This is a genomic window from Hymenobacter sp. BRD128 (assembly GCF_013256625.1).
GTDB lineage: Bacteria > Bacteroidota > Bacteroidia > Cytophagales > Hymenobacteraceae > Hymenobacter.
Genome location: NZ_CP053908.1, coordinates 4,505,401 through 4,562,212, shown reverse-complemented (window position 1 = coordinate 4,562,212; position 56,812 = coordinate 4,505,401). Strand labels below are relative to the sequence as shown.

At 61.7% G+C, this 56,812-nt stretch carries 50 protein-coding genes and 1 pseudogene (2 of these 51 running past the window's edge); 25 read left to right on the top strand and 26 right to left on the bottom strand.

Features of this window, described 5'->3' with window-relative positions; translation table 11 throughout:
* Positions 1-197, top strand: the 3' portion of a protein-coding gene (locus GKZ68_RS20195) for a hypothetical protein (protein ID WP_173117984.1). It extends 235 nt beyond the left edge of the window; the window shows 197 of its 432 coding nt (coding positions 236-432); its start codon lies off the left edge, out of view; its stop codon occupies positions 195-197.
* An 82-nt stretch (positions 198-279) separates the two neighbouring features.
* On the opposite strand, the gene GKZ68_RS20190 is transcribed toward GKZ68_RS20195, so the two are convergent.
* Positions 280-1,860, bottom strand: a complete 1,581-nt coding sequence (locus GKZ68_RS20190; protein ID WP_173117982.1) for an amino acid permease — start codon at positions 1,858-1,860, stop codon at positions 280-282.
* Positions 1,861-2,093: 233 nt separating this feature from the next.
* Here GKZ68_RS20190 and GKZ68_RS20185 point away from each other — a divergent pair, with 233 nt between their 5' ends.
* Positions 2,094-2,468, top strand: a complete 375-nt coding sequence (locus tag GKZ68_RS20185) for a hypothetical protein (RefSeq protein WP_173117980.1) — start codon at positions 2,094-2,096, stop codon at positions 2,466-2,468.
* 23 nt (positions 2,469-2,491) lie between these two features.
* On the opposite strand, the gene GKZ68_RS20180 is transcribed toward GKZ68_RS20185, so the two are convergent.
* A complete protein-coding gene (locus GKZ68_RS20180; protein ID WP_173117978.1) occupies positions 2,492-3,508 on the bottom strand; it encodes a YeiH family protein in 1,017 nt (338 codons plus the stop codon).
* 84 nt (positions 3,509-3,592) lie between these two features.
* A complete protein-coding gene (locus GKZ68_RS20175) occupies positions 3,593-4,504 on the bottom strand; it encodes a LysR substrate-binding domain-containing protein (RefSeq protein WP_173117976.1) in 912 nt (303 codons plus the stop codon).
* Between the two features lie 263 nt (positions 4,505-4,767).
* On the opposite strand from GKZ68_RS20175, the gene GKZ68_RS20170 reads away from it, so the two are divergent.
* The 6 genes from GKZ68_RS20170 to GKZ68_RS20145 all read left to right on the top strand — a co-directional run bounded on the left by GKZ68_RS20170 (position 4,768) and on the right by GKZ68_RS20145 (position 10,565).
* On the top strand, positions 4,768-5,205 hold the full coding sequence (locus GKZ68_RS20170) for a hypothetical protein (RefSeq protein WP_173117974.1): 438 nt from the start codon (positions 4,768-4,770) through the stop codon (positions 5,203-5,205).
* 185 nt (positions 5,206-5,390) lie between these two features.
* Entirely contained in the window at positions 5,391-6,764 is a 1,374-nt protein-coding gene (locus GKZ68_RS20165) for an MBL fold metallo-hydrolase (RefSeq protein ID WP_254244084.1), read from the top strand.
* Positions 6,761-7,267, top strand: a complete 507-nt coding sequence (locus GKZ68_RS20160; protein ID WP_173117972.1) for a hypothetical protein — start codon at positions 6,761-6,763, stop codon at positions 7,265-7,267. The genes GKZ68_RS20165 and GKZ68_RS20160 overlap by 4 nt, the downstream gene beginning before the upstream one ends.
* A gap of 125 nt (positions 7,268-7,392) precedes the next feature.
* On the top strand, positions 7,393-8,442 hold the full coding sequence (locus GKZ68_RS20155) for an aldo/keto reductase (RefSeq protein ID WP_173117970.1): 1,050 nt from the start codon (positions 7,393-7,395) through the stop codon (positions 8,440-8,442).
* Positions 8,443-8,575: 133 nt separating this feature from the next.
* Positions 8,576-9,571, top strand: a complete 996-nt coding sequence (locus GKZ68_RS20150; RefSeq protein ID WP_173117968.1) for an aldo/keto reductase — start codon at positions 8,576-8,578, stop codon at positions 9,569-9,571.
* Between the two features lie 79 nt (positions 9,572-9,650).
* Positions 9,651-10,565 (top strand): AraC family transcriptional regulator, encoded by a 915-nt coding sequence (locus tag GKZ68_RS20145; protein ID WP_173117966.1) that lies wholly within the window; start codon positions 9,651-9,653, stop codon positions 10,563-10,565.
* A gap of 4 nt (positions 10,566-10,569) precedes the next feature.
* On the opposite strand, the gene GKZ68_RS20140 is transcribed toward GKZ68_RS20145, so the two are convergent.
* Together GKZ68_RS20140 and gcvT are read right to left on the bottom strand one after the other, a co-directional pair.
* On the bottom strand, positions 10,570-11,289 hold the full coding sequence (locus GKZ68_RS20140) for a 2-phosphosulfolactate phosphatase (protein WP_254244083.1): 720 nt from the start codon (positions 11,287-11,289) through the stop codon (positions 10,570-10,572).
* Positions 11,290-11,444: 155 nt separating this feature from the next.
* Positions 11,445-12,557, bottom strand: coding sequence for a glycine cleavage system aminomethyltransferase GcvT (gene gcvT, locus GKZ68_RS20135; protein WP_173117964.1), 1,113 nt, complete (start codon positions 12,555-12,557; stop codon positions 11,445-11,447).
* Positions 12,558-12,666: 109 nt separating this feature from the next.
* Here gcvT and GKZ68_RS20130 point away from each other — a divergent pair, with 109 nt between their 5' ends.
* From GKZ68_RS20130 to GKZ68_RS20120, 3 genes are all read left to right on the top strand, one after another.
* Positions 12,667-13,038, top strand: a complete 372-nt coding sequence (locus GKZ68_RS20130; protein WP_173117962.1) for a CZB domain-containing protein — start codon at positions 12,667-12,669, stop codon at positions 13,036-13,038.
* 15 nt (positions 13,039-13,053) lie between these two features.
* Positions 13,054-14,613 (top strand): ATP-binding protein, encoded by a 1,560-nt coding sequence (locus GKZ68_RS20125; protein ID WP_254244082.1) that lies wholly within the window; start codon positions 13,054-13,056, stop codon positions 14,611-14,613.
* Positions 14,614-14,690: 77 nt separating this feature from the next.
* Complete coding sequence (locus tag GKZ68_RS20120; RefSeq protein WP_254244081.1) at positions 14,691-15,035, top strand: response regulator; 345 nt, start codon at positions 14,691-14,693, stop codon at positions 15,033-15,035.
* 125 nt (positions 15,036-15,160) lie between these two features.
* Here GKZ68_RS20120 and GKZ68_RS20115 read toward each other — a convergent pair whose 3' ends face one another.
* From GKZ68_RS20115 to GKZ68_RS20100, 4 genes are all read right to left on the bottom strand, one after another.
* Complete coding sequence (locus GKZ68_RS20115; protein WP_173117960.1) at positions 15,161-15,766, bottom strand: ribonuclease HII; 606 nt, start codon at positions 15,764-15,766, stop codon at positions 15,161-15,163.
* 77 nt (positions 15,767-15,843) lie between these two features.
* On the bottom strand, positions 15,844-17,436 hold the full coding sequence (locus GKZ68_RS20110) for a hypothetical protein (RefSeq protein WP_173117958.1): 1,593 nt from the start codon (positions 17,434-17,436) through the stop codon (positions 15,844-15,846).
* Positions 17,437-17,569: 133 nt separating this feature from the next.
* Positions 17,570-17,980, bottom strand: a complete 411-nt coding sequence (locus tag GKZ68_RS20105; protein ID WP_173117956.1) for an EVE domain-containing protein — start codon at positions 17,978-17,980, stop codon at positions 17,570-17,572.
* 46 nt (positions 17,981-18,026) lie between these two features.
* Positions 18,027-18,473: a hypothetical protein gene (locus GKZ68_RS20100; protein ID WP_173117954.1), complete on the bottom strand. Its 447-nt coding sequence runs from the start codon at positions 18,471-18,473 to the stop codon at positions 18,027-18,029.
* Positions 18,474-18,633: 160 nt separating this feature from the next.
* Here GKZ68_RS20100 and polX point away from each other — a divergent pair, with 160 nt between their 5' ends.
* A complete protein-coding gene (gene polX, locus GKZ68_RS20095) occupies positions 18,634-20,355 on the top strand; it encodes a DNA polymerase/3'-5' exonuclease PolX (RefSeq protein ID WP_173117952.1) in 1,722 nt (573 codons plus the stop codon).
* 80 nt (positions 20,356-20,435) lie between these two features.
* Positions 20,436-21,442: pseudogene (locus tag GKZ68_RS20090) on the top strand (glycosyltransferase family 9 protein).
* Between the two features lie 15 nt (positions 21,443-21,457).
* On the opposite strand, the gene GKZ68_RS20085 reads toward GKZ68_RS20090, so the two are convergent.
* Positions 21,458-23,356, bottom strand: a complete 1,899-nt coding sequence (locus GKZ68_RS20085) for an OmpA family protein (RefSeq protein WP_254244080.1) — start codon at positions 23,354-23,356, stop codon at positions 21,458-21,460.
* A gap of 497 nt (positions 23,357-23,853) precedes the next feature.
* Between GKZ68_RS20085 and lon the strand changes: the two genes are divergently transcribed.
* The 3 genes from lon (at position 23,854) to hslU (ending at position 28,940) form a co-directional block, all read left to right on the top strand.
* Positions 23,854-26,286 carry an endopeptidase La gene (gene lon / locus GKZ68_RS20080; protein ID WP_254244304.1) on the top strand — a complete coding sequence of 811 codons (2,433 nt, stop codon included), beginning with the start codon at positions 23,854-23,856 and terminating at the stop codon, positions 26,284-26,286.
* Between the two features lie 80 nt (positions 26,287-26,366).
* Entirely contained in the window at positions 26,367-27,404 is a 1,038-nt protein-coding gene (porQ, locus tag GKZ68_RS20075; RefSeq protein WP_173117948.1) for a type IX secretion system protein PorQ, read from the top strand.
* 108 nt (positions 27,405-27,512) lie between these two features.
* The gene (gene hslU, locus GKZ68_RS20070) at positions 27,513-28,940 is read left to right on the top strand and encodes an ATP-dependent protease ATPase subunit HslU (protein WP_173117945.1); all 1,428 of its coding nucleotides are present in this window, start codon (positions 27,513-27,515) and stop codon (positions 28,938-28,940) included.
* 74 nt (positions 28,941-29,014) lie between these two features.
* Here hslU and GKZ68_RS22840 read toward each other — a convergent pair whose 3' ends face one another.
* Positions 29,015-29,320 (bottom strand): RagB/SusD family nutrient uptake outer membrane protein, encoded by a 306-nt coding sequence (locus GKZ68_RS22840; protein WP_173118579.1) that lies wholly within the window; start codon positions 29,318-29,320, stop codon positions 29,015-29,017.
* Positions 29,321-29,520: 200 nt separating this feature from the next.
* Positions 29,521-29,724, bottom strand: a complete 204-nt coding sequence (locus tag GKZ68_RS20060) for a hypothetical protein (protein WP_173117943.1) — start codon at positions 29,722-29,724, stop codon at positions 29,521-29,523.
* Positions 29,725-29,962: 238 nt separating this feature from the next.
* Here GKZ68_RS20060 and GKZ68_RS20055 point away from each other — a divergent pair, with 238 nt between their 5' ends.
* Together GKZ68_RS20055 and GKZ68_RS20050 are read left to right on the top strand one after the other, a co-directional pair.
* Entirely contained in the window at positions 29,963-33,223 is a 3,261-nt protein-coding gene (locus GKZ68_RS20055; protein ID WP_173117941.1) for a SusC/RagA family TonB-linked outer membrane protein, read from the top strand.
* Positions 33,224-33,235: 12 nt separating this feature from the next.
* Positions 33,236-34,822, top strand: coding sequence for a SusD/RagB family nutrient-binding outer membrane lipoprotein (locus tag GKZ68_RS20050; RefSeq protein ID WP_173117939.1), 1,587 nt, complete (start codon positions 33,236-33,238; stop codon positions 34,820-34,822).
* Between the two features lie 89 nt (positions 34,823-34,911).
* Here GKZ68_RS20050 and prfB read toward each other — a convergent pair.
* The 8 genes from prfB to GKZ68_RS20010 form a co-directional block, all read right to left on the bottom strand.
* Positions 34,912-35,989 (bottom strand): peptide chain release factor 2 gene (gene prfB, locus GKZ68_RS20045; protein ID WP_217275281.1). Its coding sequence is split into 2 segments (ribosomal slippage): positions 34,912-35,928 and positions 35,930-35,989, totalling 1,077 coding nucleotides; the frame shifts between segments, so codons are not numbered across the junction.
* A 111-nt stretch (positions 35,990-36,100) separates the two neighbouring features.
* Positions 36,101-37,165: a branched-chain amino acid aminotransferase gene (locus GKZ68_RS20040; protein ID WP_173117938.1), complete on the bottom strand. Its 1,065-nt coding sequence runs from the start codon at positions 37,163-37,165 to the stop codon at positions 36,101-36,103.
* Between the two features lie 139 nt (positions 37,166-37,304).
* Complete coding sequence (locus GKZ68_RS20035; RefSeq protein WP_173117937.1) at positions 37,305-37,856, bottom strand: cob(I)yrinic acid a,c-diamide adenosyltransferase; 552 nt, start codon at positions 37,854-37,856, stop codon at positions 37,305-37,307.
* Positions 37,857-37,957: 101 nt separating this feature from the next.
* On the bottom strand, positions 37,958-38,698 hold the full coding sequence (locus GKZ68_RS20030; protein ID WP_173117936.1) for an ABC transporter ATP-binding protein: 741 nt from the start codon (positions 38,696-38,698) through the stop codon (positions 37,958-37,960).
* Positions 38,699-38,715: 17 nt separating this feature from the next.
* Complete coding sequence (locus GKZ68_RS20025) at positions 38,716-41,502, bottom strand: hypothetical protein (RefSeq protein WP_173117935.1); 2,787 nt, start codon at positions 41,500-41,502, stop codon at positions 38,716-38,718.
* A 164-nt stretch (positions 41,503-41,666) separates the two neighbouring features.
* Positions 41,667-41,954 carry an Asp-tRNA(Asn)/Glu-tRNA(Gln) amidotransferase subunit GatC gene (gene gatC, locus GKZ68_RS20020; protein WP_173117934.1) on the bottom strand — a complete coding sequence of 96 codons (288 nt, stop codon included), beginning with the start codon at positions 41,952-41,954 and terminating at the stop codon, positions 41,667-41,669.
* A 66-nt stretch (positions 41,955-42,020) separates the two neighbouring features.
* Positions 42,021-42,797: a 1-acyl-sn-glycerol-3-phosphate acyltransferase gene (locus tag GKZ68_RS20015; protein WP_173117933.1), complete on the bottom strand. Its 777-nt coding sequence runs from the start codon at positions 42,795-42,797 to the stop codon at positions 42,021-42,023.
* Between the two features lie 562 nt (positions 42,798-43,359).
* Positions 43,360-43,953: an NUDIX hydrolase gene (locus GKZ68_RS20010; protein ID WP_173118577.1), complete on the bottom strand. Its 594-nt coding sequence runs from the start codon at positions 43,951-43,953 to the stop codon at positions 43,360-43,362.
* 135 nt (positions 43,954-44,088) lie between these two features.
* Between GKZ68_RS20010 and GKZ68_RS20005 the strand changes: the two genes are divergently transcribed.
* The 6 genes from GKZ68_RS20005 to GKZ68_RS19980 all read left to right on the top strand — a co-directional run bounded on the left by GKZ68_RS20005 (position 44,089) and on the right by GKZ68_RS19980 (position 48,668).
* Positions 44,089-44,325, top strand: a complete 237-nt coding sequence (locus GKZ68_RS20005) for a hypothetical protein (protein ID WP_173117932.1) — start codon at positions 44,089-44,091, stop codon at positions 44,323-44,325.
* A gap of 12 nt (positions 44,326-44,337) precedes the next feature.
* Positions 44,338-44,955 (top strand): DUF4252 domain-containing protein, encoded by a 618-nt coding sequence (locus GKZ68_RS20000; protein ID WP_173117930.1) that lies wholly within the window; start codon positions 44,338-44,340, stop codon positions 44,953-44,955.
* A 152-nt stretch (positions 44,956-45,107) separates the two neighbouring features.
* Positions 45,108-46,178 carry an NAD-dependent epimerase/dehydratase family protein gene (locus GKZ68_RS19995; protein ID WP_173117928.1) on the top strand — a complete coding sequence of 357 codons (1,071 nt, stop codon included), beginning with the start codon at positions 45,108-45,110 and terminating at the stop codon, positions 46,176-46,178.
* A gap of 101 nt (positions 46,179-46,279) precedes the next feature.
* Entirely contained in the window at positions 46,280-47,350 is a 1,071-nt protein-coding gene (locus GKZ68_RS19990) for an NAD-dependent epimerase/dehydratase family protein (RefSeq protein ID WP_173117926.1), read from the top strand.
* Positions 47,347-48,081, top strand: a complete 735-nt coding sequence (locus GKZ68_RS19985) for a glycosyltransferase family 2 protein (protein WP_173117924.1) — start codon at positions 47,347-47,349, stop codon at positions 48,079-48,081. Before GKZ68_RS19990 ends, GKZ68_RS19985 begins: the two co-directional genes overlap by 4 nt.
* A gap of 47 nt (positions 48,082-48,128) precedes the next feature.
* Entirely contained in the window at positions 48,129-48,668 is a 540-nt protein-coding gene (locus tag GKZ68_RS19980; RefSeq protein WP_173117922.1) for a hypothetical protein, read from the top strand.
* Positions 48,669-48,870: 202 nt separating this feature from the next.
* Here the strand turns inward: GKZ68_RS19980 and GKZ68_RS19975 are convergent, their stop codons facing one another.
* From GKZ68_RS19975 to GKZ68_RS19965, 3 genes are all read right to left on the bottom strand, one after another.
* Positions 48,871-50,040: a hypothetical protein gene (locus tag GKZ68_RS19975; RefSeq protein WP_173117920.1), complete on the bottom strand. Its 1,170-nt coding sequence runs from the start codon at positions 50,038-50,040 to the stop codon at positions 48,871-48,873.
* A 114-nt stretch (positions 50,041-50,154) separates the two neighbouring features.
* Entirely contained in the window at positions 50,155-51,684 is a 1,530-nt protein-coding gene (locus GKZ68_RS19970; protein ID WP_254244303.1) for an aldehyde dehydrogenase family protein, read from the bottom strand.
* 117 nt (positions 51,685-51,801) lie between these two features.
* The gene (locus GKZ68_RS19965) at positions 51,802-52,221 is read right to left on the bottom strand and encodes a hypothetical protein (protein WP_173117916.1); all 420 of its coding nucleotides are present in this window, start codon (positions 52,219-52,221) and stop codon (positions 51,802-51,804) included.
* A 183-nt stretch (positions 52,222-52,404) separates the two neighbouring features.
* Here GKZ68_RS19965 and GKZ68_RS19960 point away from each other — a divergent pair, with 183 nt between their 5' ends.
* Positions 52,405-54,114, top strand: a complete 1,710-nt coding sequence (locus GKZ68_RS19960; RefSeq protein WP_173117914.1) for a T9SS type A sorting domain-containing protein — start codon at positions 52,405-52,407, stop codon at positions 54,112-54,114.
* 78 nt (positions 54,115-54,192) lie between these two features.
* On the opposite strand, the gene GKZ68_RS19955 is transcribed toward GKZ68_RS19960, so the two are convergent.
* The 3 genes from GKZ68_RS19955 to GKZ68_RS19945 all read right to left on the bottom strand — a co-directional run.
* A complete protein-coding gene (locus tag GKZ68_RS19955) occupies positions 54,193-55,677 on the bottom strand; it encodes a trypsin-like peptidase domain-containing protein (RefSeq protein ID WP_367949183.1) in 1,485 nt (494 codons plus the stop codon).
* A gap of 255 nt (positions 55,678-55,932) precedes the next feature.
* Positions 55,933-56,379, bottom strand: a complete 447-nt coding sequence (locus GKZ68_RS19950; RefSeq protein WP_173117912.1) for an Hsp20/alpha crystallin family protein — start codon at positions 56,377-56,379, stop codon at positions 55,933-55,935.
* A gap of 234 nt (positions 56,380-56,613) precedes the next feature.
* Positions 56,614-56,812 carry the end of a hypothetical protein gene (locus GKZ68_RS19945; RefSeq protein ID WP_173117910.1) on the bottom strand. 644 nt of this gene lie beyond the right edge of the window, so 199 of the gene's 843 nt are visible here — the last part of the coding sequence; the start codon falls outside the window, past its right edge; the stop codon is at positions 56,614-56,616.

Below are 56,812 nucleotides of genomic sequence, written 5' to 3'. Positions count from 1 at the left end.
TGCACCGCGCGCTCGGGCGCGTGCCCTGCCTGGCCTTCGTGGCGCAGCCCGAACTGTGGCTAGCCCTGCAAGCGCAGCACTACGCGCCCCCGGCGCCCATAGTGCTGTCGGCCGCGTACCGGGCCAACTGGTTTACCAGCGAGGCCGAGGCGCTGGCCTGGCTGATGCAGTTTCGGCCGGCCATTGGGGTAAGCTAGCCGGAGGCCAGCGAGGGGAAGACGTAAAAAAAGCCCCACCAAGTATTTGGCGAGACTTTTTTATAAGCTGATGGCTAGCGGGCTAGCGATTTTGCGGGTCGGGCTTGATGAATGCTTCCTCGTCCATCTCGGTAGGCACTACCACGATGCCTTTTTGCAGCATCGAATTGCGCTTGCCGTAGAGGAAGTACACGATAAAGCCGAGCAGCATCCAGCCAAAGGCCACTTGCAGGGTGAATGAGTCGAGGCCCACAATCAGCAAGGTGCACACGAGGGCGCCCATGATGGGCACCAGCGGAAAGGCCGGCGTGGAGAGCGGCGAGCGAAACGGGCGGGGCTGGTCGGGGTCCGACTTGCGCATAATCCACACGCCGAGGCTCACCAGCACGAAGGCGAGCAGCGTGCCAAACGAGGTAAGGTCGCCGGCCAGCGCGCCCGGTACGAAGGCCGCGAACAAGCCCACAAACACCATCAGCATGAGGTTGGACTTGTAGGGCGTGTTGAACTTGGGGTGCAGCTCAGCAAAGGCTTTGGGCATGAGGCCATCCTTGGCCATCGAGAAGAATACGCGGCTCTGGCCCATCAGCATTACCAAGATAACTGAAGTGAAGCCCAGCAGGATACCAACGGTAACGGCCGTGGCTAGCCAGCCGTAGCCGGGCATGTGGGCCCGAATGGCATAGGCCACGCTCGCCTCGCCGCCCAGGGCCGGGTCGGCAAATTCGCGCCAGTTGGCCACGCCCGTCAGCACGTGGCCAAAGAGGATGTAGAGCACCGTGCAGATGGCCAGCGAACCCAGGATGCCGATGGGCATGTCGCGCTTGGGGTTGCGCGCCTCCTGCGCGGCCGTGCTCACGGCGTCGAAGCCGATGAAGGCGAAGAACACGATGCCCGCGCCGCCGATAATGCCGCCCAGGCCGTGCTTAAAGAACCCTTCGTAGGTGCGCACCACTTCGCCGGCCGCATTTTTCACCACGGCGTCGGCCGGAATGAGGTAGGGCGTGTGGTTGGTAGGATTGATGAACTGCCAGCCTACGGCGATAAAAACCACCACGATGAGGGTTTTGAGCACCACAATGACGGCGTTGAACAGGGCCGACTCCTGAGTACCTTTTACCAGCAACAAGCTCAGCATCACGATAATGAGCAGCGCGGGCAAGTTGATGAGACCGTGCTCGGTGACGCCATTGATGACGGCGTGCTCGAAGGGCGAGTGGCTGAGATTATAGGGTAAACTGGTGCCAAAGACCTGCAAGAGCTTATTGAGATATTCGCTCCAGGCAATACTCACGGTGGCCGCGCCCAGCGCGTATTCCATGATGAGCGCCCAGCCGATAACCCAGGCCACAAACTCGCCCATCGTGGTGTAGGCATAGGTGTAGGCCGAGCCGGCAATGGGAATCATGGCCGCAAACTCGGCGTAGCACAGGCCGGCAAACACGCAGCCGAAGGCGGCCAGCACGAACGCCAGCGTTACGCCCGGCCCCGAAGCCTGGGCCGCCGCGCTGGCCGTGCGCACAAACAGGCCCGCCCCAATGATGGCGCCCACGCCCAGCGCCACGAGGTTGCCGGCGCCCAGCGTGCGCTTGAGCGCGCCGTGGCCGGTCGAGTTGGCTTCGCCCAGGAGCTGGGCAAGCGGTTTTTTGGCAAAAATACTAGCCATGCAAGAGGAAGTAAAGAACGAGTAAAGAGGAGGAAATAGGAACGGTTATTTTGCGTTGAGCTGGGGCTGCGCCATAGTCAGCCGGGCCGAAAATACGCTAAACTTTGCGACTGGCCCGCCAGCTACCCGGCCGCCCCTTTGCCGCCCCGGCAGGTGCAGCCCGGCCCGGCCGCCGGCCACGGCCCATCAGCCTCCCCTATTCACCTTACTTTCTTTTTGATTAGCAAAATTTTATGTTTTTAAAATCTTTCTTGACCCTGGCCATCTTAGGAGTGCTGGCCGGCCCGGCCGCCGCCCAAACCACGCCGGCTATGCAGGCCGCTGCCGCTGCTAGCCAGGCCCAACGCATGGCCCAGGAGCTGGGCCTCTCGCCCGACCAGCACGCGCGCCTGCGCCAGGTGCTACTGCTCACCCGCCAGCACCTGGATGCCGACCTGGCAGCGCACCAGGGCGACCCCGGCGGCCTACGCACGGCCATGGCCTTCGACCGCGCCAAGTCCGACGAGCTCATTCGCGGGGTGCTCACGCCGGCGCAGTACGTACGCTACCAGCAATACAAGGCCGCCCGCATCGGGCAGCTGCACAGCACCAGCCAAGTGGGGCGCTAGTCCCCAAGGGCCGGGCTAGCCCGCTACACCGCGTGCTGAATGACAAAGAGGGAGGCGCCGGCAATCACCAGCCACAGCACAATGCCCAGCACGTAGGGTTTGAGGCCCACCACGCGCAGCACGCTGTTTGACAAGCCCGCGCCGATGAAGAACAGCGTGGCCGTAAGGCCCGTCTTGGCCAGGCTTACCATCAGGGGGCCTAGCGCCTTGGCGGCCGGCACATAGGTGTTGAAAAGCATGGCCAGCACGAAGCCTACAATGAAATACGGAATTGTGATTTTTACACCTTTCTGCTTAAAAAGCAAGGCCGTGCCTAGCGATACCGGAATAATCCACAGGGCGCGGGCCAGCTTCACGGTGGTGGCTATTTCGAGGGCCTGGCTGCCGTAGGCCGCCCCCGCGCCTACTACCGAGCTGGTGTCGTGAATGGCAATGGCGCACCACAGCCCAAACTGCTGCTGGCTAAGATGCAGCGCGTGGCCAATGGGCGGAAACGTAAACAGCGCCAGCGCATTGAGCACGAACACCGTGCCCAGCGCCACCGACATTTCTTCATCCTTGGCCCGCAGCACCGGCCCGATGGCCGCAATAGCCGAGCCGCCACAAATAGCAGTGCCGCACGAGATGAGGTGCACCACGTGCCGCCCCAACCCTAGCCACCGGCCCACCACAAAGCCCAGCAGCAGCGTGCCAAAAATCGACACCACCGTAAACACGATGCCCTGCCGGCCCGCCTGCACCGCCGCGTGGGCATTCATGCCAAAGCCCAGGCCGATAACCGAGAATTGCAGCAGCTTAGCAGTCAGGTTTTTGGTACGCGCCACGAAAGGATTGCCCACCGTTTGGGCCAGGGCCAGCCCGAGCGCCAGCGCCAGCGGCGGCGACGCCCAGGGCGTGAGGCAAAACACTAGCAGCAGCCCAAACACCACTTGGCGCAGCGATACCAACCGGCCCAGCACCAAACGCTGGGTATGAAAATGGCGAAAAAAACCGGTGGCCGGGGCAGCAGCCGGCGACGAATCTTCGAGTAGCGTGGGCATGGGGGGTGCTTAATGAACGCCCCAAAATTACGCAAGCCACTCTCAGAATGGTAATTACAAATACTTATTGCACATAACCAAAAGTTATGCAACTGTTTTAGCGCGTTGTTGCCCATAGCTCAGGAATCGCTGCGCCGGGCGGGGCAGCGGCTGGCCTTGCACCCACACTGCCTCAAACTGCCGGGGCAGCGCCAGTCCTTGCACAGGCACCACTTCGAGCAGGCCCGCCGCCAGCTCGCGCGCCAAGGCCTGGCGCGACACGAAGCCTAGCGCCTCGGGGGCCGCTTCGAGGTAGCTTTTGATGGCCTCGGTACTGTCGAGGTAAAAGGCCACGCGCAGCTCGCTTAGTTTGATTTTACGCTCGCGCAGGGCCATTTCCAGCACTTCGAGGGTGCCCGAGCCACGCTCGCGCAGCACCAGCGGGCTGGCCAGCGCCTCGGCCAGCGGGAGGGGCCGGGTGGGCGGGCCGGCGGGCGTGGCCCGGCGCACGGCCACCAGCTCGTCGGGCAGCAGCAGCTCGTAGTGCAAATCACGGTTTTTGGTGCGACCTTCCACGAAACCCAAATCCAGCTCGCCGCGCAGCAGCGCCTCGGCAATGCGCTCGCTGTTAGCGCTCAGCAAGCTCAGCTGCACCTGCGGGTAGCGCGCCTGAAACGCGGGCAGCCAGCCCGGCAGCACGTATTGGCTGAGGGTGGTGCTGGCGCCCAGGCGCAGGCGGCCGGCGGCCTCGTCGGGGTCGCGCAGGCCCAGCAGCTGCTCGGCGAGCTGCTGGCTGCTGGCGGCCACGGCCTCGGCGTGGGCGTGCAGCAGGCGGCCGGCCTCGGTGAGGCTCACGCGGTTGCCGCGCCGCTCCAGCAGGCGCTGGCCGTACTGGGCCTCCAGCTCGCGAATGTGCTTGGTAACGGCCGGCTGGCTCACAAACAGCTCCTGCCCGGCCTTGGTGAAGCTCAGGTGCCGGGCCACGGCGGCAAATACGCGCAGGCGAAAATCAGTCATATGGCAAAGGTCGGGCGCGGGGCCGAGCCGGACGCTAGCGCAGCTCGGCCCCGCTAGTTACGTTGGCCGGGCCAGGGGCCAGCCGATGAGGCTAGCCCGCTTCGTCGGCAAAAAAATGGCTTCTATCGGCATAGGCAGGGGAGTTATGAGTGCCGGGCAGCTTTGGCGCGCTCCTTGTATTTCCCCTGGCATCCGGAGCCAGCGCGGCCGCGCCTCCTGCTTTTTTCCTCTTTTTTCTGCTTACCAGTTTTTTATTCCTGATTATGAAAAAGTCCCTGCTTCTGCTGGCCGCCATGGCCTTTGCCACCGCCAGCTTTGCCCAGACCACGCCTGCTACCACCACCCAGCTGCCCACCCACCGCGTGCACCGCATGGGCAAAGGCGAGCACAAAACCCCCGAGCAGCGCGCCGAGCACCGCACGGCCATGCTCACCAAAAAGCTGAGCCTCACGGCCCAGCAGCAAGCCCAAGTGCATCAAATCATGCTGGCCCAGGCCCAGGAAGGCCAGGCCCTTAAGGCCAAATACCCGGCCAAGGAGCAGCGCGCGGCGCTGCACCAGGAAATGGAAGCCGGCCACGCCAAGTACCAGACCCAGCTGCAGGGCGTGCTCAGCGCCGACCAATACGGCAAGCTCAGTGCCATGCAGAAAGAGCATCATCGCCACGGCAAGCACGAAGGCGAGCCGAAGTCTAAAAGCTAGCTTTCGCTTCAGTGCATCGCCTCAAAGCCCCGGCCCTACGGCCGGGGCTTTTTTGCTGCCCGGCGCGGCGCGGCGAACTACGGGGGCCGGCCCGATGTTGGGGCGGCTCGTTATATTTGACCCTGTCACCTACCCCGGCAGCCCGATAATCAGGCGTTTAGCTCATCCGCTGCCACCGTACCCCAATGCCCTTACCCAGTAGTAGCACCCCCGCGGTGCAAATTCAGCAGTTTTACGATAAAGGCCTGGCCCACGCCTCCTACGCCATCAGGGCGGGCCGGCAGGTGGCCGTTATCGACCCCGGCCGCGACCCGCAGCCCTACTACGACTTTGCCGACGAGCACGACGCCCAGATAGTGGCCGTGATTGAAACGCACCCCCACGCCGACTTCGTGAGCAGCCACCTGGAAATAGCCCAGGAAACCGCTGCCACCATCTATTGCAGCAAGCTCACCGGCGCCCGCTACCCCCACAAGAATTTCGACGACGGCGACCGTATTAAGCTCGGCACCGTCGAGCTGCACGCCCTCAGCACCCCCGGCCACTCGCCCGATAGCATCAGCGTGCTGCTCATGGACGAAGCCGCCCAGACCCGCGCCGTCTTTACCGGCGACACGCTGTTTGTGGGCGACGTGGGCCGGCCCGACCTGCGCGAGGCTGAGGCCGGCGGCGGCCACGCCCGCGAGGAGCTCGCCGCCCAGCTCTACACCAGCCTGCGCCAGAAACTCATGGCCCTGCCGCCCACCACGCGCGTGTACCCGGCCCACGGCCCCGGCTCGCTCTGCGGCAAAACTACCAGCCCCGACCTCGACAGTACCATTGCCAAAGAGCTAGCCACCAACTACGCCCTGCAACCCATGTCGGAGCCCGAGTTTGTAAAAGCGCTGCTCGCAGACCAGCCGTTTATGCCCAAGTACTTTGGGCACGACGTGCAGCTCAACAAGCAGGGCGCGCCCAATTTTGAGGACAGCATCCGGGCCGTGCCGCGCTTGCAACCGGGCGCCGCGCTAGCCCCCGGCGTGCTCGTTATCGACACGCGGCCGGCCGCTAAGTTTCGCGCCGGCCACCTGCCCGGCGCTATCAATTTGCAGGACGGCGGCAAGTTTGAAACCTGGCTAGGGTCGGTAGTGGGTCCGCAGGAGAAATTCTACCTGCTGGCCGACACCCAGATTCAGCTTGACGCGGTGATGCGCAAGGCCGCCAAAATCGGCTACGAAAGCAACATCAAGGGTGCGTTGCTAGCCCCCGCCACCCAGCCTGCCACCAGCCCCACCGTAGATGTGACCGCCGTGCGCCAGCACCCCGAGCAGTTCACTATCGTGGACATCCGCAACCGCACCGAGGCCCACGACCCGCTGTTTGCCAATGCCTTGCTCATCCCACTGCCTGAGCTGCGCGAGCGGGTGGGTGAAATCCCGACCGATAAGCCGGTGCTCGTGCATTGCGCGGGCGGCTACCGCTCGGCGGCCGGGGCTAGCATCATCCAGGCCGCCCGCCCGGATGTGGAAGTACTGGATTTGGGCGAGGTGGTGACGGAAGTTGCGCCGGTATCGGCGTGAGAACGCTGCTAGTTATCCTGTTGCTACTGGCTAGCCGGGTGGCCTGTGCCCAGGTCGCCCGGCCTTGGCCCCGTAATGAGGCTACTGGTAAAATTGAGTTTATCGGTCAGTTACCGTGGCCTGCTAATGCAAAAACTCAAGCTGCACGGCTAGCATTAGTTCGTCACTGGTATTTAAAAAAACTAACCAACGTAAAAGTTAAAAACACACAGAGCCTACCTGCTAAATCCCTTACTTATGGTGACTTACCCAAGGAGGTTCGTATTGAGTTTACAACTCACCAGGAATGGGGAAATATGCTGGACCGACTGATTTTTGAGGTTCATCTCTTACCTACTGCGAATGGTCTGTCCTATCGGCTATCCGATTTTGAGAGCTTTTACATAGGCGATGACAACGCAGGTCAGATAAGTTTAGAAAGTAATCTTGAGCAAAGTCCAAACGGTTCGCTAGCATTGACAGCTTTTAGAAAACGACTGCATTGGGCACTATCTGGCTGGTAATCTTTGTAGCCTGCTACACTTCGTATAGCATAAGCCGCGGTTTGTATACCGCCGTCCGCTAGCCCAAGCTGGACCTTTGTGGGGCTACACCCGTTTAGCCAACGGATGCCCTTAGTCCCACTCCTATGTCCCTTACCGATTTTCGCACGCTGGGCCGCTCGGGTCTGGTAGTCAGCCCGCTAGCCTTGGGCACCATGACGTTTGGCACCGCCCGCTGGGGCTCGGCCGACAACGTGTCGCAGGCCATTTTCAATACCTACGTCGAGGCCGGCGGCAACTTCGTCGACACGGCCGACGTGTATGCCGGCGGGCGCAGCGAGGAGTTGCTGGGCGGCTACCTGGCCGAGCGGAAGCTGCGCGATAAAGTAGTGCTGGCCACCAAGTTTGGCTTTAGCGCCGAGGCTGGCAACCCCAACGCCGGCGGCAACGGCCGCAAGCAGATTTACCGTGCCCTCGAAGGCTCGCTGCGCCGCCTGGGTACCGACTACGTGGACCTCTACTGGCTGCACGTGTGGGACGCGGTGACACCCGCAGAAGAATTGCTGCAAACCCTCGGCGACCTCGTGCGGGCCGGCAAAATCCGCTACTTCGGCTTTTCTGATATGCCGGCCTGGTACGCTACCAAGGCGGCGACCCTGGCCGCCGCGCACGGCGTGCCCGGCCCCGTGGCCATGCAGCTCGCCTACTCGCTGGTCGAGCGCAACATCGAGCACGAGTACGTGCCCGCCGCCCGCGAGTGCGGCCTGGGCCTGGCGCCGTGGAGCCCGCTGGCGGCGGGCTTTCTGGCCGGCAAATACCAGCGCGCTGAAAATGGCGCCACCGGCGAAGGCCGACTCAGCGGGCCTAACCCATTCGGCAACACGCTCTTTACTGACCGCAACTGGCGCATCCTGGAAGCGCTGCGGCCGGTGGCCGCGCAGCAGGGCCGCCCACTGGCGCAGGTGGCCCTGGCCTGGGTGCTGGCCCAGCCCGGCGTGAGCGCGCCTATTGTGGGGGCTAGCCGGGTCGAGCAGCTGCACGACAGCATCGCGGCGCTCGATATTCAGCTCTCGCCCGAGCAGTTGCGGGCGCTCAACGAGGCTAGCGCGCCCGAGGCAGTGTTTCCCTACGGCATCTTTTCGCCGGCTGGCAATAAGGGGGTGTTTGGCGGCGCCACGGTGCGGGGCTGGCGCTAGGCTAGCCAGGCGCACCGATACAGGACGCGTTTTGTATTGTAAAAACGCTGATTTGTATAGGTGCGGCCCTGGCCTGCTGCGGGACCTTTGTGAGGTTGAATTTTCTTTCTAAAACCTCTGTAAGCAACGCATTATGAGCACTATCAAGAAAGTACCGCTGGGCACCCAGGGCCTGCACGTGTCGGTCGAAGGCCTGGGCTGCATGGGCATGACCGGCGGCGTCAACGGCATGAGCGTATACGGCGAAGCCGACGAGGCCGAGAGCCTGGCCACTCTGCACCGCGCCCTGGAGCTGGGCGTGGACATGCTCGACACGGCCGACCTCTACGGCCCGATGAAAAACGAGCGCCTGGTAGCCAAGGTACTGGCCGGCCAGCGCGACAAGTTCACCGTGGCCACCAAATTCGGCTTCGAAGTAGACGACAACGAGCAGTGGACCGGCGGCTACAACGGCCGGCCCGAGTACGTGCGCAAGAGCATCGAGCGCTCGCTCCGCAACCTGGGTACCGACTACGTGGACCTCTACTACCTGCACCGGGTAGACCCCGCCACGCCCATCGAAGAAACCGTGGGTGCCATGAGCCGCCTCGTAGCAGAAGGCAAAGTGCGCTACCTAGGCCTGAGCGAAGTGCCGGCCGACACGCTGCGCCGCGCCCACGCCGTGCACCCCATTTCGGCGCTGGAAAGCGAGTACTCGCTCTTCGACCGGCGGGTGGAGGACGAGGGCATCATCGCGGCGGCGCGCGAGCTGGGCATTGGCTTCGTGGCGTATTCGCCGCTGGGCCGGGGCTTTTTGTCGGGCGATATTAAAACGCCCGACGACTTCGAGGCCAACGACTCGCGGCGCTGGTTTCCGCGCTACCAGGGCGAAAACTTCTATAAGAACCTGGAGTTGGTAGAGAAGCTCAAAGCCCAGGCTACCGCAAAAGGCGTGACGCCCGCCCAGCTAGCCCTGGCCTGGGTGCTGGCCCAGGACGTAGTGGTAATTCCGGGCACCAAGCGCCGTAAGTACCTCGAAGCCAACGTGGCCGCCGCCAGCCTTGTGCTGAGCGCCACCGATTTGGCCGAGCTCGATGCCATCATGCCGGTGGGCAGCGCCGCGGGCGCGGCATATCCGGCGGGGTTTTAGCAGCCCGTTGAGTTAGCATTGCTGGCACGGGGCAGAGCCCCGCGCTATCTGCCAGACAGTTTTTACACGATTTTCCGTTATGAAACAGCCACCTAAAGAGTTTCGCACCCTAGCCACGGTGTCGGACTTCACGCAGCACTTCGGCTTTCCGCCGCCGGTGCATCCGCTGCTCACGGTAATTGACCTGCAGCACGCGCCGCACCACACGCCCCTTAGCGGGCCGGCGTGGCGGGAGCTCTACCTCATCGCCTTGAAGAAGAACCTGAAGGGCCGTATTCAGTACGGCCACCGGGCCTACGATTTCAGCGAAGGCGTGCTGGCATTTTACGCGCCGGGGCAGCTCTGCGAGGGCAACGACTCGATTGACACTTCGGAGCTGAGCGGCTGGCTGCTCGTCTTTCACCCGGACCTGCTGCGCAAGTACCCGCTGGCCAAGAAGCTGGCGGGCTACACCTACTTTTCGTACCAGGTGCACGAGGCGCTGCACCTCTCGGGCCGGGAAGAAAGCCTGCTCGACGGCGTGGTAGAAGGCCTGCGGCGCGAGTGCGAGCAGCCCATCGACGGCTTCAGCCAGGATGTGCTGGTGTCGCAGCTCGACGTGCTGCTTAACTACGCTAACCGCTTCTACCACCGGCAGTTTCTGACGCGGCGGCCGGCCGAGCACGACTTGCTGAGTCGCTTTGAAGCGCTGCTGACTAGCTATTTTGCCCAGGGCGAAAGCCAGCCGCTGCCCACGGTGCAGTACTTCGCCGACGCCCTGCACGTGTCGCCGGCTTACCTGGGCGACATGCTGCGCTCGCTCACCGGCCAAAATACGCAGCAGCACATCCACCACGCGCTCATTGAAAAAGCCAAGCGCCTGCTGCTCAGCACGTCGCTCACCATCAATGAAACGGCTTTTCAACTCGGGTTTGAGTACCCGCAGTATTTCAGCCGGCTGTTTAAGAACAAAACGGGCCTTACGCCGGCGGCCTACCGGTTTTCGGCGCAGTAGTACCCTAGCCGCGCACCAGCCGGTCGGTGCGCCAGATGGGCAAAATCTCCGGGTGGGTATCGACGTGCATGCAAAACGTGAAGTCGTCGTGCGCCTCCAGGGCATTGAGGCGGCGCACGGCGGCCGATTGCAGCAGGTATTCGGGCCAGGTAGGCTTGGCGTGCTGCCACAGGTGCAGGGCGGCCAGCGCGGCATCGGAGGAGGCAATGTCGAAGCCCAGCGGGGCTAGCCGCTCGGCCAGCGCACCACCGAAGAGGCTGTCTTCGAGGCAAAAGCTGCCCTTCCAGCCGGCGCACACCACCAGCACGTCGCGCCCCTGCGCCACCACGAAATCGACCACCGCGCTTAGGTTGAGAAACGAGCCGCACACGATGGCCTCGGCCGTGAGCGAGCGGTGCAGGGCCATGGTGCCGTTGGTGGTGCTGATGGCCAGCGCCCGGCCCGGCACCGCCAGCTTGCCGTCGAGAAAGCCGAAGGGTGAATTGCCCAAATCGAAGCCCGCAGCGGCGATACCATCGCGCTCGGCCGCCGTGATGCAGCCCTGCTCGCGGCCCAGCGCGGCGCACTCCTCCAGGGTAGCCGTGGGAAACACCTCCGTGACGCCCGCCGCCAGCGCCGTAACGATGGTGCTGGTGGCGCGCAGCACGTCCACGATAACGGCCACCCGGCCGCGCAGGTCGTAGAGCGGCAGCAGCTCGGGCGAAAAGCAAACGTCGAGTTTCATAATCTACTACTTGGTAAGTATTTATAACAGAACGTCATGCTGCGCTTATCGAAGCATCTCTACTGCGCCGCTAGGGGGACTTATCCTAACGATTCAGGCAAGATGCTTCGACGAGCGCAACATGACGTTCTCTTTCAAAAAAGCAAGCTCGGACCCTACACTTCCTCCGTGCCGGGCACCAGCGGCAGCTTGGCCACCGTGGCGGGCAGGTTTTTGCCGCGCACCTGCACAAAAATCGGGGTGCCGGGGCTAGCCAGCTCGGTTTTGACGTAGCCCAGGCCGATGCCCTTGCTGAGGCTCGGCGACTGCCCGCCGCTGGTTACCTCGCCAATGGCATTGCCCTCGGCATCGACCAAGGGGTAGTGGGCGCGGGGCAGGCCGCCGGGGCCGTCCATCACGAAGCCCACGAGCTTGCGCGTTACGCCGGCGGCTTTCTGGGCTTTTAGGGCCTCGCTGCTGGTGAAGTCTTTGGTAAACTTGGTAATCCAGCCCAGGCCGGCTTCGAGGGGCGAGGTGGTGTCGTCGATGTCGTTGCCGTAGAGGCAATAGCCCATTTCGAGGCGCAGCGTGTCGCGCGCGCCCAGCCCGATGGGCTTGAGGCCGAAGGGCTGACCGGCGGTCATTATCTTGTTCCAGACAGCGGCGGCGTGCTCATTAGGAATATACAGCTCGAAGCCGCCCGCCCCGGTGTAGCCGGTAGCCGAGACAATGACGTTGGGCGCGCCCGCGAAGGTGCCCTGCACAAAGCTGTAGTACGGAATGCTCGCCAGGTCCACCTCAGTGAGCGAGGCCAGCGCCGCCGCGGCTTTGGGGCCCTGCACGGCAAAGAGGCTGAGCTGGTCGGAGAGGTTCTCCATTTCCGCGCCTTCGGTGTTGTGTTGCTGCAGCCAGTTCCAGTCTTTTTCGATGTTGGAGGCATTGACTACCAAGAAGTAATCCTCCTCGCCCAGCATGTACACCAGCAGGTCGTCGACAATGCCGCCGGTGGCGTTGGGCAGGCACGAGTACTGCGCCTTGCCGGGCTGCAGCTTGCTGGCGTCGTTGCTGGTAGTGCGCTGAATGAGGGCCAGCGCCTGCGGGCCGCGCACCCGAAACTCGCCCATGTGCGACACGTCAAAAATGCCCACGGCGCGCCGCACGGTGTGGTGCTCCTCCAGGTCGGAGGAGTAGCGCACGGGCATGGCGTAGCCGGCAAACGGAACAATTTTGGCGCCTAGCTGCTGGTGGGTTTCGTGCAGGGCAACGGTTTTGAGCGGGGTAGCTTCCATGAAAAAAGGGGGATGGACAAGGTGCCCAGCGGGGCCGGGCAATTACAAAGCTACTTCGCGCCCGGCAACGCGCCGGGCACCCGGCTGGCCTAGCACGTACCTTTGCGGTATGAGTCCCGAAGCCATCAAGCAGGATTTTGAGTCTGCCCTCGTCAAGCATTTTTCTTTTAAAGCCCGGCTGCGCTCTTTTTTGCACGGCAATAGCAACGAACAGGGCCCCCTGCGCGACGCCGACCAGTGCGCGCTGGGCCAATGGATAACCGAGCGCCGGCAGGGACCTTACAGCCACCTGCCCGAGCTGCGCGAGCTCGATTTGCAGCACCGCCTCATCCACCAGCAGGCCAACCGGCTCATGGACCTGCACCTGACCGGCCACCGCGAAGAAGCCCTGGCCGGCTTTGGCGAGGTGCAGGTGCTGGCCGACAATATCCTGGCGCTGCTGCAAACAATGGAAGCCAAACTGCGTACTGCGCAAGCGTGACGGCGCCGGGCAACCATGAAAATTAACCTTACTACTAAACTCTTTGCCGGTTTCTTACTGCTGCTGGGCTTGTTTGCCGCCGTGGTAGTGGTTAATTATCGCCTCGCGGGCCAGGTGCTGCGCAACTCGCAGCGGGTGGAGGTTTCCCAGCATACCTCGGCCGATGGCGCCACGCTGCTGCGCAGCATTATCGACATGGAAACGGGCTTTCGGGGCTACTTGCTGCTCGGCAATGAGCAGATACTCCAGCCCTACTACTCGGGTGAGCGCGACTTGCTGCACCGTTTTAATGTGCTGCGCGACGAGCTGACTGATGAGCCGGCGCAGCGCCAGCGCCTCGACACCACCCAGCACTATTATCAGCAGTGGACGGCCTACACCCACTTGATGATAAGTGAAAAGCGCGCCGCCCATACCCGCGACCCGCAGCAGCAGGGCCTCACCGGCATGGCCCACGCTAGCCTGACCGAAGGCCTGGCCGGCAAGCAGGTAATGGATGCCATCCGCTTCCAGATGGCTAGCTTCGACACGGCCGAAACTGCCAACCGCCAGGCCCAGCGCCAGCGCCTGGCCGACAGTATTTCGCGCGCGCAAACGCTGTCGGGGCTGATAACCGGGCTAGCCTTGCTCTTTGGCTTGTTCTGGGCCGTGTACATTGTGCGGCTGCTGTCTCACCGCCTGCGCAGCATGATAGCCATGGCCCGGCGCCTGGCCGATGGCGACTACAAAACGCAACTCGTAGACACCGAGCACGATGAGGTGAGCGAACTGACGACAACGCTGAACACGATGGCCCGCACCATTGACCAGAATATCAGCCAGCTGGAAGGCCGAAACCAGGAGCTCGACCAGTTTGCCTACGTGGTGTCGCACGACCTGAAGGCCCCGCTGCGCGGCATCGAGAGCGCCTCGCGCTGGATTGAGGAAGATATGGGCAAGGACTCGTTGCCGCCCCACATCCAGGAGTTTCTGGGCCTGATGCGGCAGCGGGTGCACCGCATGGAAAATCTCATTACCGGCATTCTGGCGCTGGCTAGGGTGGGCAAGGTGGCCGAAGCCAACGAGGCAGTGTTTGTGCGCCAGCTGCTGCGCGAAATCACCGACACCGTGGGCCTGCCCGAGGGCATGCAGCTGGAACTGCCGTTTTTTCTGCCCACGCTACCCACCAACCGCACGCAGCTTCAACAGGTGTTTACCAACTTGATTTCCAACGCCATCAAGTACCACGACCACCCGGGCACCGGCACCATCCGCATCGGCTGCGAAGACCTCAACGACACGTTTTACCGCTTCTCGGTGCAGGACGATGGCCCCGGCATTGCGCCCGAATACCACGAGCGCATTTTTATTATTTTTCAGACCCTGGTAGAGCGCGACGCCCTTGAAAGCACCGGCGTGGGGCTGGCCATCGTCAAGAAAATAGTAGAGCGCCAGGGCGGCCGCATCTGGGTCGAGTCGGCTGAAGGACATGGCGCTACGTTCTTTTTCACTTGGCCCAAAAAGCCAGCTGCCAAGGCAGCCTCGGCCAGCGTGCAGGCCGTGCCAGCCGCACAGCTCGCCGCCGTGGCCAAATAGCCAAATCCGAATCTTTTCCTTTTTTTGTCTCGTTAGCATAAGCTGCCTATACTGGCCCCGTCCGTTTCCTTTGTTCCATGTCCCCCCTTTCCTTGTCCGCCTCACCTAGCATCCTGCTCGTCGAAGACGACCAGATGGATGTGATGAATGTGCAGCGGGAACTTCGCAAGCAACATATCACCGTGCCGCTGATACACGCCAAAAACGGCCGCGAAGCCCTCAACCTGCTACGCGGCGAAAATGGCGAAACCAAGATTGCGCGCCCCAGCCTGGTAATGCTCGACCTGAATATGCCGCGCCTCAACGGCCTGGAACTCCTCAAAATACTGCGCAACGACCCCGAATTCAACGACCTCAGCGTGTTCATCATGACCACGTCGGACCTCGATACCGACCGCTCGGGGCTAGCAGCCTCGGCGTGAGCGGCTACATCATCAAGCCGCTCACCTTCGACTCGTTTGGGGGTGAAGGCGGCGGCACCGTCGATGGGTTCAGCCTGTTTTTAGATTTGCTGAAGCTGAAAGACAACGGATAGTTTTAGCAAGAATTAATACGCCAGCCTAAAACTTGGGCGGTGATGCGGGCTAGGGCCATGCGCGCGCAACGCTGCTTGGTGGGCGGCCGTGGGGTAACCCGCGTTCTGGGCCCAGCCATACTGCGGGTATTCCTGGGCCAGGACCAGCATGTGCTCGTCGCGAAACGTTTTGGCCAGGATGGAGGCCGCCGCGATGTGGCGATAGCGGCCATCGCCCCTCACGGCGCAGGTGTGGGGCGCTCCGGGAAAAGGCTGAAACCGGTTGCCGTCGAGCAGCAGATGCGTGGCGGGCACGGCCAGCGCCGCCACCGCCCGGTGCATGGCCAGGTAGCTAGCCTGCGCGATATTAATGGCCGCGATTTCGGCCGTGGAGGCTTCCCCCACGGCCCAGGCCACGGCCTCGGCGCAAATGAGGGTGCGCAGCGCCTCGCGCCGACGGGCCGTGAGCTGCTTGGAGTCGTTGAGAAACCGGGGATTGAAATCGGGCGGCAGAATAACGGCCGCCGCAAACACCGGCCCGGCCAGGCAGCCGCGCCCGGCCTCGTCGAGGCCAGCCTCGTGCGGCTGGCCGGTATGGGTGGCGAGCAAGGATGGTGTCTTGGTACTATCAGGCGGCATAAGCAAGGCAGCGCGCCGACCTTCGTAGCCAGCCAGCGCCGGTTACAAAGGTCGGCGCGCGCCTCGCTGCGCTAGCCCTAGAAGGTTAGCGCTTGCAGAAAAAACACCTGCCGCTCGGCGCCCCGGTCTACTTTAATGCGCTGGAAACCACTGGCGATAAACTTGTTATCGCCCCAGGGCAGCAGGTCGGGCTGCTGCACGTCGAGCACTTTTTCAGCCTGGCTGTTGGCGCTGGTGAGCAGCTCCACTTTGGTGTCATTGGGGCTCGGCTCGCCCTGCCGGATGCGCTTGTAGTGCAGCTCATTGTCGAGCAGGTAGGCTAGCACCATGTGGCCATCGGCCAGTACCAGGGGTTGCACGGCTTCTTCAAGACCCGAGCGCACCAGGCCCGGCCCTACCACGAAAGTATTATCCCAGAGCAAGTTACCGCGCTTATCAAACCCACAAACCAGGACGTGCGAGGTACGAAAACCGGTGAAGGCGCGGTTTGAGCCGTAGCTGCTGTACGGCGTGTAGCCCCCCAGCGCATTGTAGGCGTTGCGGCCAGTTAAGGAGTAGGGGCTCAGGGGCATCCCGCTGCCGTAGGCCGAGTAATTATACTGCGGTGTGTAGACCTCGGCTACCAGCGTGTAGCCGCCATCGGGCTGGCGCAGCATTTCGTGCAGCAGCAGGTGAAAGTGCCAGTGCACGGGGCTAGCCTCGCGGGCCTCGCGCCGGGCAGTACGGTCGCGCAGCCGGGCCTCGCGGGCCGGGTTGAGGTAGTCGAAAAAATGCTTAAAGCGCTTGAAATCGTAGAAGCGCAGCGCTGGCTTGCCGGTGGCGGCGGTGGCGGCCCGGGCGGTGAGGTCGGTGGCAAAAAGCCCTTGCGCATAATGCACATCGCGCAGACCATAGGTGCCGGCCAGCAGGCGCGCAGTAGTGTCTTCGGGCGGGCTAAGCTGGGCCGTGAGCAGGCTGCGTTCGCTCTCGGTTTGCACAAACTCGGAGCTGAGCAATTGCCCGTGCTCGGCCGAGAGGCGCTTGAGCTGAAGGCGCTGCTTGCGGCCATTGCTTTGGCTAAGCACAAACTCGGCGTGGCCGGCGGGGCGGTCGGCCACGCTGGTAAGCTCCGTATCGAGCGGCTCGTAGAGTGAAGGCAGAAACTGAAACTGGCCGCTAGCCACGTCGAGCAGCAGCACGGTCTGGTGCAGCTGGTCGGTGAGCGTGACGTTGGCTAGCAGCCGGCCGGCCATTGCCTTTAGTCCCACCACCTCGCGGCATAGTTTGGTATCGAAGGGCTGCAAACGTACCTGGCCGCCATGTGCGTCATAGGCCAAAGCCAGCAGCTTACCCGTAGTTTCGCGCACCCGAAACAGCGCGTACACGATGCCCGGCTCGGCGCACAGGCGCTGCACCTCATACTCGGGCGGAATATCGACGGGTACCTCGCGGCGCAGGTGCAGGTTGGCCCCGTACTGCTGCAATACGTAGCGGGGCTTATTGCGCAGGCCCGGGCCTTCGTGCCGGATGAGCAGTACCACGGCCGTATCGGCGGGCAGGGCTTGCACCTGCACCTCGTCGGTGGCAGGGTCGAGCAGCAGCTCGGTGCGGGCCGCCTGCACCGGCGCATCGGCCGGGGGGGCGGCGGGGTGCGCTGCGCCCACAGCCCGAGCGGCAGCAGCCAGCCCCAAAAAGCGAAGAAGTGTTTCATAGCCAGCCTCGCAACGCAGCCCCGGCGCAAATAGTTAGGGGGGTTGTGGACGAAGATACCTTTTTTTCGCAGCTTTGGCAAGCTCTGGCAAGGCAACTATGGGCCAGGCTGGGCTAGCCCGCCGCCAGGGCCAGAATCAGGTCAAACTCGTCGGGCCGCACCGGTGTCACCGACAGCCGCGACTGCCGCAGCAGGCCAAGCTGCGCTAGCCGCTCGTCGGCTTTGAGGGCGGCCAGCGGCACGGGGCGGGCTAGCGGCGCGTGGGGCCGCAGGTGCACCGCCACCCAGGGGCTACCGGCCTCGGCGGTGGCATCGGGAGCAGCCGAAGCGTGCACCAGGGCCACGCCCACCACCGCCTTCTCGCTCACGCTGTGGTAAAATAGGGCCAGGTCGCCGGGCTGCATGGCTTGCAGGTTGTTGCGGGCCTGGTAGTTGCGCACGCCCGTCCAGTCGGTGCCGCCGTCGCGCACGAAGTCGGCCCAGGAATAAGCTTCGGGTTCGGATTTAACGAGCCAGTGGTTCATAGCCGCAAAGGTCGGGGCGCGGGGGCCGCCGCCCCTAGCCAGCCAGTCAGGGATTGCGGATAATCTCGACCGCCGGCCGCTCGCTGAGGCGGCGCAGGCGCAGCACCCCTTGCTTATAGTCAAGCATTTCCAGCTCATAGTCGGGTTCGGAAGGCTCTAGCTCGGGTAGATGGATGAGCAGGTGGCCAGCCGTGGTTTCGGTCCAGGTGCCCTCCTGGGCCACCAGCCCGCCGCCGGGCGCCACGTCGTAGCGCACAAAGCGCTGGGCCGGCCCCAGCCGAAAGCCCGGTCGGCCGCCCGGCCGATACTTAAAGCGGTACGTGTTGCGGCGGTAGCTGAGCGTATCGGCGCGGCTAGCCTCGGGCACGAGCAGCCAAGTGCCGTGCAAAGCAGCGAGCTGGCCGGCGGGCAGCTCGGCGGAGTGGTCGGGGTGGCAGGCAACGGCCAGCAGCAGGATGCCGGCTAGCCCGCCCAAGCGTGAAACGGAAACCATGATAAGGCAATAGTACGCGCATTTGCAGCATCCTGCCCATCGGCTGGGCCGTACTTTTGGCACTGATTGGTGCTTGCTCTTTGCGGCGAGCTGCTTCCCTACCCTAGCCCGCCCGCTCAATTCGCCACCCACACTTCGCAACCACCCATCACCCGTAGGAATGGATAACCGCGCCCTCATCAAAGCCTTCCGGCTCACGGCCCAGCTCCTGGAGCTGCACGACGAAAACGCCTTCAAAATCAGGGCCTACGAGGGCACCGCCACGGCCCTGGAGCAGCTGGAGTTTCCGGTGGCCGAGGTGGAGCGCCCCGGCCTGCCCGACCGCACCGGCCTGAGCAAAACGCAGGCCGCCAAAGTGGCCGAGCTGCTCGATACCGGCACGTTCAAGGAACTGCAGGAACTGCTCGATAAAACGCCGCCCGGCGTAGTAGACTTGCTGAATATCAAAGGTATCGGCCCCAAGAAAGTGCGCGCCCTGTGGCGCGACGCCGGCATCGAAAGTCCCGAGCAGCTGCGCGAAGCCGCCGAGGCCGGCCTGGTGGCCAAGCTCAAGGGCTTTGGGGCCAAAACCCAGGAAAGCCTGCTGGCCGCGCTGGCCTTCACCGACCAGAGTGCGGGCAAGCTGCTGTTTTCGCAGGCCGAGCAGCTGGCTAGCGACCTGGCCGCCCGCCTGCGCCAGCTGCCCGGCGTGACCGAAGTAGCCGCCACCGGCGAGGTGCGGCGCGCCCTCGAAATCGTGGAAACCATCGAAATTCTGGTGGCTAGCCCCGACCCGGCGCCCATTCACGCATTGCTCAATGCCGCGCCCGGCCTGCGGCACGACGTGCTGCGCTCGGGGCCCTTCGCCTGGCGCGGCACCGTGGCCGACTCGGGCGTGGGCGTAGCGGTGCGCGTGGTGGCCACTGATGATTTTACCAATCAGCTCTTTGTGAGCACCGGCAACGAGGCCCATCTCGCGGCAGCGCTGCCCCAGTCCGGCCCCGGCCAGCCCGCTAGCCTGCGCCAATGGGCCAAGCGCGAGCGCTTTGCCAGCGAAGAGGCGCTGTATGAGAAAGCCGGCCTGCAATACGTGGTGCCCGAACTGCGCGAAGGCCTGGGCGAAATTGAGCTGGCCGCCGCGCGCAAAATACCGCGCCTGCTGGAAGACAGCGACTTGCGCGGCTCGCTGCACAACCACAGCACCTACTCCGACGGCAGCCACTCGCTACGCCAGATGGCCACCTTCCTGCGCGATGAGGGCTACGAGTACCTTGGCATCTGCGACCACTCGCAGGCCGCGCACTACGCCAACGGCCTGGGCCCCGAGCGCGTGCGGCAGCAGCAGCGCGAGATTGATGAGCTGAACGCGGAGCTGGCTCCCTTCCGCATCTTTAAGGGCATTGAGGCCGATATTCTGGGCGATGGCTCGCTGGACTACGACGAGGCCCTGCGCAATACGTTCGACTTCGTGGTGGCTAGCATCCACTCCAACCTGAAGATGGACGAGCAGCGCGCCACCGAGCGCCTGCTGGCCGCCATTGCCAACCCGCACTGCACCATGCTGGGCCACCCCACCGGCCGGCTGCTGCTGCGCCGGGCCGGCTACCCCATTGATTTTAAGGCCGTTATCGATGCCTGCGCCGAGCACCAAGTCATTATCGAAATCAATGCCAACCCCTGGCGGCTCGACCTCGACTGGCGCTGGGTGCGCTACGCCATCGACCGGGGCGTGCAACTCAGCATCAACCCCGACGCCCACCACACCGACGGCTACGCCGACATGCGCTACGGCGTGCTGGCCGGCCGCAAAGGCATGCTAACCAAGGAGATGACGTTCAACACCAAGTCGGTAGACGAGGCAGCGGCGTACTTCGCGGCGCGGAAAAAAAGAACTAAAAATTAGTCTTAAAAGAACGTCATGCTGAACGAAGTGAAGCATCTCGCTCGCGCCGCTAGGGTTAGTAATCCAACGGGGCAAGCGAGATGCTTCACTTCGTTCAGCATGACGTTCTTTCGTTTCTTATGAAAATCCTGGTTCTACGCTTCTCCTCCATCGGCGATATTGTGCTGACGACGCCGGTGGTGCGGCAGCTGAAAACGCAGGTGCCGAATGCGCAGGTGCACTTTGCCACCAAGCCGGCCTTTGCCGGGCTCTTCGAGGCCAGCCCCTACGTGGATAAGCTGCACCTGCTGAGCGGCAGCCTGGGCGAGCTGGTGCGCGAGCTGCGCGCCGAGCGTTTCGACTTTATTGTGGATTTGCATAATAGCCTGCGCACCCGGCTTATCCGGCTGCAGCTGCCGGGCGTGCCAGGCCAGGCTTTCGATAAGCTTAACTGGCAGAAATACTTATTAGTACGCTTCAAAATCAACCAGTTGCCGCCGGTGCACATCGTGGACCGCTACCGGGCAGCCGCCGCGCCGCTGGGCATCAAGGACGATGGCGCGGGGCTCGATTATTTTATCCCGGCTAGCCAGGAAGTGGACCTCGCCGCCGAGCTACCGGCCGGTTTTCGACCCTGGGAATATGTGGCCGTGGCCATCGGCGCGCAGCACGCCACTAAGCGCCTGCCCGTGGAAAAGCTTATTGAGCTGGTGCAAAACCTGGCCCCGCGCCCGGTGGTGCTGCTCGGGGGCCCGAAGATGAGAGCACCGGGCACGTTATCCAGCTGGCGGCTACGACGCTCATTTTCAACGGGTGCGGGCAGCTTTCGCTGCATCAATCGGCCTCGCTGCTGCGGCAGGCACAGTTTGTGGTCAGCCACGACACGGGGCTGATGCACATTGCCTCGGCCTTCAAGAAAGAGATTTACAGTGTGTGGGGCAATACGGTGCCGCAGTTTGGCATGTACCCCTACCGCACCAAGTTTGAGGCGCTCGAAGTACTGGGCCTGCCCTGCCGGCCGTGCTCCAAAATCGGCTACGGCAAGTGCCCGCAGGGACATTTTAAATGCATGCGCGAGCAGAACTTGCAGCGCGATTGGCCTAGGTAAAGCTTTCACTGATAGCTACTTCCAGTCGGCTCCGCTCGCGCCCTTCTCGCCTTCGGGCTTTATCAGCCGAAACTCCACGCGGCGATTGATACGCGCGTCGGCCTCGGTCAGCTCGTCTTTGAGGGGCTTGCTGGAGCCGTAGCCGAAGCTTTCGATGCGGTTGGGACTTAGCTTGCCCTTGCGCTCGATGTAGCGCCGGATTTCCTCAGCGCGGTCTTGCGAGAGCTTCTCGTTCACGTCGGGGTCGCCGCGGCCGTCGGTGTGGCCCGAAATGCTGAGCTTATACGTCGGGTGGTCAATCAGGAACAGCGTGATACGGTCGAGGGTGGGGTGCATGCTGGGCAAAATACTCGACTTATTGGCCTCAAATTCAATATTTTTAAAAATAAGCGGCAGCTTATAATCGATGCTGTTGGTGAGCATCGTCATCACGGTATCTCCCTTGAGCTCAAAGCGCTTCTCCACCGAAAACGCGTCGGGGCTTTGAATGAGCATGGCGTAGTGCGAGCCTTCGATGAGCTCGAAATCGAACGAGCCGTCGGCGCGCAAGTATTTGCTAGCCACCTCAATCCCATTATCTAAGTCGATAATGCTGACCATGCCTTTCAGGGGCTTGTTGCTCACCGAGTCGAGCAGCGTGCCGGCTACCTGGGTGGTGGCCAGCGGCTGCGCCTCCATCGGCAGCGGGAAGGAATAGAGGTCAAGGTTGTTGAGGTCTTTTTCTTCCGAGCGGGCGTAGTAGAGGTTTTTGCTCTGGCTGTCAATAGTGAAGTAATACTCTGACCCTTTACCATTTACGAGCGGGCCGATATTGCGCGGCTCCTGCCAGCGGCCCCGCACGCGGTAGGTTTTGTAGATGTCGAAGTCGCCAAAATTGAGCAATTGGCCGCGCGAGCTGAAGTACAGCACCTGGTAGAGCGGGTGAAAAAACGGGCTTACCTCGCTCTCGCGGGTGTTCACCACCGGTCCCATATTTAGGGCGCGGCCCCACTGGCCATTTTTGCCCTTCACGGTGTAGTAGATGTCGCTGAGGCCGAAGCCCCCTAGCCGGTCGGAGGCGAAGTAGAGCGTGTCTTCCTTGGGTGAGAGCGTGGGCTGCGAGTCCCAGGCCACGGAGTTCACGAGCGGGCCAAGGCTTTTGGGCGTGCTCCACTTGCCGTCTTTGCCGAGGCTAGCGGTGTAGAGGTCGCAGTTGCCGTGGCAGGTGGGGCACTCGCAGCGGGCAAAGAAAATGGTGCGGCCATCGTGCGAGAAGCACGCCGAGCCCTCGTTATACTGCGAATTGATGGGCTTGGGCAGCGGTTGGGCGTCAGACCAGTAGTTGGCGCTTTCCTTGTGCGACACGTACAGGTCTTCCTGCTCGCGGGTGCGCACGCCCTTGCCCTGCGGCCGCTTGGAGGTGAAAAGCAGCACGGTATCGCCGGCGCCCAGCGCGGGGCCGTAGTCGGGATACTTCGAGTTTACGGCGTCGCCCATGTTGGTATACACGTTTTTGGGCGGGTGGAAAGTGCTGATACTCTTGCGGTACTCCACCACGTCGTAGTACACCTTGAGCGGTACGTAGAGGATAGCGGCCTTCTCCTCCAGCGAGTCGTAGTAGAGCTGCACGCGCCGCACATCGGTGCGGTGGTGCTTGAGGGCTAGCCGAAAATACGCCTTGGCTAACTCCTGCTGCGTGCTGTCGCGCTGCAAGAGCTGGCCCAGGTGCCAGAGCAGGTCGGTATTGCGGTAAAAATTCTCAATGCCAAACTGGCCGACGTAGCTCATCAGCAGCGTGCGGGCCTCGGCGTAGCGGTGGCGGCGCTCGGCCCGCTGAATGGCCTTGAGCGCCTTTTTATCCTCAAAAAAGGCAATTTTGTTGACGTTTGGAAAATCGGGGGTGCCATCGGCGTGCACGCGCAGGCGGCGCGTCACGCGCCCGCGCAGCGCCCGCTGCTGGTAGGCGGGCCGGGGGGGCTAGCCGGGCGGGGCGGAGCCGCAGCCGGCGCTACTTTGGCCGGTTTTGCCGCCGGGCGGGTCGCGTGCTGGGCTAGCCCCGGCCGGCTAGCCCCCAGCATAAGCAACCAGCAAAACAGACAAAAAAGTAGCGGATAGCGCATTGACTAGGTAGTGGGAACGGAACGGCCCCGCAAGTTCTTACATAATGGCCAGTATTAGCAAATTGCTATGCCGGGCCGGGCCGGGATGCGCCGGTTTGGCGGCGCGGGCCGGACTGGCACGGCCCTTGCCCCGGCTGCGGGCTAGCCCTCTTGTACCTTAGTACGGCGGAAGCCGGCTGCCACTCTGGCAGCCAGTTTGTTCGATTCCGCGCCGGCCGGCCTTTTTCTGCTTTGCCCATGCCCTTTGATTTGTCTGGCCCTAGCCGCCTGTTGGCGGTTGGCCCCGATTCACCTTCCGAAGCCATTGCCATTATGGCCGCCGACCCTGACCACCTACTGCCCGCCGCCGAGGCGCCCGAAGTGCTGGCCCTGCTGCCGGTGCGCAATACGGTGCTCTTTCCCGGCGTGGTGCTGCCCGTGACGGTGACGCGCAAAAAAAGCATTCGGCTGGTGCGCAAGCTGGCCGCCAAAAACGAGAAACTGGTGGGCGTAGTGGCCCAGCGCCACCCCGACGCCGACGAGCCCAGCACCGACGACCTGCACCCCGTGGGCACCCTGGCCCGCATTCTAAAGCTCATCGACCAGCCCGACGATACTGTTACCATCATTTTGCAAGGGCAGGTGCGCTTTCACGTGGGCGAGCAGCTCACGTACTCGCCGCAGCTCACGGCCAGGGTGTCGTACTTCACCGAGCGCGCCCTCGATGCCGGGGTCGATGGCGAAATGGTGCTGCTGCAAAGCCTGCGCGAGGCCGCTGGCAAAGTGCTGGAGCTGACGCCCGAAATTCCGATGGAGGCGCGCACCATGCTCGACGGCATTCAGTCGCCGGCCTTCCTCATTCATTTTCTGTCTTCCAATGTGCAGCTCGAGCTGCCCGCCAAGCAGCAGTTGCTGGAGCTAGCCGACCCCGAAGCTCAGGGCCGCCAACTACTCGAAGCGCTGCTGCGCCAAATTGAGCTGCTGGAAATCAAAAACGATATTCGCACCAAGGTGCACACCGGCATCGACGCCGAGCAGCGCGAGTATTTCCTGCGCAAGCAGCTTAAAACCCTGCAAGATGAGCTGGGCCAGGGCGAAGGCAGCGCCGAGGGCGACGTGGCCGCGCTCAGGCAGCGGGCCCTGGGCAAAAAGTGGCCCGAGGCCGTAGCCAAGCACTTCGACAAGGAGCTAGCCAAGCTCGGGCGCATCAACCAGATGTCGCCCGACTACCCGGTGACGTTCAGCTACGTGGAGTTTTTACTGGATTTGCCCTGGAACGAGACGACCAAGGACAAGTTCAACCTCAAGACGACCAAGAAAATCCTCGACGCCGACCACTTCGGCCTCGAAAAGGTGAAGGAGCGCATCCTGGAATATCTGGCCGTGCTCAAGCTGAAGCAGGACTTAAAGGCACCGATTTTGTGCCTCTACGGCCCGCCCGGCGTGGGCAAAACCTCGCTCGGGCGCAGCATTGCTACCGCGCTGGGCCGCAAGTACGTGCGCCTGAGCCTGGGCGGCGTGCGCGACGAGGCCGAGATTCGCGGCCACCGCAAAACCTACGTGGGCGCCATGCCCGGCCGCATTATCTCGCAAATAAAAAAGGCCGGCGTGAGCAACCCGGTGATTATTCTGGATGAGATTGACAAGGTGAGCAGCGACTTCCGGGGCGACCCCAGCTCGGCGCTGCTCGAAGTGCTGGACCCCGAGCAGAACTCGACCTTTACCGACAACTACCTGGAGGTGGAGTACGACCTGAGCAAAGTGCTCTTCATTGCCACCGCCAACTCGCTCGATACCATTCAGCCCGCCCTGCGCGACCGTATGGAGATTATCGACCTCACGGGCTACACGCAGGAGGAGAAGGTGCAGATTGCCAGGAAACACCTCTGGCCCAAGCAGCTGCGCGAGCACGGCCTGGGCGAAACGGAAGTTAAAATTAACGACGCGGCCTTGCACCGCGTGGCCGACGACTACACCCGCGAGAGCGGCGTGCGCAGCCTCGAACGCCAGTTGGCCGCCCTTACCCGCAACCTGGCCCGCCGCAAGGCCAGCAAGGAGCCGCTACCGGCCCAGCTCGACCCTGGTGACGTGCAAAAAATCCTGGGCTCGCCGCGCTTTGACCGCGACAAAGACCAGGACCACGACACGGCGGGCGTAGTAACCGGGCTAGCCTGGACCAGCGTGGGCGGCGATATTCTGTTCGTAGAGAGCCTCTTGAGCCGGGGCCGGGGCAAGCTCACGCTCTCGGGCCAGCTCGGCGACGTGATGAAGGAATCGGCCATTACGGCGCTCTCCTACCTGCGCTCGCGGGCCGATGAGCTGGGCATCGACTACCGGATGTTTGAGCAGTACGACCTGCACATTCACTTTCCCGAGGGCGGCATTCCGAAGGACGGGCCGAGCGCGGGCATCGCCATTTTCACCAGTATTGCCTCGGCTTATACCCAGCGCAAGATTCGGCCGAAGATGGCCATGACCGGCGAGATTACGCTGCGCGGCCGGGTGCTGCCGGTGGGCGGCATCAAGGAAAAGCTGCTGGCGGCCCGCCGCGCCGGCATCGACCTGATTATCCTTTCGCCCAAAAACCGCAAGGACGTGGAGGAAATTCCGGCCGAGTACCTCAAGGGCGTGCACATTCACTACGCCGAGCGCGTCGATGACGTGCTGGCCGTGGCCCTGCTACCCGAGCTGGTGGCCCGGCCCCAGCACCTGCCCGTGCGCGACGAGGCTCCCGCCCCGGTAGGCCCGAGCGTGGAAGTGCAGTAGCGGAGCCTGGGGCTAGCCAGCAAGCGACTTTCTGGCTGGCCCCAGGCGAAAGCTGGCGCAGCGCGCGTTACCTTGTTTATATGAAACAACTCTTACCGTTTCTTCTGGTGTTGCCCCTGGCCGCGCGAGCGCAGATTGGCGGGCGCGCGGCATTTCCGTTTCTGGAGCTGCCGCCTTCGGCGCAGGTGGCCGCGCTGGGCGGCATGACGGCCTCGACCCGCAGCAGCGACCCTACCCAGTTTTTTGCCAGCCCCGCGCTGCTCAATGCCGACATGGACCACGCGGCCGGATTAAGCTACGTGAACTATGTGGCAGATATTAAGCGCAGCACGGCCGCCTATGCCTTCAATACCGAGAAGCGCGGTCGCTTTGGGTTAGGGCTGACGTATTCTAGCTATGGCGACATACCGAACGTCGACGATGCCGGCAATGTATTAGGCACTTTTGCAGTCAATGAATACGCCCTGGCGGCCGCCGATTCCTACACCAAGGGCAAACTCACCTTCGGCCTCACGGCCAAGCTGGCGGTGTCGGGCCTTGCGGGCAATCGCGCCGTGGGGCTAGCCGGCGACGCGGGCGTGCTCTACAAGCCTCGCGCCGACCAGGATTTTGCGGTGGGCCTGGTAGTGAAAAACGCGGGCTACATGCTGAAGCCTTACACCGCCGCCGCCCGCGAGCCGCTGCCGCTCGATGTGCAGCTCGGCACTACTGTGAAGCCCGAGCACATGCCGCTGCGCTTCACCTTCACGGCCCACCACCTGCACCAGTGGAATATCCAGTACCTCGACCCCAATGCGCGTGGCACCCTCGACGCCAACAACGTAGAGGTAAAGCCCAGCTTTAACTGGGGCGACAACCTGGCCCGGCACTTCACGGCCGCCGCCGAGCTGCTGCTGGGCAAGGGCCTGAGCTTGCGGATGGGCTACAACCACCTGCAAGCCCGCGAATTGCGCCTCGACAATGTGGGCGGCGGGGCGGGCTTCAGCTTCGGCGCCATGCTCAAAATCTCGCAGTTTCAGCTCGATTATACGTATGCGACGCTCCAGGCGGCCGGCAGCAGCAATTATTTCACGCTAAGCCGACGGTTTGGCGCCTCTTCTCCCCCACCTGCACAGTAATTACTCCGCACCGGGTTTCGCAGGGTTAAAACGCCGGGGTTTGCAGTGCTGTTCTGTACTCCTACCCTGCATTTAGGCACCCCAAAACCCGGTGCGACCCTTCCATTTATGCTAGATTCCAGCTTCCTGACGCCGGCCCAGATTGTAGCCGAGCTCGATAAGTACATCATCGGCCAGCACGAGGCCAAGCGCCACGTGGCCATTGCCTTGCGCAACCGCTGGCGCCGCCTGCACGCCCCGGCCGATATGCAACGCGAGATTGTTCCCAACAATATTCTGATGATAGGCGCTACCGGCGTGGGCAAAACCGAGATTGCCCGCCGGCTAGCCATCCTGGCCGACGCGCCCTTCGTGAAAGTCGAGGCCAGCAAGTTTACCGAAGTCGGCTACGTGGGCCGCGACGTGGAAAGTATGGTGCGCGACCTGGCCGAGCAGGCCGTGAGCCGCCTGCGCCAGCGCCGCCAGGAAGAAGTGAAAGCCCAGGCTGCCCAGGCCGTGGAAGACCTCATCCTCGACGCGCTCATTCCGCCGCTCAAGGCGCCGGGTAAGGAAGGGAGCAGCGCCGGCCGCTCCAACCTGGGCTTCGGCAGCGGCGAAGGCAGCGCCACCGACGCCATACCCTCTTCCGACCAGGAGCTGAACGAGCGCACCCGCGAGCGCTTCCGCCAGAAAATCCGCCACGGCGAACTCGAAGACCGGCGCATCGAAATCAACGTGGCCCAGGGTGCCCCCAGCGTGGGTATCATGGGGGCGCCGGGCATGATGGACGAGGCCACCATGTCGGGCCTGCAGGATATGCTGGGCAATATGCTGCCCAAGAAGCAGCGCAAGCGCAAGGTATCAGTGGCCGAGGCCCGCAAAATTTTACTGGACGAAGAAGCCGCCAAGCTCGTCGATATGGACGAGATAAAGGAGGAAGCCATTCGGCAGGCCGAAAACTCGGGCATCATCTTCATCGATGAAATTGATAAGGTAGCTACCAGCGGCAGCGGTAAGAGCGGTGGCCCCGACGTGAGCCGCCAGGGCGTGCAGCGCGACCTGCTGCCCATTGTGGAAGGCTCGGCTGTAAATACCAAGTACGGCATCGTCAATACCGACCATATTCTGTTCATCGCCGCCGGGGCGTTCCACGTGAGCAAGCCTAGCGACCTCATCCCCGAGCTACAAGGCCGTTTCCCCATCCGCGTCGAGCTACAAAGCCTGACTAAGGACGACTTTTATCGCATTCTCAAGGACCCCAAAAACGCCCTCACCAAGCAATATCAGGCCCTGCTAGCCGCCGAAGATGTGCAGCTCACCTTCGAAGATGAAGCGCTGCTCAAGCTAGCCGACATCGCCGCCGAGGTAAACAGTGAGGTCGAAAACATCGGTGCCCGCCGCCTGCATACCGTCATGAGCCGCCTGCTAAATGAGCTGCTCTTCGACGTGCCCGACAAGCTGCCGGCCGGCACCGCGCTCACCATCACGCCCCAGCTAGTAGAAGAGCGCCTACGGGACATGGTGAAAAACCGGGATATGAGCCAGTATATCTTGTAAGCACTTTAGATTCATCCTAAAGTAAAAAAGCCCCCGACCGCATTGGCCAGGGGCTTTTTTTAATAGCAACAGGTTTAGAAACCCGCATTTTGCGTGATTACGCCACCCGTGATATTCACCTCCCGCGCGGGGATGGGGAAGAGGTTACGGAAAGTTTGGGGGCAGGTCGGCAACGCCGTCCGAATGGTATTTGTGCGGCGCAGGCCCACCCAATGCTGCCCTTCGCAGGCTAGCTCTAAGCGGCGCTGAAGCACGATATCGGCAACCAACGCATCCGCGGTCGTAGCGGGACTAGGCGCCAGGCCGGCGCGATTGCGAATAACACTTAACTGCGCGGCGGCCGTAAGTAAATCACCGGTTTGGGCAGCGGCTTCCGCAATGTCAAGACCACTTCAGCGTAGCGCACGCAGTTGAAGTAATCGTCACGGATAGTTGGGTGGGGGTACTGCAGGGTGGCACCAGCGGGCGAAGGGTTGTTATTAATAACCAGATGTTTGTCGCCAGCGGGGTGGGCAGCAATCAGCGCGGGTCCGGGGTCAAACTCGTTGCGGCCACCCGGCGAAGGACACCAGTAGAAGGCCTATAGATTCTGGTCGGTATTAGAGAAATACAGCTGCCAGATAGCATCGGGGGTAGTAGTCGAAGCCAGCGGCATCGAGGCAAAACCTTCTACGGCCGGCATCTGCTGGGCATACTTCCAGGTATTGATGGCAAAATTTGTTGAAGCCGCAAAGTAGTTTACTCTATTAAATTTAAGCGTAGCAAGGAAGCCATTTTTTAACATTTTTTTAAGCTTTTCTTAATTTAACTTAACTCATAATATTTATTGTTTAAAAAATAAATAATTATTTTTTTATTAAAATATAATATTTATTATATTTTAATACTTGCGCTTAAATTCTAGTCGCTAGCTCCTGAATTTACTTACCCAAGGTTTGACAAAAAAGTAATACCTTGGCAGCGGATTTATCTCATTCCGTTGCATGGGGTGGTCTATTTTCACTTTTTCCAAACCTTATAGTATGAAGCATTTTTTTTTACTACTAGTCTTTCTGCTCAGTTGCTTGTGGCATCAGGCAACCGCACAAGACCGTAATATTTCGGGCCGTGTCACGGACCGTTCTTCCGGCCAAGGCTTGCCGGGGGTAACTGTACTGGCTAAGGGCACCACTATTGGCACTTCGACTAACGCTGACGGCGCCTTTGCGCTGAGCGTTCCGACTTCTGCTACAACTCTGACATTCAGCTTTGTTGGCTATACAACTCTCGAACAACCCATCGGTAACGGCACTAATATCAATGTAGCTTTGGCCACTGACTCCAAGCAACTAGGCGAAGTTGTGGTAACGGGGGCATTAGGTATCCAGCGCCAAGAACGGGAAATTGGTTATGCTACTGCTACTCTCGATACGAAAGAAGTTACTCAGGCCCGTGTCACCAACGTGACAAACGGTTTGGCTGGCAAGGTATCGGGTCTGCAAATCCAGACCCTTTCGGCTGGTGTTAACCCCAGCGTACGGGTAACCCTGCGCGGCACGCGCTCAGTTACTGGCGACAACCAAGCCCTTATAGTAGTTGACGGGGTTATCTCAACGAATGAGGTACTAACGTCGCTTAATCCCGATGATATCGCCAGTGTGAGTGTACTGAAAGGTGCCAACGCAGCTGCCTTGTATGGCTCGCAGGCTGCCAACGGTGCTTTGATTATTACCACTAAAAAAGGTGGTAGCACGCCCCAGGTTACTTTCTCTCATACTTCGCAATTTGAGTCAATATCCTTTCTGCCCAAGTTTCAGACAGAGTTTGGCCCTGGTGCCAATGTGTACACGAACAACTTACCGAAGTTTACGGCTAATAACAGCCCCGATGAAGGTTATACCACACAATATCAAGGTTTTGAAAATCAGCAGTATGGCCCACGCTTCGATGGGTCGCTCCGCCCTTTCGGCGAGCCCCTGGCAAACGGCGACCAGCAGATGCTAAGCTTCATCGCCCGTCCTGACGAAAAGCGCAAGTTTTTCAACACTGGCTACCAGACGCAAAATGGCGTTTCATTCTCCGGCGGTGACGAAAAGAGCAAGTTCTTTGCCTCTTATCAGAATGTGCATAACAATGGCATCGTCCCGAAGGACAAGTACGACCGCAATAACTTTCGCTTTAATGCATCGCGAGAATTAGGTAAGCTGACGGTAGGGTTCAATGTCTCCTACTCGCAGCAGGTAGTAGATATGACCTCTAACCTGGACCGCGATAATTCGGTGTACTGGAACATCTTCAATACGACGGTGATGGCTCCCATCACGCAGTATAAGAACTGGCAGACTGATGAATATGCGAACCCCAACGGATACTACAACGCTTACTACCAGAACCCATACTTCATCATCGATAACAACCGCACGAACGACAAGCGCAGCACACTGCTTGGCAATATTGATTTAGCATATAAAGTGTCGGATTGGTTTAAGGTACAGTACCGGCTTGGTACCACCTCTATTGACCAATCGAGCATCATCACACAAGACAAGTTTACCTACAACGCTTATAACCAAGCTGGTAATACCAATAAAACCTCTACCGGCCTCCCCGGCTTCGTGCAGGACCTGAGCAGCAACCTGACCCGTATCAATTCAGACTTATTCGTGAACATGGATAAGACCTTCGGCGATATCAATGTCCGGGCTATTTTAGGTAACAACGTACAGTCGCTGACTAGCCGCTACAACTTCACGGCTTCGAACGCACTAGCTACCCCGGGCCTATTCAACCTGGCCAACCGGGTGGGCGAATTAACCGGCGGTGATGGTACCTTCACTACCCATCAGTATTCGTTCTATGCCGACCTGACCCTAGGCTACAAGGACTTCTTCTACCTGCATGGCTCGGGCCGCAATGACAATATTTCGACGCTGGACGCTGGTAACCGCTCCTTCTTCTACCCTGGGGTTGATGCCTCACTCATTTTCACTAACGCTATCCCGGCCCTTAGAGACGCTTCTTTCTTGGATTATGGCAAGATTCGGGGTGGTATTACCAAAGTTAGCCAGGTTAACCTGGGTAACACTCCCTCTTTCCCAAACAACTCGCCCGCTAACCTTCTCTCGCTTGGTGTCGCTTCTACGGGTGGTGCTTATGCCACGAATTCCGTATATGGCCTGGGCTCTGGCTTCCCTTTCGGTGGTTTAACTTCCTTTACGGCTGGCAACCAACTTGTACAACCCGGTCTTAAGCCGGAAGAAACTCTTTCTACGGAGGTTGGTACGGAGTTGAGCTTCCTCAAGCATCGCATTAGCGCAGCCTTTACCTATTACTCGCAGAAGAGCACCAACCAGACCCTTAGCGGCAGCGTATCGCGCGCTACGGGCTATAGCACCTTGCTGCTCAATGCTGGTGAAGTGCGTAACAATGGTGTGGAAGTTGATTTGAACCTGACACCGATTCGGACGGATAATGGCCTGGTTGTGACCGTTGGGGGCAACTTCAACTATAACAACAACCAGATTGTCAGCCTGCTGCCTACCGTACACGAATTGCCCCTGACCACTGGTGGCAATGCCAACCTTTATGCCACGGAAGGCCAGCCCTTCCCGGTACTGCGCGGCTCCTACTATCAGCGCACGGCTGATGGTCTGATTGAGATGAATACCATCAAAGACCCGGATGGCAACACCCGCTATGTGCCCATAAAGGCTCCCGATACCAAGATTTTTGGTAACACCCTGCCGAAGGAGAAGTACGGTATGAACTTCAGCGTTGCCTATAAGGGCTTCACCCTGGCAGGTCAGGGCGAATACCGTACGGGCTACGTTATCTATAACACCATTGGGGAGAACCTCGACTTCACGGGTGCTGGCCAGCGTAGCGCCAGCTACGGCCGGCAAGACTTCGTGCTGCCAAACTCGGCTATCTCAAATGACGGTGGCAAAACCTTCACGCCCAATACTACCGGCCTAACGCCAGGTGGTGCAGAATTCTGGGCCAGTGGGGCATACAACACGAGTATCGCCGAGAACTATGTAACCAAGGGTGACTTCTTCAAAATCCGGGAGTTGTCGTTGAGCTACGTAGTACCTGCTGCCCTATTGACCAGAACCGGGTTTGTGAAAGGTGCATCGTTGAATATTTACGGCCGCAACCTCTACACCTGGGTTCCGAAGGAAAATATTTATACGGACCCGGAATTCAGCTTCGGGAACTCTGGTAGCAACGCCGTTGGTATCAACACGGTGAACCAGACGCCGCCTACCAAGTTCTACGGCGCTAGCATTACCGCAACTTTCTAACCTACCTTATTCATGAAAGTATTTTTTAAAGTACTGGTAGCAGCGGGTCTCACGGCTGCGGCTACTAGTTGCAAGTCGTACCTCGACATTAACACCAATCCCAATAGCCCCACGGCAGCGACGCCTGATGCCATCTTGGCGCAGGCCCTGACCGCTACGGCGGCTAACTATACTGGTAACAACCCTAGCTTTAATAGCTATGCCAGTTGGGCAGCCGATTATTGGGCCAAATCGGGTATTGTAAACGGGTACATCGAAGAGCGCACGTATAACTATACGACGCAGTATTACTCCGGCTTATTTGACAATACTTATCATAACCTGAATGACTACAACCTCATTCAGTCAACTGGCGCAACAACTGGCTTCCCGTACCACGCAGCCATTGCCCGGATTATGAAGGTCTATAATTATCAACTGTTGGTTGATGAATATGGTGATATTCCGTATTCTACGTCTGTACAGGGCCTGAACAACCTTTCACCTACCTACGATAAGGCTGCTACTATTTATAAGGATTTCATCGTCCAACTGGACGGTGCTATCGCTGACATAAAGGCCGCCAATAAGAATCCTGCTGCGACTTCGGTTGGTGCCGAAGATGTTGTCTTCGGTGGCAACATGACCAAGTGGATTCAATTTGCCAACAGCATGAAGCTGCGGGTCTTACTGCGCCAATCGCAGAGCAGTGATGCCTCTTTGACTGCCTATGTACAGACGCAGATGACTGCCCTTCAGCAATCGGCTGCGGTTGATGGCTTTATCACGACCGATGTATTGGTACAGCCTGGCTACTCACAATCTGCGGGGAAGCAGAATCCTTTTTACAACCGCTACGGTAAGACACCTTCAGGCTCGAATGCTACGGAGCGTAGCTACCAAATACCTACTTCTTATATCATAAGCCAATATCACGATAATAAAGACCCACGTCTTAGTCAGCTTTATACTATTGGGTCTAAAATTGTTGGTAAAGACACCATTGCGGCTTATATCGGGACTACTGCTGGAGAAACATCTCCACCTCTATTCACTTATCCTATAATAGCGTCACGCTTTCTATTTGGTGGTGGCATCCTAAAAGGCTATAACGCTCCTACTGCCTTGATGCTCCTGGCCGAGCAAGACTTCTCGAAGGCTGAAGCCGAAACCCGCAACCTGTTTACCGGCGGTGACGCGGCAGCTAAAATGGATTACTTACAAGGCATTCAGGATTCCTTTAACTATTTCTACCGCCCTGCTACCTCAGGCGCTATTTCGACAGGCAATGGCCTAAATCAGTATAAAACATATATTTCTACTAACGCTGGCAACCCTCTGGTCGATTACGACGCGGCGACGCCTTCCGGCTCCTTAGGCAAGCAATCGGTTATTATCTACCAGAAATACCTGGCGATGAACTCGATTGCAAGCACGGAGGCATGGGACGATTATCGCCGTACAGGACAACCCAAAATTATGGCCTCGCTGGAGTCGACTTCCCCCCGCCCGGATAAGCTGCCTGCGCGCCTGCTCTATCCAATTAGTGAGGTATCGTCTAACGTAGCCAATATTCCTACGGGTGTCAATCAGTTTACTCCCATTTTCTGGGCAAACTAACTGCTAGCATCATTAGAAAAGCGCATTAAAAAGGGCTGTCCAGTTGGACAGCCCTTTTTTAATGCGCTTTGATTTTATAAAAACAGCGCTTAGCGCTGCATCAAATAGCCTTTGATGTACTCATCCAAGTCTCCATCCAGCACGTTTTGCACGTCGGTGCGCTCAATGCCAGTGCGCAGGTCCTTGATGAGCTTGTAGGGGTGCAGCACGTAGTTGCGAATCTGGGAGCCAAACTCAATGCGCTTCTTGGTGGCCTCTACTTTGTCGCGCTCCAGGTTGCGCTTGTCCATTTCCTGCTGGTAGAGGCGCGACTTAAGCATGCGTAGGGCGTGCTCCTTGTTCATGAGCTGCGAGCGCTCAATCTGCACGGCGATGATAATGCCGCTAGGGGCGTGCGTGAGGCGCACGGCGGTTTCTACCTTGTTCACGTTCTGCCCGCCCGCGCCGCCGGCCCGGAAGGTATCCCAGGAAATATCGGCCGGGTTGATTTCGATATTAATCGTATCATCAACTACCGGGTAGGCGAAGACGGAAGCAAACGACGTGTGGCGCCGCCCGCTGCTGTCGAAGGGCGAGATGCGCACCAGCCGGTGCACGCCGATTTCACTCTTGAGGTAGCCGTAGGCAAACGGCCCATCAATCTCCAGTGAGGCCGACTTGATGCCCGCGCCCTCGCCAGCCTGGTAGCTGAGCTGCTTCACGGTGAAGCCTTTGCTTTCGCCCCACATGATGTACATGCGCATGAGCATCTCGGCCCAATCCTGGCTTTCGGTGCCACCGGCGCCGGGGTTGATGTCGATAATGGCCGGTAACTGGTCTTCCTCATCCGAGAGCATGCGCTTAAATTCCAGCGCCTCGACCTTGGCCTGCGTGGCGTCGTACTCGGCCTGCACTTCGGCTTCGCTAGCCTCCCCTTCTCGGTAAAAGTCGTAGAGCACGTCGGTATCGGCCACGGCTTGCTGCACGGCCTCGTAGTCGTCGGTCCAGGTCTTGATGCTCTTGATTTCCTTGAGCCGGGCTTCGGCGGCCTTGGAGTCATCCCAGAAATCGGGGGCCAGGGTTTCGGCTTCGGCCTTGACTACCTGCGCTTTGCGGGCATCGTAGTCAAAGATACCTCCTCAGAGCCTCGGCGCGGCCCTTCAAGTCCTTTATCTGGTCTTGGGTCATGGTGAACTTATAAAAAGTGGGCTGACAGTAGCCCGCCGGGCAAAGGTCGGCATAAAAAAAGGCCGCCCGGCTAGCGGGCGGCCTTTTAGCAATAAACAGGCTAGCGGTGGGCTACACGGCCACCATCCAGCTGTGCGGGTCGGCGGCGCGGCCGGTGCGGATAGCATCGAGGGCCGCACCGACCTTGCGGGCAAAGGCGGCGTCCGTCAGGGCCGGCAGGTCATGGTCGTGGCCTTCGTACCCGATGGTGGCGATGGGCGCGATGGTAGCCGCCGTGCCCACGCCAAAGGCCTCGGTGAGGCGGCCGGCCGTAAGGGCCTCCATGATTTCGCGGCTCGATACGCGGCGCTCCTCCACCGTCAGGCCCCAGCCGCGGGCCAGTTCCAGCACCGAGCGACGGGTAATACCATCGAGAATGGAGGTAGACAGCGCCGGCGTAATTATTTTGCCGTCGATGACGAACATTACGTTCATGGCGCCCGACTCTTCTACGTACTGGTGCTCGGAGGCATCGGTCCAGATGAGCTGGTGGTAACCCTCCTGCTGGGCTAGCTTGCTGGGCAGCATGGCGGCGCCGTAGTTACCCGCGTTTTTGGCGTAGCCGGCACCGCCGGCGGCGGCGCGCACGTACTTCTGCTCGAAGCGCACGCGCACCGGCTTGGTAAAGAATGCCGCTACCGGGCAGGTGATGATGCCAAAATGGTAGGTTTCGGAGGGCCGCACCCCCAGCGCGCCATCGGTGGCAAACATAAAGGGCCGGATGTAGAGCGAGCTGCCGGGCACATTGGGCACCCAGGCGGCATCAAGCTTCACCAGCTCGCGCAGCCCTTGCAGGAAAATATCTTCCGGAATGGCGGGCATGGCCATGCGCTCGGCCGAGGCGTTGAGGCGCTGCCAGTTGGCCGAAGGCCGAAACAGCCCTACGCTGCCATCGGCCTGGCGGTAGGCTTTCATGCCCTCAAAAATGGCCTGGCCGTAGTGGATGGCTGAGTTGGCGGGGCTAATGCTGAGGGGGCCGTAGGGCACAATGCGCGGCTGCTGCCACTCCCCGCCCGTGTACTCTACACTCAGCATGTGGTCGGCGAAGAGCTTGCCAAACTCCATGTTGGCGGGGTCCAGCTCGGTGAGGCGGGACGCGGTGGTGGGCTGGATGTCGATGGCGAGCGTGTCAAGCATAAGGAGTAGGCAGGGTTAAATTACTAAAAAAATGCGCCCGCTAGGCGAGCAGCGTCGGCGTAGGAAAGTTAAAAAATAGGGACAAGCAGGGCAACTAATTGTTGCAGCGCCGCCACTGCAGCAGGCTAGCCCACGTCTTTTACACGCGCGGCTTCCAGGTTACTTCGGTCACGCCCAGGTCGTGGGCCATCGCGCGGCTCAGCACAAAAAGATAGTCGGAGAGCCGGTTGAGGTACATCACCACCAGGTCTTCGACCGGTGATTCTTCGCGCAGGTGAATGACCAGGCGCTCGGCGCGGCGGCACACGCAGCGCGCCACGTGCCCAAACGACACGGCCGGGTGGCCGCCGGGCAAAATGAACTCGCGCAGCGGAGCTAGCCCCTGGTCCATGCGGTCCATCTCGGTTTCGAGCAGGTCAATATCTTCCACGTGCAGGTCGGGGATGCGCTGGTGCACGGCCTTGTCGGGGTCGGTGGCCAGGTGCGAGCCGATGGTGAAGAGACGGTCCTGCACCTCTTTCAGCACCTCGCGGCGGGGCGCGTTCACCTCCTGGTCGCGCAGCAGGCCGATGTAGGAATTCAGCTCATCCACGGTACCGTAGCTGTCGATGCGCAGGCTCGACTTGGGCACCCGCGTGCCGCCAATGAGCGAAGTAAGGCCCTTATCGCCGGTTTTGGTGTAGATTTTCATGGCTGCAGATTCAAACTAATGTAACGGGTTGAACGGATACGCCCGCTGCCTGGGCAAGCTTTTATGAGCGCTGCGTTCGGTGGCAGCGCCCAGGGCCTCCGTTAGGTGGCGAAGGAGTTGACGGCGGGCTGGGTCACCTTGTGGTTTGCCTCGTCGGTTTCAATAAGGCCGTCGCGCAGGCGCACGATGCGGTGCGCGTAGTGCGCGATGTCTTCCTCGTGCGTCACCATAATAATGGTGTTGCCCCTCGCATACAGCGCCTCAAACAGGCCCATTATTTCGTAGCTGGTTTTCGAGTCGAGGGCGCCGGTGGGCTCGTCAGCCAGCAGCACGCTCGGAGTATTCACGAGCGCGCGGGCAATGGCTACGCGCTGGCGCTGGCCGCCGCTCAGCTCATTGGGGCGGTGGCCGGCGCGGTCGGCCAGGCCCACCGAGCGCAGTGCTTCGAGGGCGCGCTCGGTGCGCTCGCGCTTGCCCAGGCCGGCGTAGATGAGCGGCAGGGCTACATTTTCGAGCGAAGTAGCGCGCGGCAGCAGATTGAAGGTCTGGAAAACGAAGCCGATTTCCTTGTTGCGCACCTCGGCCAGCTGGTTGTCGCTCATGCGGCTCACGTCCTGGCCATTGAGAATATACCGGCCGTGGCTAGGGGTGTCGAGGCAGCCCACGATGTTCATGAGCGTGCTCTTGCCCGAGCCCGACGGCCCCATAAACGCCACGTATTCGCCGCGCTTGATGTCGATGCTCACCGAGCGCAGGGCGTGAATGTGCTCGGTGCCCATCACGTACTCCTTGGCGATGTCGGTGGTTTGAATAACGTAGGGCGTGGGGTCGGCAGCAGACATAAGGCGAGAAAGTAAAATCAGCGCGTGGGCAAGGGCGGCTGGTCGAAGTCCGCATTGGCCGCCGCGCGGGCCGCGCGGCGCGCCGCAAATTGCGCCAGCAAGTTAGCGTATTCGGCAGGGCTGAGGCGCACCCGCAGCTGCGCCAGCGCCGACTGGCCGAGGTCGGCCAGTCCCGCATCGGCGGCGGCCAGCGCGTAGGCTTGCAGCAGCGGCACCGAATCGGGATTTTCGGCCAGTCCCTTAGTGAGCGCGTCGTAGGCTTCGACGTAATTTTTTTGGCTGGCAAAGAAGCGGGCGGCGGCCAGCATCGCCAGCTCGTTGAAGGGCGCTTGCTGCACGAGTGCCTGGTAGTGGCGCGTGGCTTCGGGCAGTTTCTGGGCGGCCGCCGCCTGCTGGGCGGCGGCTAGTTCTCCATCCCCCGCTAGTATTACTTTTGCATTGTTTTTCAGCAGATTAGATGAGCGTAATGCCTGGCCCAGCTGCGCAATAGCCGGCTGCGCTGGGCTAGCCACCACCAGCCGCTGATACACCGCCCGGGCCGAATCGGCCTGCCCGGCCAGCGCCAGCGCCCAGGCCTGGGCCAGCCGCGCCTCGGTGGCGCCGTGCTGGGCGGCGAGGGCTAGCTGGCGGGCCGCCGTGGCGTACTGCTGCTGCTGCACTTGCCATACTCCCAGCACGTACTGATAATAGCCGGCCGTGGCCGTGGTGCCTACTGTGAGCGGCGCCAGCGTTTGGCGGGCGGCTAGCTCTTGGCCGGCCGCGTGGCGCAGCAGCGCTTGCAGGAAGAGAATTTGCTCGTAGTAGGGCTCGTTGGCCGGGCGCTCAGCCAGGCGGGCTAGCCCGCCTGCCCATTGCCGGCAACCATCCGGCGAGCCATTACGCGTCATTGTCAGGGCTGCGTGGTAAACCTGCGCGAAAGCAGCCCCATCGAGGTCGGCGGCGGGAGCTGGCGAATCGATGGACACACGGATAAACGCCTTTTTATCAGCGGGCGTTAGCGGCGGCCCGAACAGCTTCAGCAGTTCCTTATTGGCCCGCAAGCCCGGCTCGGCAGCCGTAGCTTTCGAATTGTCGGCCAGCTTTTGAGCGGCCGGCACGAGGTTTTGACTTAGTAGGAAGCCCAGCTGATTGGTGCGGCTCACGTAGCTCTTCGGCTGCAGCCGCTCGGCTTTATCGAGGTAAAATGCCACCGAGTCGGTGAGGGCCGAGCGGGTGAAGAGCTGGGCCATATCGGAGGCCAGCGGGAAGCTGCCGGGCGCGGTGCGGCGGGCCTGGCGCAGCACCTCCAGCGCGTCGAGAAAGTCGGCCGGCCCGGTGAGCAGGGCGTTGAGCTTGAGGCTGATTTTGGCGTCGGGCTGGCGCTTGAGGGCGCGGCGCAGGGCGTTGAGCTCGTTCTGGCGCTGGTCGCGGAAGTGGTAGAGGGCCGCCCGCCCCAGCTGCGCCGAGCGGTTGAAGCGGTCGAGCACGTCGCCGCTTTCGGCGTAATAGCGCTCGGCCAGCAGGGCGAGCGGTAGGTCGTCGGGCCGGCTTTCGCTCTGCTGGCGGGTGAGGTCGCCGAGCTGGTTGTACTGGCCGGCCTGCACGAGGTCGAGCAGCGGCCAGTTGTTGCGCAATTCGTACAAGAACAAGCCCGCTAGCCCCAGGATATACACCGTATAAAATGGCAGCCGACGCGGCTCAAATACCACCCGGTGCACCGCCAGCCGCTGCCGGATGAGCGAGCCAAAATTGACCAGCACGTACAGCAGAAACGCCGCGCCCAGCAGCCCCAGCGCCCGCCCGCTGAAGGCCCGGGCCGCCGTGAGCAGCGGGGCATTGGCCGTGGCCAGGGCGTAGCCCAGCGCTGCCGAAGCCGCCGCTACCAGCAGCCAGTACAGCGGCCGGGCCGCCGCGGAGGGCAGCCAGCCTGCGTAGCTGGGTGCCCGCTCGCGCAGGCCCAGCCCGCCCACGAGCACGGCCGGCAGCAGCAGCACCAGCGGGTCGAGATGCAGGCCCCCGCCCAGGGCCAGCACGCCGTCATTCCAGTAATACAAGCCCAGCGCGCCCAGGTAGAGCAGGCTGGCCAGCACGAACGGCAGCAGGCCAAACCGCCCCTCGGGCCGCTCGGCCTGGGTGTTGAACCAGAGCAGCGCGCGGATATTCTCCACCCCTAGCCACAGCACCAGCGCGGCCACCAGCCCGGCGCCAGCCGGCGTGCCGTAGGCAGCCAGGTGCAGGGCCGTTTCGGCCAGCGGCAGCTTGGTGCGGGCCAGCAGCAGCGCCACCAGCCCGGCCAGCAGTACCCCGAAGATGGCTACCCGCCACACACTGCGCACCTGGTCGCCGAAGGCTTGCAGGCCCAGCGCGGCGGCGCCCAGCAGCGCCAGGCTCAGGTACAGGAAATACTGCTTGGTATCGTCAAAAATGCCTAGTCCGTCGGCATTGAGCGACATCAATAAAAACACCACCGGCACCGTGCCCGCCAGAAAGGCCGGCCGCTGGAGCATGCTCACCACCGCCAGCCAGCCGGCCAGCGCCAGCGCCAGCACCCCTAGCCACAGCCCGGCCGCCAGCGGCTGGGTGTAGGGCCCGGCCACGTCGTGGGTGAGCGTGGTGATGAAGCCGCTCACGGGCAGCGGCAGCCGCGCCGCGCCCACCGCCACCGAATCGAGGGTGAGGGGCACGGGCGCCAAGTGCGGCACCAGCTGCACGGGCAGCGTGGCGCTTTCGCCGGTGAAGTAGAAATAGCTGGCGCCCACCAGGGCTAGCCCCGCCAGCAGCGCAGGCAGCCCCGGCAAGCGGCGCAAAATCGAGGAATCGGGCAAGGAGCGGAAGTAATTGGGGTAACTAAACACGTACTAAAGAACGTCATGCTGAGCTTGCCGAAGCATCTCGCTCGAATCGTCAGGTTAAACCCCAGCGGTGCGAGCGAGATGCTTCGGCAAACTCAGCATGACGTTTTGTTTTTATGCTGATGCACTAGCCGGCGCTAGTCCAGCACCTTGGGCACGCGGAAATAGTCCGAGTCCTTACGCGGGGCGTTGCGCAGGCCTTCCTGGTGGCTCACGGTGTTGCGGGCCTCATCGTCGCGCAGCACGTTGATTTCGTGCGAGAGGTGCACCAGCGGCGCCACGCCTTCGGTATCGACCTGCTCGAGCTGGGCCACCCAGTCGAGGATGCCGTTGAGGTCGGTGAGCATCTGGCCCTCGCGGGCGGGGTCAAATTCGAGGCGGGCCAGGTGGGCCAGGCCGCGGATGGTTTCGAGGTCAGTTTTCATTTATTTAATTTAGAAGCTGGAATGAGGCATTGGTAATTGCACAGTTCTTCATTCCGCATTGATAATTCAATTAAAAAAGCGGCTCGCCTCCGGAATGCCCTTGCCTTCGGGCACGAAGTCGTCGGCAATCTGGGCCATTACGGTGGCCTTGAGGGCGGGCACGTCGGCCTCGGTGAGGCCCTTGGTGTCGATGGCTTCGTGGAATACGATGCGCAGCGGCGCGTGGCGCACCCGCAGGCCATCCACCGAGGGCATAAACTTGTGGTTGAGAGGCATACTTACCGGTACCAGCGGCACGCCCAGGCTGATGGCCAGCTGAAACGCGCCATCCTGGAAGGGCTGTAGCTCCTCGCCAGGCTTGGGGCCGATGGTGCCCTCGGGAAAGAGCGCCAGCGGGCGGCCCTCCTTAAGGCCCTGCTTGGCCAGGGCAAAGGCACGGCCCCGGCTCACCACACTGCGGCGGTTGACGGGAATATACGTCTTGCCAAAAATCGGCCCCCAGAGTGGAAACTTCACCAGCGCATCCTTACCCATCATGTTGAGAAAGCCCGGAATGGTGTAGAACAGCAACAGAATGTCGATATATGAGCCGTGGTTGGCCACGTAGATGCAGGGCTGGGGCACCGGCTTGGTGCTTTCGCGCACGATGGTGAGCGGCACGCCCCACATAAAGATGGAGAGCTTGGCCCAGTTGCGGTTGATGGCGTGCAGGTGGCGGCGCCACTCGGGGCGGCGCACCAGTAGCAGCTGAAGTGGGTAGGTGACGAAAAACGGCAGCACAAACCAGAACGTGGCCCACGTGGTGTAGAGCCGGTGGCCGAGGGTGCGCAGGAAAGCAGGCATAAAGACAAAATTACGTGGGCGGGCGGGCTAGCCCGGCCCGGCGGCGGTAATTCCGGCCAAAGCCAGGCTAGCCAGCGGGCGAAAAAAGCCCCGGCATGTGATGTACGCAAGTAGCCAGCGTTAGTAAATAGACAAGAAACGCTATTAATGCAAAGTGTTGATTATTAATCAATAAACTTGATTTTAAACCAGTACTCGGGGCTAGAACGACTGCTACTTTTGAGCCTTTTTGAGCTTCGCCTACTTGTTACACTCCGCTACGCAACTCGTTTTTCCTTGGGCCGGCGCGGTGGTCGGGCCGTTGGTTTCTCCGTGCATTTTGCGCTGCTAGGGCCACCGGCCCGGGCCCGGCTACCCTGCGGGGCACGGCCCTCGATGCCAAGACCGGCGAGCCGCTCCTTGGCGCTACTGTGCTGGTGCTGCAAGCCGGCCGGGGCACCACGGCAGGGCTCGATGGCACCTTTCTGGGCGCCGCGACGGCCACCCCCGCCACCCTGCGCGACTCGGTAGACCTGACCTGGAAATAGTGAGCAGTGAGTAGCGAGCACTTAGAGGAAAACTTTCACTGTTCACTGTTCACTCTCATCTCTAATACCTTCTCGGCCTTGAGCAAACCCGCCACGCTGATGGCATCGGTGATGCGGTCGCTCATGCACAGGGCCACGGCCTGGGCTAGCGGCAGCTTCCAGAGGCGCAGGTCTTCGGTTTCTTCGGGCTCCCACTCGCCCTGGGTCAGGTCTTCGGCCAGAAATACGAAGCCCTCCTCGTCGGTGACGGAGTTGGAGGTGTGCAGGCGGGCAATGCGCGTCCAGCGGGCGGCGAGCAGGCCGGTTTCCTCGCGCAGCTCGCGCTGGGCCGATTCCAGCACGTCGAGTTCCACGGGGCCGCCGCCCATCGGAATCTCCCAGGTGTATTCATTAAGCGTGTAGCGGTACTGGCCCACCAGCCAGGTATTGCCTTCCCTATCAAGGGGAACGATGCCGATGGCCTTATTTTTCATCGACACCACGCCGTAGATGCCGGGGCTGCCGCCGGGGTTGATTATCTCATCCTGGCGCACCCGAATCCAGGGATTCTGGTACTTTATTTCCGAGCCCAGCGTCTGCCAGGGATTGTGGTTTTCATCGAGGTCGTGGTGCGGATGTTCGTAGGGCATAGCGGCAGTAGTGAAAGTGATTTGGGGCAAAAATAGCCCCTGGCCCGCCACCACCCCCCCAACCCCGCACCAGGCCGCCGCGTACTATCCCTGGCCTGGCGGCCGCTTACCATCCAGCCGCCCGGCTTGCTTTTTATGGCTGATAAAACCCAAAAGCCCGCCGACGACTCGCTGCTCAACCTCAAATTTGCCCAGGCTGAAGCCGACCTGGCTGCCAAAACCGGTGGCCTCGGCCCCACCACCAACGAATACATCTCGACCGACGAGGACGACGAAATAACCCAGGCCGAAGGCCCCCGCGACAGCCAGGGCCAGCGCCGCGGCGAAACCGACGACCTGCCCAAGGGCGACTCGGCCGGGGTGCACAGCTAGGCTCTCATTTTCATGCACTTTATAGATTGTAACCCTGCCCCGCCGCACCACCGGCCGCTCGGCAGCCGCCTGGTTCTGCAATTGATTGCGCTGCTGCTGGCCCTGCTGTTGCTGGGTGGCTGCCAGGCCAGCCGGGGCGGCCCCGGCACGCCGGCCCGCACGGTAGCCGCTTTTTTTGCCAAGTACCGCGACCGCTCGGGCTTCCGCACCACCGAGTGGTCGGCCGACTTATTGCAGCGGATGGCCCTGGTGCGCGTAGGTAAGCTGCTGGGCGGCAACGACCTGACCAACGCCATTACCAGCATTCGCACGGCGCGGGTGATGACCTTCACACCCACCAGCGGTAGCGCCCGCAACCTCGTGAATGACGGCCTGAACAACGAAGTAAATGGCTTGCTGCAAGCCGAGCGCTACACCTCGCTCGTGACTTCGAGCGCTGGCGCCACTGATTATCATTACGTAGTGAAAGCCAGCGGCGACCAGGTGAGCGAGCTAGTGGCCACTGGCTCGATGCCCGATGCGCTCGGCTCGTTTGTACTGGTGCAGGTGCAGGGCAATTTCACCCGCGCCCAGGCCGAGGCCCTGAGCAAAGTACTGCCCGAGGCAGTGCAGCAAACTACTGGCCGCTAGCCTTCCGCTTGCAGCGTAAAGCCAACTTGTACGGAACGTCGGGCTGAGCTTGGCTCGGCCCGACGTTCTTTTTTTGCCCGGCTGGCCGGGGCCGTCAACTCCCGGCTGGCCGGTGCAACTTTGCAGCTTCTTTCATTTAGCGGCTAGCTTACTTGACTTCTTTTTTGATTACGGGCGGGGCCGGATTTGTGGGGGCCACGCTGGCGCTGCGCTTCAAGGCGGCGCACCCCGCGGCCCGCGTCATTGCCCTCGACAACCTCAAGCGCCGCGGCTCGGAGCTGAACCTGCCGCGCCTGCGCCAGGCGGGCGTCGAGTTTGTGCACGGCGATATCCGCAACCAGGAAGATTTTGCCGCCCTGCCCGCCGTGGAGGTGGTTATTGAGGCCTCGGCCGAGCCGTCGGTGCTGGCCGGCCTCACTTCGGCCCCCGACTACCTGGTGAATACCAACCTGCTGGGCACCATCAATTGCCTGAACTACGCCCGGCGGCACGGCGCAGCGTTCGTGTTTTTGTCCACGAGCCGCGTGTACCCCATCAACCAGATTGAGCGCATCGCCCTCACCGAAAGCGCCACGCGCTTTGAGGTGGCGGCCGAGCAGCCCATGCCCGGCATGAGCCCGGCGGGGCTAGCAGAGAATTTTCCGCTCGAAGGCTACCGCTCGCTCTACGGCGCTACTAAGCTGTGCTCGGAATACCTCATTCAGGAGTACCACCATTTCTACGGCTTAAAAACCATCATCAACCGCTGCGGGGTGCTGGCCGGGCCCTGGCAGATGGGCAAGGTCGACCAGGGCGTGGTGGTGCTGTGGGTGGCGCGCCACTTCTGGCGGCAGGGGCTGGGCTACATCGGCTTTGGGGGCACCGGCAAGCAGGTGCGCGACGTGCTGCACGTCGATGATTTGTACGACTTACTGGAAATCCAGCTGGCTAGCCTGGCCAGCCACAACGGCCAGACCTACAACGTGGGCGGCGGCCGCGCGGGCAGCGTCTCGCTGCAGGAGCTTACGGCTCTGTGCCAGGAAATAACCGGCCACAACGTGCCCATTCACGCCGAGGCCGAGACCCGGCCCGCCGATATTGCCCTCTACCTCACCGACAATGCCCGCGTGAGCGCCGCCACTGGCTGGGTGCCGCGCCGCCCGGTGCGCCAGCTGGTGCAGGACGTATACGACTGGCTGCGGACGCACGAAGCCGATTTGCAGCCGATTTTGGGCATGGGCTAGCACCGGGCGGAATGCGGTAAGAACGTCGTGCTTCGGCAAGCTCAGCAGGACGTTCTTTTATCTTTGTCTACGGTGCTAATGCGCATCGTCCAGTACAGATTATGAAAGTTGCCCTCATTACCGGGGCTGGCGGCCTGATTGGCAGCGAGGCCGCGGCGTTTTTCAGCGAGAAGTTTGACCTGGTGGTGGGCGTCGATAACGACATGCGCCGCTACTTCTTTGGCGAAGCGGCCTCGACCGACTGGAACCGCCAGCGCCTGCAGGCCGACTACGCCAACTACCGCCACCACGCCGCCGATATTCGCGATGTGCCGGCCCTCACGGCCATCTTTCGGGAATATGGCACCGACATTGCGCTGGTGGTGCACACGGCCGCGCAGCCTAGCCACGACTGGGCCGCCCGCGAGCCGTTCACGGATTTCAGCATCAACGCCACCGGCACGCTCAACTTACTGGAAATGACCCGCCAGCACTGCCCTGAGGCGGTGTTCATCTTCACCTCGACCAACAAGGTGTACGGCGACAACCCCAACCTGCTTCCGCTGGTAGAGCTGGAAACCCGCTGGGAAATCGACCCGCGCCACGCCTACTTCGAGAACGGTATCGACGAGCAGATGAGCATCGACCACACCACGCACTCGGTATTTGGCGCTTCCAAGGTGGCTGCCGATGTGCTGGTGCAGGAGTACGGCCGCTATTTTGGGCTGCAAACGGCGGTGTTTCGAGGCGGCTGCCTCACGGGGCCGCGCCACGCGGGCGCGCAGCTGCACGGCTTCCTCTCCTACCTCATGAAGTGCGCCATTACGGGGCAGCCCTACACGGTATTTGGCTACAAGGGCAAGCAGGTGCGCGACAACATTCACGCCCATGACCTGGTAAATATGTTCTGGCACTTTTACCAAGCGCCCCGCCCCGGTGGGCAGGTGTATAATGCGGGCGGCGGGCGCTTTGCCAATTGCTCGATGCAGGAGGCGATTGCGCTGTGCGAAACCATCGTGGGTAAGCCCATGAACCACACGTACTCCGGCCAAAACCGGGTGGGCGACCATATCTGGTACGTGAGCGACGTGGGCCACTTTCAGCGCCACTACCCTGGCTGGCAGCCCCAATATGACCTGGTGAGCACGTTGACGCAGATTTTCAACGAATTGCGGCTGCGCCAAGCGGTATGAAGCTCAGCGTCGTCATTCCGGCCTACAACGAGGAAGAAAGCATCGCCGAAACGCTGCGCACGCTGCACGCCAAGCTGGTGCAGGAGGGCATAGCCCACGAAATCGTGGTTACCAACGACAACTCGAAGGACGGCACCCTGGCCCGCCTCACCGAGCTGGCCCAGGAAATTCCGACCCTGACCACCTACACCAACCCCGGCCCCAACGGCTTTGGCTACGCCGTGCGCTACGGCCTGGAGCGCTACCAGGGTGACTGCGTGGCCGTGATGATGGCCGACCTCTCGGACGACCCCGCCGACCTCGTGCGCTTTTACCACAAGCTGCAAGAGGGCTACGACTGCGTATTTGGCTCGCGATGGATAAAGGGCGGGCGCGTGGTCGACTACCCGGCCCACAAAAAAACCCTCAACCGGGTGGCCAACACCATTGTGCGGGCCGTGTTTCGGCTGCGCTACAACGACTGCACCAACGCTTTTAAGCTGTACCGGCGCAGCACCATGGATGGGCTCAAGCCCTTCCTCTCGCCACACTTCAACCTCACGCTGGAGCTGCCGCTCAAAGCCATTGTGCGCGGCTACACCTACGCCGTGCTGCCCAACTCGTGGACCAACCGCAAGTATGGCGAGTCGAAGCTCAAAATCAAGGAGATGGGTAGCCGCTACTTCTTTATTCTGGTGTACTGCCTGATTGAGAAATACTTTTCGCGGGGCGATTTTAAGAAGGCAAATTGAGGGCCTAGCCAGGGCGTATCTTGGTCGAATAATTTCTGTTTTCGGCTATGCGCAAACCCTTACTTGTTGCTGGATTACTACTGAGCCTAGCCGCCTGCCACAAGACCGACGACGCCCCAGGCCTCGACTTTGGGGCCGGCGACGGCATCTCCTACCGCGATGCCAGTGGCATGGCCAACGGCACCCAGGACCCCACCGACTGGACGGCCGACGCCACCTGGACCGCCCAGGAAAAAGCCCTGTTTCCGGAGCTCAGCATTTCGCTCGAAGGCGCGCCGCAAACCAGCTTCCTGGACCGGCTTACCCTGTACCCCAACCCGGCCGCCGTGGCCACCTGGGCCGTCGTCAGCAAAAACGGGGCTAGCGGCCCCAGCCCGTTTTCGACCGCGGCCGTGCTCGTGAGCCGCGACGTCAAGGAGGTGCTGCGCCTGCCCCACGGCTACGCCGGCAGCGGCTACTACGCCACGGCTTTCGACTACGCCAAGCTGGGGCTGACGCCCGGCGAGCGCTACCGGCTCTACTACGTGGTTTTTAACGGTAACGGCCTCATCCTGAAGGGCCACGGCGACGTGCGCTACGGTAAGTAGCCCCGTACTAAGGCTAGCTACAAGCTGTTAAGCTAGCCCCGATGGCGCGAGGCTCTGCCCGTGTCTGCTATTTCGCCGGCCGCTGGCCGGCATTCAGTGCACGCGCAACCTTACGCCCGCCGGCCAGTGGCCGGCGAAATAGCAGACACGGGTAGCCCCCCGCGCCATCGGCCTACGACAAGTAGCCGCGCGCCAGGGCTACTCACTGATACGACCGGTTGGCCAGCACCCGCAGCAGCACCAGCCACACCGGGCCGGCGTATTGCAGGTAGCCGGTGGTGAAATACGCCGGGATGAGCAGCGCGAAGAATACCACCACCAGCGCCAGGTAGCGCCGCTCGGCCAGGGTGGTATGCCGCCCCAGCAGGTCGAGGCTGATGAGCGCCACCGGCATGCCAAACGCCAGGCTGCGCGTGATGTCGGTGACGGCAAAGGCGCCCGCGAAGATGGGCGCGAAGCTACCTAGTAGTAACATCAGCAGCTGCCAGCGCCGCTGGTAGGCCAGCAACGCCAGCGCCAGCGCCACCGGCAGCCAATAGCTCGATAAGCCCGTGACGAAGCCCAGCGCCAACAGCTCGTGCCAGCTGCTGTGGAAGAGCGCCGACATGCCCACCAGCCCGCCCGCCGTGTGCAGCCCATAGTGCCACATCAGGGCTAGCCGCAGCGCCCCGTAGGCTAGCCACGCCGCGTACACTGCCGTGGCCGGCCGCGTAAACAGGAAGCGCCGCAGGCCCGGCACCTGCCACTCGTGCTGCCGCGCGCCGTACCAAAACACCAGCAACGTACTGGCCGCCAGCACCCGCTCATCGACGAAGCCGCCGGCCAGCACCAGCCCCCAGATGGCTAGCCAGCGCCGCGCGCCCAGCGCCAGGATGAGTGCCGCGTAACCCAGCCCATCGAAGTACCCGCTTAGGTCATAGGTATACTCGTAGCCGAAGTACGTAAGCGCCAGCCCCAGCGTGAGCAGCGCCGCGGCCACGCGGTCGCGCAGGCTGGCGGCGAGCAGGCTCGCCACCCGGTAAAATACAGCCAGGCCCGCCAGCACCTGCAAGCCTAGCAGTGCAGCCAGCGGCAGGTGCAGTACCCGCGCCAGCAGGGGCACGGCCAGCCGAAAGCTCATTTTGGCCAGGTGCGTCGCAGCTACGTCGGCGCGCGGCGTAAAAGGTGCCGCTATCTGCTCGTTGATGCGACGCAGCTTTTCATCCAGCACCTCGGTGTGCGCAAAAAGCTGGGCGTAGGCGTGGTTGACTTTCGGGAATTGAAACGTGGCCGCCACCAGCAGGCACAGCCCGGCCAGCCACCAGCGCCAGTGCCGGTGGGCCGTGCGCCGGGCCAGCCACTCAAACCCCACCTCGAATAGCGTGTGTAGCATGGGGCAAAGATGGCCCGCCGCCGCCCGGCCTGCATCGTTCACCTCGCTTAGGGCAACCAAAACGGCCCGCTACCTGCCGGTAACGGGCCGTTTTGGGCCTGGGAAGGCGGAGAGTTAAATATCGAACTTGATTCCCTGGGCCAGTGGCAGCTCAGTGCCGTAGTTAATGGTATTGGTCTGGCGGCGCATATACACGCGCCAGGCATCGGAGCCCGACTCGCGGCCGCCGCCGGTTTCCTTTTCGCCGCCGAAAGCCCCACCGATTTCGGCGCCGCTCGTGCCAATATTCACGTTGGCAATGCCGCAGTCGGAGCCGGCGTGGCCCAAGAAGGCCTCGGCCTCGCGCAGATTCAGGGTGAAGATGGCCGAGGACAAGCCTTGCCGCACGCCGTTTTGCAGTGCCACGGCGTTTTCCACGCCGCCCGAGTATTTGAGCAGGTAGAGGATAGGCGCGAAGGTTTCGGCCTGCACGGTGGCGTAGTGGTTTTCGGCCGCTACCAGGGCGGGCAGCACGTAGTGCCCGCCGTGCAGCTCGGCGCTGCTCAGCACCTGGCCGCCGGTGAGCAGGGTGCCGCCCTCCTTTTGCACCGCTTCCAGCGCATTGGTAAACAGCGTCACGGCGTCGGCGTCGATGAGCGGGCCCACCAGGGTGCCAGCTTGTAGCGGGTGGCCCACCGGCAGCTTGGCGTAGGCGGCCAGCAGGCGCTGGCTAACTTCTTCGTAGATAGAATCGTGGATGATGAGGCGGCGCGTAGTGGTGCAGCGCTGCCCTGCCGTGCCCACCGCCCCAAACACAATGGCGCGCATGGCCATGTCGAGGTCGGCCTGCGGGGTAAGGATGATGGCGTTGTTGCCGCCCAGCTCCAGCAGGGCACGGCCCAGGCGCTGGCCCACGGCGGCGCCCACGGCCCGGCCCATGCGGGTGCTGCCGGTGGCCGACACCAGCGGCACGCGCTCGTCGGCGCTCATGGCCTGGCCCACGTCGGCGTGGCCCAGCACGAGGCTGAACACGCCTTCGGGCACGTTATTATCGGCCAGCACTTTCTCGATGAGGTGCTGCACGGCCACGGCGGCCAGCGGGGTTTTCTCCGAGGGCTTCCAGATGCACACATCGCCGCACACGGCGGCCAGCATGGCGTTCCAGCTCCACACGGCCACCGGAAAGTTGAAGGCCGAGATGATGCCCACAATGCCCAGCGGGTGGTACTGCTCGTACATGCGGTGCGCGGGCCGCTCCGAGTGCATGGTGTAGCCGTGCAGCTGCCGGCTGAGGCCCACCGCAAAGTCGCAGATGTCAATCATCTCCTGCACTTCGCCCAGGCCTTCCTGCAAGATTTTGCCCATCTCGTAGCTCACCAGCTTGCCCAGCGCTTCCTTGTGGTGGCGCAGGGCTAGCCCAATCTGGCGCACCACGTCGCCGCGCTGGGGCGCGGGCACCAGCCGCCACACCGGAAACGCGGCTTCGGCGGCGGCTACCACGGTGTGGTAGTCGGCCACCGTGGCCTGGGCCACGGCCGCGATACGCTGGCCGTCGGCCGGCGACACGACAACGCGGTTTGGGTTGCTCGCCCCGCCCCACTGGCGGCCGGTGCTGTAGGCCGGGTTTTGGGGCTGCACGCCGAGCTGGCGCAGCACGTCGCGCATGCCGTGGGGGTCTTGGTGCGGGTGCGGCACGGTCACATCAGGGGTGGTGGCTTCTTCGAGGGCCTGCTTCATATGCAAGAGAAAACTAAGCGGTGGGAGTCGCCAAAGGTAGGGCCGCTAGGGCTGCTGTAGCAGCCAGGCCAGGGCATCGCTTTCCTGGTTGAAGTAGCAGTAGCGACTGCCGTGGGTGGCACCCTGCCGAATGTTTTCGCGCAGGCCGGCATTGGCAGTGGCCTCGCGCTGGTCTACCATCGCGAAGTAGGCGAGTGCCACGGGCTGCCCCAGCACCTGCGGCAGCTGGCGGCTGAAGTCGGCAAACCAGGCAATGGCCGCCGCGTCGTTGATGTGGCGGCGGCGCACATCGAGCAGCCAGTGCCGGCAGTGGCCGTGGGCCACGGCGGCTTCCAGCAGGGCGGCGTAGTGCGTTTTAATCTCGGCCAGCGACACCGGGTGCAGCCACCGGCCAATGAGCAGGTGCTGCTCGGGCCGGTAGTCGAGCGTAAAGGCGTCGGGAAAGGAAGTAGCGAGTGGAGTCATTGCCCGGCAAGAGAAAAATGAGGGCGTAAAGCTACCGTTTTCAGAGGCAGAAGCACCTGTTTCGCTTTCCAAAAGCCATGCGTCTGGTCTATTGCGCTGCACGTGCGGCGCACCGGCATTTTCACTAGGGCAAGCCGCTATATTTACGGGCTTACCTTTCACTTGGCTTTTGTTTTTTCCTGCATGCGCAATTCTTTACTCGTAATTCTTTGGGTGGTGCTGTGGCTCGGGGCCTGGCCCCGACTGGCCGCTGCCCAGGCACCCGTGCCGAAGTGGCTAGCCCCCCAGGCCGTGGCTCCTACCGCCGCCGGCAGCTCGGCCACTGTGATAGCTACTGCCCTCGATGCCAGCGGCAACGTGTACGTGGCCGGCACCTTCACCGGCACCGTGGCGCTCGGCGGCGTCACCCTCACCAGCGCCGGCCAGGAAGACATATTCGTGGCCAAGTGGGCTAGCCGGGGCAGCACCTTGGTGTGGGCGCAGCAGGCCGGCGGGCCGGGCAGCGACCAGGCCACCGCCCTGGCCCAAAGCGGCGGCAGCGTGTACGTGGCCGGCTACTTCGATGGCGCGGCCGCTTTTGGCAGCCGCACCCTCATCAGCGCCGGCCAAAGCGATGGCTTCGTGGCCAAAATTCTCGACGCGGGGGCTAGCGGCAGCTTTGCCTGGGCGCAGCCGGTGGGCGGCCCCGGCAATGACCAAATTAATGGCCTGGCGGCCACGGCAAGCGGCGTTTACACCATCGGCAACTTTACCGATACGGCCACCTTCGGCCCGACTACGCTTACCAGCCTGGGGATTTCGGATGTATTTATCAGCAAGCTGACCGACGCGGGGGCTAGAGGCAGCTTTGCCTGGACGCAGCCGGTGGGCAGCACCGGCAACGACTTTGGCAGCGCGCTGGCCGTGAGCGGCCCCAGCGTATACGCCACGGGGTTGTTTGGGGGCACTACCAACTTTGGTGGCGTTGCCATCACGCCCAGCGGCACTTTTAATATGTTCGTGGCCAAGCTCAGCGATGCGGGGGCTGGCAGCTCGTTTAGCTGGGTGCAGGCGGTGCCGGGCAACGGGCTGCACGTAGTCAATGACCTGGCGGTGAGCGGCGCTTATGTGTACCTGGCGGGTCGGTTTCAGGGTTCGCTCTCATTTGGCCCCAGCATGCTCACCAACGTCAGCTCGTTTGGCGGGCCCTACGACATCTTCGTGGCCAAGCTGGTCGATGCCGGCAGCACCGGCAGCTTTACCTGGGCGCAGCAGGCGGGCGGGCAGCTCAGCGACTACCCCACGGCCATTGCCGTGCACCTGGGCAGCCTCTACGTGGCGGGTGGCTTTGCGGGCACGGCGGCATTTGGCTCGACTACGCTCACCAGCAATGGTTCTTTCAACGATGCTTTTGTAACTAAAATCCTCGACCTCAACACGAGCGGCTCCTTTCAGTGGGCCAAGGCCGTGGGCGGCACCGGCACCGACCAGGCCAACGCCCTGGCCGTGACGCCCGCCGCCATCGTGTACGTGGGCGGCGTGGCGCTGCCGCCCGTCAGCTTCGACAGCTACCCGCTGGCTAGCCCGGTGGCGGCGCCCACGGGCTTTCTGGCTTCGTTTCAGGATGCTTTTGAAATAGCTACGGCTAGCCCGCAACTGGGCCTGCCCTTTTCGCTAGCCCCCAATCCGGCACAGGGCACCACTACGGTGGCCGTGCCGGCCGTGGCGGAGGCTAGCACCGCCTCGCTCACCTTGCTCGACGCGCTGGGCCGGGTAGTGCGCACGCGCACCGCCGCGCTGCCAGCGGCGGGCCTGCGCACGGCCTTCGACCTGGCGGGCGTGGCGCCCGGCGTGTATGCGCTGCGCGTGCAGGCGGGCGCGCAGGTGGGCACCGCACGCCTCGTGGTGGACTAAGTGAGCCGCCACAGTCCACAAAAAAAGCCCCCGCCAGTAGTTGGCGGGGGCTTTTTTTGTGACAATCAGCACTGATGACTATTCGCGGCCGATAGGATAGAAAGCCTTGCGGCCATCGGGATACACGCCCTCGACGAGCGCGCCCGAGTTATTCTTGGCTTGGTCGAGGTAGGCTTGTACGTCGGCGGGCTTATGCACGGCATTCTTATCGATGCGCGTGATAATAAAGCCATCGGCCATGCCGGTTTCCTTGAAATTGCTGCCTTTAATGCCCGAAATCTGGGCGCCGCCCTCGATGCCGAGCGAGTTTTGCAGGCGGGCCGCTACGGGCGACACCTTGGCACCCTCGTAGCTGATAGCAGCTTCGGCGGGCAGCTCGTGCACCACGGCCGTGGTATTAGAAGCATTGAAGAGGGTCGCGTTGGCTACTTCTTTATTGCTGCCGCGCAGGTAGCCCACTTTGATTTTATCGCCGGGGCGGAAGCGCGACACCTGCTCTTGCAACTGCGCAGCCGTATTTACCGGCACGCCGTTGATGTCGGTGATAATATCGCCGGTTTTCAAGCCAGCCGCAGCGGCCGAGCTCTTTTCATTCAGCCCCTGCACGTACACGCCATTCAGGGTGTTGAGCTTCTTCTCCGAAGCCAGGCGAGCGTCTACTTCCTGGATGTGCACCCCCAGCAGGGCGCGCTGCACCACCTTGTATTTCAGAAGGTCGTCCACCACCTTGCTCACAATGGAGCTGGGCACGGCAAAGGCGTAGCCTTCAAACGAGCCGGTGTGCGACGAGATGGCCGAGTTGATGCCGATGAGGTCGCCGTTGGTGTTTACCAGCGCGCCGCCCGAGTTGCCGGGGTTTACCACGGCGTCGGTCTGGATGTACGACTCCACGCCCATGCCGTTCTGCTCGCGGGCCAGGATACCGATGCTGCGGCCTTTGGCCGAGATGATACCGGCCGTCACGGTCGAGTTCAGGTTGAATGGGTTGCCCACGGCAAGCACCCACTGCCCCACCTTCACGTCGTCGGAGTTGCCGTATTTGATAAAGGGCAGGTTATCAGCCTTTACCTTAAGCACGGCCAGGTCGGTGCTGGGGTCGGCACCCACCAGCTCGGCATCAAACTTACGCTTGTCGTCAAGCACGACCGTGATTTTAGAAGCCTTGTCGATTACGTGGTTGTTGGTCACGATGTAGCCGTTGGCGGCGATAATCACGCCCGAGCCGGAGCCTTCGCCCCCGCCCTGCGGCTCGCGCTGCCGGCCCTCAAACTGGTCGCCGAAGAACTGACGCAGAAAGGGGTCCATCTGCATCATGCGGCTTTGCTGGCTAGCCGGCTCGGCCTTGTATTCGGTCATTACGTGCACCACGGCGGGCGTGGTAGCGGCCGCAGCGGCCACGAAGTTCAGGCCTTCGGGCGCAGCGTAGGCGCTGCTACGCATGGCCGACGTATACCGCACCTGGGGGTCGGAAGCCACCGTTGTTTGAGCCACGTTGCCCGGCTCGGATTCCAGCAGCTTATATCCCCCCACGGCCACACCCCCACCGAGTACGGCAGAAGTCAAGAGGCCGAGCATTAGTTGTTTAGCTTGCATTGGGGTTGAGTTAAAGAAGGAAGAAAAGAAAGTAACAGCTAGCGGAGCCTGGCAAAGCGGGCGGCTCCTAATCAAGTACCCGCGAAAATAACAAAGAGTTTAATTTCTGGCAGCTTCAACGCAAAAAAGAGCGCGGCTAATACACAAGGGTTGCGTGCTGCTTTATGCTAAACAAACGCTGAACCAAAAAAGGCACCCAGCTAGGGTGCCTTTCTGGCCGGTGGCTTAGCGCACTTCGATGTGCTGCTTGGTCACTTTCTCGGTGTCGAAGGGCAGCGTCACGCGCAGCAGGCCATCGGCCATTTCGGCCGTGATGGCCTTCACGTTCACCGTTTCGGGCAGGCGGAAGCTGCGGCGGAAATCGCCGAAGCGGGTTTCGACGCGGCGCAGCTTGGGGGCATCTTCGCCCTCGGTGGCCGGGACCGGGCGGCTGCCGGCTACCACCAGCTGATTGTCCTGGAAGTCGATGCTTACGGCGTCTTTGGCCACACCCGGTAAGGCCAGGTGCAGTTCAAAGCCCTGGGTTGTTTCGAAAATATCGGCGGCGGGCACGAAGGAAGTCGAGGGCTGGGGCGTAGCCGGCTGAGCATCGCGCAGCAGCTCGCTCAGCATGGAGTTGAAGGCCCGGGTGGGGGCAACGGTCGGGCGGGCGTTATACAATAAAGTAGACATGGTAAAAGGAAGATGTTAAGGTTAGTAGCCAGCTGCCAAGCGGACAGCGCTACCGCTCTTCCTTAAATTTTATGCCGCATCAGGAATTGCGACAAAATGTCTCTTTATCACGCAAGCTCACGTTTTCCGGGGCGTAATCAGCGGCATAAACTGCCTTTTCAGACTATTGAGGGCAGTTTATGCAGCCAATATCATACGTCTTTTTGGCAGATACCCTACCCCGGCCACCCAATACTAGTGCTGCGTCGGCAGCTTGAAGCGGCCCTCGATGTAGGCCCGGTGCGACAGTGTGTAGCGCAGCTCCAGGCCCGCAGTGGGCAGGCGAATGTTCAGCTTGCCGTTGGAGGTAGGGTTGCCGTACTGGTCGGTCTGGATAAGCGTGCGCAGGTACTGCGTCTGAAACGCAAACCACGGTGTTACGTCGAGCCAGGCA

Bases quoted from the DNA above. Each gene is read 5' to 3' on its own strand.
- GKZ68_RS20130 (WP_173117962.1), top strand. From the start codon at position 12,667: ATGAGTCCCGAAGCCATCAAGCAGGATTTTGAGTCTGCCCTCGTCAAG.
- GKZ68_RS20190 (WP_173117982.1), bottom strand. From the start codon at position 1,860: ATGGCTAGTATTTTTGCCAAAAAACCGCTTGCCCAGCTCCTGGGCGAA.
- GKZ68_RS19965 (WP_173117916.1), bottom strand. From the start codon at position 52,221: ATGACTCCACTCGCTACTTCCTTTCCCGACGCCTTTACGCTCGACTAC.
- gatC (WP_173117934.1), bottom strand. From the start codon at position 41,954: ATGAAAACTGACCTCGAAACCATCCGCGGCCTGGCCCACCTGGCCCGC.
- GKZ68_RS20035 (WP_173117937.1), bottom strand. From the start codon at position 37,856: ATGAAAATCTACACCAAAACCGGCGATAAGGGCCTTACTTCGCTCATT.
- GKZ68_RS20030 (WP_173117936.1), bottom strand. From the start codon at position 38,698: ATGTCTGCTGCCGACCCCACGCCCTACGTTATTCAAACCACCGACATC.
- GKZ68_RS20055 (WP_173117941.1), top strand. From the start codon at position 29,963: ATGAAGCATTTTTTTTTACTACTAGTCTTTCTGCTCAGTTGCTTGTGG.
- GKZ68_RS20145 (WP_173117966.1), top strand. From the start codon at position 9,651: ATGAAACAGCCACCTAAAGAGTTTCGCACCCTAGCCACGGTGTCGGAC.
- GKZ68_RS19980 (WP_173117922.1), top strand. From the start codon at position 48,129: ATGCGCAAACCCTTACTTGTTGCTGGATTACTACTGAGCCTAGCCGCC.
- GKZ68_RS20105 (WP_173117956.1), bottom strand. From the start codon at position 17,980: ATGAACCACTGGCTCGTTAAATCCGAACCCGAAGCTTATTCCTGGGCC.
- hslU (WP_173117945.1), top strand. From the start codon at position 27,513: ATGCTAGATTCCAGCTTCCTGACGCCGGCCCAGATTGTAGCCGAGCTC.
- GKZ68_RS20165 (WP_254244084.1), top strand. From the start codon at position 5,391: ATGCCCTTACCCAGTAGTAGCACCCCCGCGGTGCAAATTCAGCAGTTT.
- polX (WP_173117952.1), top strand. From the start codon at position 18,634: ATGGATAACCGCGCCCTCATCAAAGCCTTCCGGCTCACGGCCCAGCTC.
- GKZ68_RS20000 (WP_173117930.1), top strand. From the start codon at position 44,338: ATGCACTTTATAGATTGTAACCCTGCCCCGCCGCACCACCGGCCGCTC.
- GKZ68_RS20150 (WP_173117968.1), top strand. From the start codon at position 8,576: ATGAGCACTATCAAGAAAGTACCGCTGGGCACCCAGGGCCTGCACGTG.
- GKZ68_RS20175 (WP_173117976.1), bottom strand. From the start codon at position 4,504: ATGACTGATTTTCGCCTGCGCGTATTTGCCGCCGTGGCCCGGCACCTG.
- GKZ68_RS19960 (WP_173117914.1), top strand. From the start codon at position 52,405: ATGCGCAATTCTTTACTCGTAATTCTTTGGGTGGTGCTGTGGCTCGGG.
- GKZ68_RS20100 (WP_173117954.1), bottom strand. From the start codon at position 18,473: ATGGTTTCCGTTTCACGCTTGGGCGGGCTAGCCGGCATCCTGCTGCTG.
- GKZ68_RS20050 (WP_173117939.1), top strand. From the start codon at position 33,236: ATGAAAGTATTTTTTAAAGTACTGGTAGCAGCGGGTCTCACGGCTGCG.
- GKZ68_RS20015 (WP_173117933.1), bottom strand. From the start codon at position 42,797: ATGCCTGCTTTCCTGCGCACCCTCGGCCACCGGCTCTACACCACGTGG.
- GKZ68_RS19985 (WP_173117924.1), top strand. From the start codon at position 47,347: ATGAAGCTCAGCGTCGTCATTCCGGCCTACAACGAGGAAGAAAGCATC.
- porQ (WP_173117948.1), top strand. From the start codon at position 26,367: ATGAAACAACTCTTACCGTTTCTTCTGGTGTTGCCCCTGGCCGCGCGA.
- GKZ68_RS20180 (WP_173117978.1), bottom strand. From the start codon at position 3,508: ATGCCCACGCTACTCGAAGATTCGTCGCCGGCTGCTGCCCCGGCCACC.
- GKZ68_RS20010 (WP_173118577.1), bottom strand. From the start codon at position 43,953: ATGCCCTACGAACATCCGCACCACGACCTCGATGAAAACCACAATCCC.
- GKZ68_RS20005 (WP_173117932.1), top strand. From the start codon at position 44,089: ATGGCTGATAAAACCCAAAAGCCCGCCGACGACTCGCTGCTCAACCTC.
- GKZ68_RS20170 (WP_173117974.1), top strand. From the start codon at position 4,768: ATGAAAAAGTCCCTGCTTCTGCTGGCCGCCATGGCCTTTGCCACCGCC.
- GKZ68_RS20125 (WP_254244082.1), top strand. From the start codon at position 13,054: ATGAAAATTAACCTTACTACTAAACTCTTTGCCGGTTTCTTACTGCTG.
- GKZ68_RS19975 (WP_173117920.1), bottom strand. From the start codon at position 50,040: ATGCTACACACGCTATTCGAGGTGGGGTTTGAGTGGCTGGCCCGGCGC.
- GKZ68_RS19990 (WP_173117926.1), top strand. From the start codon at position 46,280: ATGAAAGTTGCCCTCATTACCGGGGCTGGCGGCCTGATTGGCAGCGAG.
- GKZ68_RS20140 (WP_254244083.1), bottom strand. From the start codon at position 11,289: ATGAAACTCGACGTTTGCTTTTCGCCCGAGCTGCTGCCGCTCTACGAC.
- GKZ68_RS20155 (WP_173117970.1), top strand. From the start codon at position 7,393: ATGTCCCTTACCGATTTTCGCACGCTGGGCCGCTCGGGTCTGGTAGTC.
- GKZ68_RS19950 (WP_173117912.1), bottom strand. From the start codon at position 56,379: ATGTCTACTTTATTGTATAACGCCCGCCCGACCGTTGCCCCCACCCGG.
- GKZ68_RS20040 (WP_173117938.1), bottom strand. From the start codon at position 37,165: ATGCTTGACACGCTCGCCATCGACATCCAGCCCACCACCGCGTCCCGC.
- GKZ68_RS20120 (WP_254244081.1), top strand. From the start codon at position 14,691: ATGTCCCCCCTTTCCTTGTCCGCCTCACCTAGCATCCTGCTCGTCGAA.
- lon (WP_254244304.1), top strand. From the start codon at position 23,854: ATGGCCGCCGACCCTGACCACCTACTGCCCGCCGCCGAGGCGCCCGAA.
- GKZ68_RS20115 (WP_173117960.1), bottom strand. From the start codon at position 15,766: ATGCCGCCTGATAGTACCAAGACACCATCCTTGCTCGCCACCCATACC.
- GKZ68_RS20060 (WP_173117943.1), bottom strand. From the start codon at position 29,724: ATGTTAAAAAATGGCTTCCTTGCTACGCTTAAATTTAATAGAGTAAAC.
- GKZ68_RS20185 (WP_173117980.1), top strand. From the start codon at position 2,094: ATGTTTTTAAAATCTTTCTTGACCCTGGCCATCTTAGGAGTGCTGGCC.
- gcvT (WP_173117964.1), bottom strand. From the start codon at position 12,557: ATGGAAGCTACCCCGCTCAAAACCGTTGCCCTGCACGAAACCCACCAG.
- GKZ68_RS19970 (WP_254244303.1), bottom strand. From the start codon at position 51,684: ATGCGCGACGTGCTGCGCCAGCTCGGCGTGCAGCCCCAAAACCCGGCC.